At 34.2% G+C, this 57,671-nt stretch carries 53 protein-coding genes, 1 tRNA gene and 1 pseudogene; 22 read left to right on the top strand and 33 right to left on the bottom strand.

The annotated features are described in order from the left end of the window. Window positions 1-32: 32 nt before the first annotated feature. Window positions 33-1,457, bottom strand: a complete 1,425-nt coding sequence (locus FD26_RS03775) for an MFS transporter (RefSeq protein WP_057867107.1) — start codon at window positions 1,455-1,457, stop codon at window positions 33-35. A gap of 3 nt (window positions 1,458-1,460) precedes the next feature. Continuing rightward, on the bottom strand, window positions 1,461-1,997 hold the full coding sequence (locus FD26_RS03770) for a PadR family transcriptional regulator (RefSeq protein WP_057867106.1): 537 nt from the start codon (window positions 1,995-1,997) through the stop codon (window positions 1,461-1,463). Window positions 1,998-2,203: 206 nt separating this feature from the next. On the opposite strand from FD26_RS03770, the gene FD26_RS03765 reads away from it, so the two are divergent. The 4 genes from FD26_RS03765 (at window position 2,204) to FD26_RS10865 (ending at window position 4,869) form a co-directional block, all read left to right on the top strand. Then, window positions 2,204-2,491, top strand: coding sequence for a hypothetical protein (locus FD26_RS03765; RefSeq protein WP_075887285.1), 288 nt, complete (start codon window positions 2,204-2,206; stop codon window positions 2,489-2,491). Window positions 2,492-2,611: 120 nt separating this feature from the next. Further along, window positions 2,612-3,226: a helix-turn-helix transcriptional regulator gene (locus tag FD26_RS11455; RefSeq protein ID WP_057867104.1), complete on the top strand. Its 615-nt coding sequence runs from the start codon at window positions 2,612-2,614 to the stop codon at window positions 3,224-3,226. A gap of 145 nt (window positions 3,227-3,371) precedes the next feature. Beyond that, window positions 3,372-4,103 (top strand): CPBP family intramembrane glutamic endopeptidase, encoded by a 732-nt coding sequence (locus FD26_RS03755; protein ID WP_057867103.1) that lies wholly within the window; start codon window positions 3,372-3,374, stop codon window positions 4,101-4,103. A gap of 247 nt (window positions 4,104-4,350) precedes the next feature. Continuing rightward, window positions 4,351-4,869 carry a CPBP family intramembrane glutamic endopeptidase gene (locus FD26_RS10865; protein ID WP_162254846.1) on the top strand — a complete coding sequence of 173 codons (519 nt, stop codon included), beginning with the start codon at window positions 4,351-4,353 and terminating at the stop codon, window positions 4,867-4,869. A 70-nt stretch (window positions 4,870-4,939) separates the two neighbouring features. Here FD26_RS10865 and FD26_RS03745 read toward each other — a convergent pair whose 3' ends face one another. Further along, window positions 4,940-5,407: a hypothetical protein gene (locus FD26_RS03745; RefSeq protein WP_057867101.1), complete on the bottom strand. Its 468-nt coding sequence runs from the start codon at window positions 5,405-5,407 to the stop codon at window positions 4,940-4,942. A 317-nt stretch (window positions 5,408-5,724) separates the two neighbouring features. On the opposite strand from FD26_RS03745, the gene FD26_RS03740 reads away from it, so the two are divergent. Together FD26_RS03740 and FD26_RS03735 are read left to right on the top strand one after the other, a co-directional pair. Then, window positions 5,725-7,089, top strand: coding sequence for an Nramp family divalent metal transporter (locus FD26_RS03740; RefSeq protein ID WP_057867100.1), 1,365 nt, complete (start codon window positions 5,725-5,727; stop codon window positions 7,087-7,089). 341 nt (window positions 7,090-7,430) lie between these two features. After that, entirely contained in the window at window positions 7,431-8,198 is a 768-nt protein-coding gene (locus FD26_RS03735; protein WP_057867099.1) for a TerC family protein, read from the top strand. Window positions 8,199-9,296: 1,098 nt separating this feature from the next. Here FD26_RS03735 and FD26_RS03730 read toward each other — a convergent pair. From FD26_RS03730 to FD26_RS03720, 3 genes are all read right to left on the bottom strand, one after another. After that, on the bottom strand, window positions 9,297-10,697 hold the full coding sequence (locus tag FD26_RS03730) for an APC family permease (protein ID WP_057867098.1): 1,401 nt from the start codon (window positions 10,695-10,697) through the stop codon (window positions 9,297-9,299). A 124-nt stretch (window positions 10,698-10,821) separates the two neighbouring features. Continuing rightward, window positions 10,822-11,667: a helix-turn-helix transcriptional regulator gene (locus tag FD26_RS03725; RefSeq protein WP_235526713.1), complete on the bottom strand. Its 846-nt coding sequence runs from the start codon at window positions 11,665-11,667 to the stop codon at window positions 10,822-10,824. Window positions 11,668-11,694: 27 nt separating this feature from the next. After that, a complete protein-coding gene (locus FD26_RS03720) occupies window positions 11,695-12,054 on the bottom strand; it encodes a DUF488 domain-containing protein (protein ID WP_057867097.1) in 360 nt (119 codons plus the stop codon). Window positions 12,055-12,225: 171 nt separating this feature from the next. Between FD26_RS03720 and FD26_RS03715 the strand changes: the two genes are divergently transcribed. Continuing rightward, window positions 12,226-12,663, top strand: coding sequence for an Hsp20/alpha crystallin family protein (locus FD26_RS03715; protein WP_057867096.1), 438 nt, complete (start codon window positions 12,226-12,228; stop codon window positions 12,661-12,663). A gap of 142 nt (window positions 12,664-12,805) precedes the next feature. On the opposite strand, the gene FD26_RS03710 is transcribed toward FD26_RS03715, so the two are convergent. The 4 genes from FD26_RS03710 to FD26_RS03695 form a co-directional block, all read right to left on the bottom strand. Further along, entirely contained in the window at window positions 12,806-13,630 is an 825-nt protein-coding gene (locus FD26_RS03710) for a hypothetical protein (RefSeq protein WP_057867095.1), read from the bottom strand. Between the two features lie 1,080 nt (window positions 13,631-14,710). Next, window positions 14,711-15,664 carry a LacI family DNA-binding transcriptional regulator gene (locus tag FD26_RS03705; protein ID WP_057867094.1) on the bottom strand — a complete coding sequence of 318 codons (954 nt, stop codon included), beginning with the start codon at window positions 15,662-15,664 and terminating at the stop codon, window positions 14,711-14,713. Between the two features lie 235 nt (window positions 15,665-15,899). Next, entirely contained in the window at window positions 15,900-16,604 is a 705-nt protein-coding gene (ubiE, locus tag FD26_RS03700; protein ID WP_057867093.1) for a bifunctional demethylmenaquinone methyltransferase/2-methoxy-6-polyprenyl-1,4-benzoquinol methylase UbiE, read from the bottom strand. A 9-nt stretch (window positions 16,605-16,613) separates the two neighbouring features. Continuing rightward, entirely contained in the window at window positions 16,614-17,222 is a 609-nt protein-coding gene (locus tag FD26_RS03695; RefSeq protein ID WP_057867092.1) for a histidine phosphatase family protein, read from the bottom strand. Between the two features lie 213 nt (window positions 17,223-17,435). Here FD26_RS03695 and FD26_RS03690 point away from each other — a divergent pair, with 213 nt between their 5' ends. Together FD26_RS03690 and FD26_RS03685 are read left to right on the top strand one after the other, a co-directional pair. Further along, window positions 17,436-18,773, top strand: a complete 1,338-nt coding sequence (locus FD26_RS03690) for a uracil-xanthine permease family protein (RefSeq protein WP_235525283.1) — start codon at window positions 17,436-17,438, stop codon at window positions 18,771-18,773. A gap of 268 nt (window positions 18,774-19,041) precedes the next feature. Then, on the top strand, window positions 19,042-19,236 hold the full coding sequence (locus tag FD26_RS03685; RefSeq protein WP_057867090.1) for a helix-turn-helix transcriptional regulator: 195 nt from the start codon (window positions 19,042-19,044) through the stop codon (window positions 19,234-19,236). A 403-nt stretch (window positions 19,237-19,639) separates the two neighbouring features. Here the strand turns inward: FD26_RS03685 and FD26_RS11025 are convergent, their stop codons facing one another. The 3 genes from FD26_RS11025 to FD26_RS03675 all read right to left on the bottom strand — a co-directional run bounded on the left by FD26_RS11025 (window position 19,640) and on the right by FD26_RS03675 (window position 22,027). Beyond that, window positions 19,640-19,789, bottom strand: coding sequence for a hypothetical protein (locus FD26_RS11025; protein ID WP_156401765.1), 150 nt, complete (start codon window positions 19,787-19,789; stop codon window positions 19,640-19,642). A gap of 16 nt (window positions 19,790-19,805) precedes the next feature. After that, on the bottom strand, window positions 19,806-19,949 hold the full coding sequence (locus FD26_RS11020; protein ID WP_156401763.1) for a hypothetical protein: 144 nt from the start codon (window positions 19,947-19,949) through the stop codon (window positions 19,806-19,808). A gap of 215 nt (window positions 19,950-20,164) precedes the next feature. Then, the gene (locus FD26_RS03675; RefSeq protein ID WP_057867088.1) at window positions 20,165-22,027 is read right to left on the bottom strand and encodes a fructose-bisphosphatase class III; all 1,863 of its coding nucleotides are present in this window, start codon (window positions 22,025-22,027) and stop codon (window positions 20,165-20,167) included. A gap of 140 nt (window positions 22,028-22,167) precedes the next feature. On the opposite strand from FD26_RS03675, the gene FD26_RS03670 reads away from it, so the two are divergent. Then, window positions 22,168-23,052, top strand: coding sequence for an aldo/keto reductase (locus FD26_RS03670; RefSeq protein ID WP_057867087.1), 885 nt, complete (start codon window positions 22,168-22,170; stop codon window positions 23,050-23,052). Window positions 23,053-23,141: 89 nt separating this feature from the next. On the opposite strand, the gene FD26_RS03665 is transcribed toward FD26_RS03670, so the two are convergent. The 3 genes from FD26_RS03665 to FD26_RS03655 form a co-directional block, all read right to left on the bottom strand. Next, on the bottom strand, window positions 23,142-23,942 hold the full coding sequence (locus FD26_RS03665; protein ID WP_057867086.1) for an FAD:protein FMN transferase: 801 nt from the start codon (window positions 23,940-23,942) through the stop codon (window positions 23,142-23,144). Window positions 23,943-24,100: 158 nt separating this feature from the next. Next, window positions 24,101-24,880 (bottom strand): FAD:protein FMN transferase, encoded by a 780-nt coding sequence (locus FD26_RS03660; RefSeq protein ID WP_057867085.1) that lies wholly within the window; start codon window positions 24,878-24,880, stop codon window positions 24,101-24,103. A gap of 124 nt (window positions 24,881-25,004) precedes the next feature. Further along, complete coding sequence (locus FD26_RS03655) at window positions 25,005-26,297, bottom strand: nucleobase:cation symporter-2 family protein (RefSeq protein ID WP_057867084.1); 1,293 nt, start codon at window positions 26,295-26,297, stop codon at window positions 25,005-25,007. A gap of 127 nt (window positions 26,298-26,424) precedes the next feature. Between FD26_RS03655 and FD26_RS03650 the strand changes: the two genes are divergently transcribed. The 5 genes from FD26_RS03650 (at window position 26,425) to FD26_RS03630 (ending at window position 32,713) form a co-directional block, all read left to right on the top strand. After that, window positions 26,425-27,861, top strand: coding sequence for a C69 family dipeptidase (locus FD26_RS03650; RefSeq protein ID WP_057867083.1), 1,437 nt, complete (start codon window positions 26,425-26,427; stop codon window positions 27,859-27,861). Window positions 27,862-28,187: 326 nt separating this feature from the next. Beyond that, on the top strand, window positions 28,188-29,108 hold the full coding sequence (locus FD26_RS03645) for a DMT family transporter (protein ID WP_057867082.1): 921 nt from the start codon (window positions 28,188-28,190) through the stop codon (window positions 29,106-29,108). 152 nt (window positions 29,109-29,260) lie between these two features. Continuing rightward, complete coding sequence (locus tag FD26_RS03640) at window positions 29,261-30,280, top strand: D-2-hydroxyacid dehydrogenase (protein ID WP_057867081.1); 1,020 nt, start codon at window positions 29,261-29,263, stop codon at window positions 30,278-30,280. A gap of 688 nt (window positions 30,281-30,968) precedes the next feature. After that, window positions 30,969-32,093 (top strand): 5-methyltetrahydropteroyltriglutamate--homocysteine S-methyltransferase, encoded by a 1,125-nt coding sequence (locus FD26_RS03635; protein ID WP_057867080.1) that lies wholly within the window; start codon window positions 30,969-30,971, stop codon window positions 32,091-32,093. Window positions 32,094-32,329: 236 nt separating this feature from the next. Beyond that, the gene (locus FD26_RS03630; RefSeq protein ID WP_057867079.1) at window positions 32,330-32,713 is read left to right on the top strand and encodes a YxeA family protein; all 384 of its coding nucleotides are present in this window, start codon (window positions 32,330-32,332) and stop codon (window positions 32,711-32,713) included. Between the two features lie 600 nt (window positions 32,714-33,313). On the opposite strand, the gene FD26_RS03625 is transcribed toward FD26_RS03630, so the two are convergent. Continuing rightward, the gene (locus FD26_RS03625) at window positions 33,314-33,754 is read right to left on the bottom strand and encodes a MarR family winged helix-turn-helix transcriptional regulator (protein ID WP_057867078.1); all 441 of its coding nucleotides are present in this window, start codon (window positions 33,752-33,754) and stop codon (window positions 33,314-33,316) included. Window positions 33,755-33,856: 102 nt separating this feature from the next. Here FD26_RS03625 and FD26_RS03620 point away from each other — a divergent pair, with 102 nt between their 5' ends. Further along, window positions 33,857-35,230, top strand: coding sequence for a DHA2 family efflux MFS transporter permease subunit (locus FD26_RS03620; RefSeq protein WP_057867077.1), 1,374 nt, complete (start codon window positions 33,857-33,859; stop codon window positions 35,228-35,230). A gap of 49 nt (window positions 35,231-35,279) precedes the next feature. Here the strand turns inward: FD26_RS03620 and FD26_RS11360 are convergent, their stop codons facing one another. The 4 genes and pseudogenes from FD26_RS11360 to FD26_RS03605 all read right to left on the bottom strand — a co-directional run bounded on the left by FD26_RS11360 (window position 35,280) and on the right by FD26_RS03605 (window position 39,066). Beyond that, window positions 35,280-35,414: a hypothetical protein gene (locus tag FD26_RS11360; protein ID WP_257787251.1), complete on the bottom strand. Its 135-nt coding sequence runs from the start codon at window positions 35,412-35,414 to the stop codon at window positions 35,280-35,282. Between the two features lie 192 nt (window positions 35,415-35,606). Beyond that, window positions 35,607-37,072: pseudogene (locus FD26_RS03615) on the bottom strand (MFS transporter). A gap of 326 nt (window positions 37,073-37,398) precedes the next feature. Beyond that, window positions 37,399-38,328, bottom strand: coding sequence for a DUF7916 family protein (locus FD26_RS03610; protein ID WP_057867076.1), 930 nt, complete (start codon window positions 38,326-38,328; stop codon window positions 37,399-37,401). Window positions 38,329-38,421: 93 nt separating this feature from the next. Next, a complete protein-coding gene (locus FD26_RS03605) occupies window positions 38,422-39,066 on the bottom strand; it encodes an NAD(P)H-binding protein (protein ID WP_057867075.1) in 645 nt (214 codons plus the stop codon). 217 nt (window positions 39,067-39,283) lie between these two features. On the opposite strand from FD26_RS03605, the gene FD26_RS03600 reads away from it, so the two are divergent. Both FD26_RS03600 and FD26_RS03595 read left to right on the top strand, forming a co-directional pair. After that, a complete protein-coding gene (locus tag FD26_RS03600) occupies window positions 39,284-39,706 on the top strand; it encodes a MarR family winged helix-turn-helix transcriptional regulator (protein ID WP_057867074.1) in 423 nt (140 codons plus the stop codon). A 12-nt stretch (window positions 39,707-39,718) separates the two neighbouring features. Further along, the gene (locus FD26_RS03595; RefSeq protein ID WP_057867073.1) at window positions 39,719-40,657 is read left to right on the top strand and encodes a nucleoside hydrolase; all 939 of its coding nucleotides are present in this window, start codon (window positions 39,719-39,721) and stop codon (window positions 40,655-40,657) included. Between the two features lie 83 nt (window positions 40,658-40,740). On the opposite strand, the gene FD26_RS03590 is transcribed toward FD26_RS03595, so the two are convergent. The 8 genes from FD26_RS03590 to yycF all read right to left on the bottom strand — a co-directional run bounded on the left by FD26_RS03590 (window position 40,741) and on the right by yycF (window position 50,207). Next, window positions 40,741-42,084, bottom strand: coding sequence for an SLAP domain-containing protein (locus FD26_RS03590; RefSeq protein ID WP_057867072.1), 1,344 nt, complete (start codon window positions 42,082-42,084; stop codon window positions 40,741-40,743). Between the two features lie 131 nt (window positions 42,085-42,215). Beyond that, window positions 42,216-42,695 (bottom strand): 23S rRNA (pseudouridine(1915)-N(3))-methyltransferase RlmH, encoded by a 480-nt coding sequence (gene rlmH / locus FD26_RS03585; RefSeq protein WP_057867071.1) that lies wholly within the window; start codon window positions 42,693-42,695, stop codon window positions 42,216-42,218. A gap of 399 nt (window positions 42,696-43,094) precedes the next feature. Beyond that, window positions 43,095-44,480, bottom strand: a complete 1,386-nt coding sequence (locus FD26_RS03580; RefSeq protein WP_082596222.1) for a S1C family serine protease — start codon at window positions 44,478-44,480, stop codon at window positions 43,095-43,097. Between the two features lie 81 nt (window positions 44,481-44,561). Then, entirely contained in the window at window positions 44,562-45,386 is an 825-nt protein-coding gene (locus FD26_RS03575) for an MBL fold metallo-hydrolase (RefSeq protein WP_057867070.1), read from the bottom strand. Then, window positions 45,355-46,173, bottom strand: coding sequence for a two-component system regulatory protein YycI (locus tag FD26_RS03570; RefSeq protein WP_057867069.1), 819 nt, complete (start codon window positions 46,171-46,173; stop codon window positions 45,355-45,357). Before FD26_RS03570 ends, FD26_RS03575 begins: the two co-directional genes overlap by 32 nt. Further along, window positions 46,174-47,487, bottom strand: a complete 1,314-nt coding sequence (locus FD26_RS03565; RefSeq protein ID WP_057867068.1) for a YycH family regulatory protein — start codon at window positions 47,485-47,487, stop codon at window positions 46,174-46,176. Continuing rightward, window positions 47,477-49,372, bottom strand: a complete 1,896-nt coding sequence (gene walK / locus FD26_RS03560; protein ID WP_057867067.1) for a cell wall metabolism sensor histidine kinase WalK — start codon at window positions 49,370-49,372, stop codon at window positions 47,477-47,479. Before walK ends, FD26_RS03565 begins: the two co-directional genes overlap by 11 nt. A gap of 133 nt (window positions 49,373-49,505) precedes the next feature. Continuing rightward, on the bottom strand, window positions 49,506-50,207 hold the full coding sequence (gene yycF / locus FD26_RS03555) for a response regulator YycF (protein WP_057867066.1): 702 nt from the start codon (window positions 50,205-50,207) through the stop codon (window positions 49,506-49,508). A gap of 178 nt (window positions 50,208-50,385) precedes the next feature. On the opposite strand from yycF, the gene FD26_RS03550 reads away from it, so the two are divergent. Then, window positions 50,386-50,458, top strand: a tRNA-Lys gene (locus FD26_RS03550). 237 nt (window positions 50,459-50,695) lie between these two features. Here the strand turns inward: FD26_RS03550 and FD26_RS03545 are convergent. Continuing rightward, window positions 50,696-51,241, bottom strand: a complete 546-nt coding sequence (locus tag FD26_RS03545; protein WP_057867065.1) for a 5-formyltetrahydrofolate cyclo-ligase — start codon at window positions 51,239-51,241, stop codon at window positions 50,696-50,698. Between the two features lie 118 nt (window positions 51,242-51,359). Here FD26_RS03545 and FD26_RS03540 point away from each other — a divergent pair, with 118 nt between their 5' ends. Beyond that, on the top strand, window positions 51,360-51,929 hold the full coding sequence (locus tag FD26_RS03540) for a TetR/AcrR family transcriptional regulator C-terminal domain-containing protein (protein WP_057867064.1): 570 nt from the start codon (window positions 51,360-51,362) through the stop codon (window positions 51,927-51,929). 42 nt (window positions 51,930-51,971) lie between these two features. Continuing rightward, window positions 51,972-52,796: an alpha/beta hydrolase gene (locus tag FD26_RS03535; RefSeq protein WP_057867063.1), complete on the top strand. Its 825-nt coding sequence runs from the start codon at window positions 51,972-51,974 to the stop codon at window positions 52,794-52,796. A 121-nt stretch (window positions 52,797-52,917) separates the two neighbouring features. Here the strand turns inward: FD26_RS03535 and FD26_RS03530 are convergent, their stop codons facing one another. The 3 genes from FD26_RS03530 to FD26_RS03520 all read right to left on the bottom strand — a co-directional run bounded on the left by FD26_RS03530 (window position 52,918) and on the right by FD26_RS03520 (window position 56,062). Next, complete coding sequence (locus tag FD26_RS03530; RefSeq protein WP_057867062.1) at window positions 52,918-53,352, bottom strand: MarR family winged helix-turn-helix transcriptional regulator; 435 nt, start codon at window positions 53,350-53,352, stop codon at window positions 52,918-52,920. After that, window positions 53,352-54,305 (bottom strand): quinone oxidoreductase family protein, encoded by a 954-nt coding sequence (locus FD26_RS03525; protein ID WP_057867061.1) that lies wholly within the window; start codon window positions 54,303-54,305, stop codon window positions 53,352-53,354. The genes FD26_RS03530 and FD26_RS03525 overlap by 1 nt, the downstream gene beginning before the upstream one ends. 170 nt (window positions 54,306-54,475) lie before the next feature. Continuing rightward, complete coding sequence (locus tag FD26_RS03520) at window positions 54,476-56,062, bottom strand: cation:proton antiporter (RefSeq protein WP_057867060.1); 1,587 nt, start codon at window positions 56,060-56,062, stop codon at window positions 54,476-54,478. Window positions 56,063-56,421: 359 nt separating this feature from the next. Between FD26_RS03520 and FD26_RS03515 the strand changes: the two genes are divergently transcribed. Then, a complete protein-coding gene (locus FD26_RS03515; RefSeq protein WP_057867059.1) occupies window positions 56,422-56,925 on the top strand; it encodes a GtrA family protein in 504 nt (167 codons plus the stop codon). Window positions 56,926-57,671: the final 746 nt, after the last annotated feature.

The following is a 57,671-nucleotide window of genomic DNA, read 5'->3' as shown; positions in this document are numbered from 1 at the left end:
TGATGGCCATCATAAGGGTCTTTTTTTCGTTCCTATTTATTTCTTCGCAACATTCTAATTCCTGTAATAACAGTCGCAATCAAACAAATTCCGAAAGAAACTGTAAAGGCAACTCGCATACCAGAGATAAATAGTTCTGGATGAGCTGGTTCATATGATGTTACCGTCCGTCCTGCGGTATGACTCATTGATGAGAACAAGACCGTCGTGGCGGCTGAAATACCAATGATCATTCCAAATTCACGGGCTAAGGCATTAATACCTCCAGCAATCCCTAAATCTTTTACATCAACCGAATTCATAACAATTGAATTATTAGGGGCTTGAAAGACCCCATTACCAAATCCAACTAATCCAACAAAGAACATAAAAATCCATAACGGCGTTGCAAGTCCCATAAACATATAACCGACCTGACTAATAGAAATCATAATCAAGCCAATAAAAGTTAACAGCTCCGGACCAATTTTATCTGAAATAGCTCCGGAAATTGGCGCCACAATTACCTGTACGATTGGAAAAGTCATCAAGGCATAGCCAGCATAATTAGCGGCTAAACCACGTGCATTTTCCAAATAGAATGGTGAAATAACATTGAAGAAAAAGTTTGCCACAAAAATTAATAAAGCACAGAAAATACTGATTGAAAAATTAGCATTTTTAAAAATTTTCAATTCCAAAATTGGTTTTTCAATCCGTAATTCAATTCTAATAAAGATCACAAAAGCAATAATAGCTATAAGAATAAGTCCTAAAACTACTGGTTTAACAAAACCAATCTCTTGTCCTAAGAAAATACCAGCGAACAAAGTTACCATAACGATAGCAAAGAGAGTCGCTCCAACCTTATCGATCTTCTGCTTTGTCACGGTAATATCTTTGGGTAAGATTTTCATTCCTAAAATAATAGCAATAATACCAACTGGCACATTGATCAAGAAGATATAGCCCCAGTTCATGTGTGCCAAAATCAAACCACCGACTCCAGGTCCAGCAATACTTCCTAAAGCAACAAAGGAACCAATCATTCCCAAGGCCCGACCACGTTCATTGAAAGGAAAAACTTCCGTAATAATACCGTTATTAGTACTCATGGTCATTGCTGCACCAATTGCTTGAATGGAACGAGAAATCAACAGTAATAACAAGCCAGAATTAAAACCACAGAGCAATGAACCAATCGTGAATAAAATTGATCCTAGCTTGAAGATACGAATTTTCCCGTAAGCATCCCCCAATTTTCCAAATAATAATAGTAGTGCACAAATAACAATTAAATAAATTGAAACAACCCATTCAGCCTGGTTCATCGGAATCTTTAGATCCTTGCTCATTACGGGCAAAGCAATATTTACAATACTACCGTCCAACGTTGACATAAACGTGAATAAACATACCGCTATTAATATTAACCAGCGATGCTTTTGAATCTCTGGGTCTTTAGCAAAACTTTCCATCTGTTATTCCCCTTTTCTTTCCTGTAAGAGTTTCGTAACCCAATCATACTGAGCTTGAGCACGTAAAATCTGTAGCTGTTTAACTAACAAACCATCGTCAATATCAACTTGAATCATTCGGGGATTATCTTTCAAATCCTCTCGAAGTTCTTCTAAACGTGTTAACTTTTGTTGCGAAAATTCTTGAAAATCTTTCAGAATCTTTACTTGCTGCTGAGAATCAAGCAGATGCAAAAAGTGGATTTTCATCAAAAAAGTCAATTGACTCTGTTTATTAATCGTTACTGGTTCAGCCAGCAATTTAAAAAACTGCTGCGTACCTTTTTCAGTAATTGTCGCTAATTTTTGTGGCCGTTTATTCTCGGTGTTTTTAAAACTCAAAGCTAAAAAATTTCCACTCTCTAGTTTATCTAACAATGGATACAACGTACCAAAACTAATCGCCTGATCATCGCCCATGATATTAATGAACGCTTTTCGCAAAGCATAACCCGTCATAGGATGATCCATTAACTGACCTAAAATGAATAACTCATACATTAAATAACTCACCTAACCTTTACCGGCTTCCAAGTATATATATCGAAACGATATATTACAAGTAAAAATGGTAAAAAAAATAGAATCCTTTCAGATTCTATGGTTCTGCACTCAAGATATGTTTGACAGTCATTTACGATATTTACTCCTAATTGAAGATCAAAGTTGGTAAGCTTTAGGTATACATAACTAATAAGGAGCGAATAATGATGATAAATAAAAACGATGTTATTACTTCAATGAGCCAATTAAATACAGAATTAAATAAGAATCACCAAGGTTCTTTAACATCTCAATTCGTAAACGAAACTCTTCTAAAATTACAAAAAAGTGAAGGCGTTGCCTTCACTGGTTCCTTACAATATTTCATAAATAAAGCTCCTGTAATTAAATTATCCGAAAACATCAAATTAAATAAACAAGAAAGAGCCTTGTGGCGAAAAGTATTTTCTTATAATGAACTTGGCAATAATCTTTGGGGTGCAAGATTGTAAATTTTTAAAATAATAGAATCTTGTAGATAAATGTAACCTAAAGAATTCTAAAAATTACTGTAGACGGAAAAATAAGATATACTAAATTTGATATTCATCTTTATACAAAAGAGGCCCTTAATGAATTTATCTAATAAGTTAAAATACTATAGATCAAAAAAATCATTAACTCAGAGTCAAGTTGCAAAAAAGTTATGTGTATCACGAAAGACAATCTCTGGATGGGAAAATACACGTAGTTTTCCTGATTTAAATACATTAGTCAAAATAAGTAACATATATAACGTTTCAATAGATACCCTTTTAAAAGAGAATTCATTGTCAGATACTAATTTCTCTCAAAGGAATCAAATAGAGATGAAAAAAAAGATATCCATGATGCTCTACTATATAAATATATTACTTTGTATTAATGTCAATCTTAATATTTTTACGGTCATGAGGCATTCTAGTTCATTGGTATCAATTTTCTTAATAATTAATACGATCGTTTTTTTCTATTATTTTCCATCATGGATAGGTTTTAAAAGTAAAATATATAAATTATTATTGTCTGCCACTTTTATTTTGACACTATCATTTATCCTTAATGAAATATTTGGTTCATCTGATTACATGTTTAATTCCGATGCATTAACTAAATTTGGATTTTTGATAGGACGGCTTGTAAAAGCCCTAATTAGTACGATAAGTATAATAATAATTGTGTTTTTTAATCCAAGTAAATTGTTATAACGCCGTTATAAAATAACATTTCTCACTCATTTAAGTACATGCTTTATATCTAAGCTTGACGATATGCTTATTTAATCTTACTTTGAGTTTGAGCATGCATGGCCCCCTAAAATAATGGGTAATCCTAGAGCGAGATGTTAATAAAATGAATAGAATTAAGATCAGTTCATTACTAAAAAAACTTTTTCTTTTGATAATTTTAGAAGTTTCATTTGAGATTCTTTATATTAATTTTTTGAAGTTTTTTTCTATTTCGAATAATCTTTTAACTTTGATCTTAAATAAATCCCTATTCTTTATTTTCGTATTCATACTAAATTCAAAGCTTACAAAAATAGAAATACCATTTTCTTTGCATTTAAATACTATTAAAAGAAAGAACCTAATTGGTATTACAGCAGTATTATTCTTAATTGGTCTATTACATCCTCAAAATTTGATTAGTGCTTTAGTCGTTGGGACAGTTGCTTGCATAACTGAAGAATATCTCATGAGAGGAATTGTCCTCATTTCATTACTCGATATTTTTCAAAGACTTAACAATCCAGTTTCTAGATTATTAGTGCCATCGTTAATTTCTTGTATGTTATTCGGCATGGAACATTTTATAAATTTGTATTCCCAAGATTTCGTATCTACCCTTGTACAAGTTATTATTACAACTGCGATGGGTTTCGTGTTTTCCAGTTTATTCATACGGACTCAAAATATTCTTTTTCCAATGATTTGTCATTTTGGAATCGATTTCTTAATTATATCTTTTAATGGTATTCCCAAAACACTAAATGTTCCTCTAATTAATGCAGTAGCTCCAGCAATATTTTACTCATTTATCGGATTCATTATTTTGATCCCTTCTTGGACAAAAACAAATTAATTGAGAAAAGATAAGAGATTTTTAACAAAGCACTAATAATATAATTATAATGCTAAAGCAGTCGTTCCCTCTTTGTCCGTCTTCGCCAAATTCTTTAAACTGATAAACAATCTATAAAGTTATTTCCCTTGTATTATTGTTAATATTAAATTTCAGTATTCTAAAACAAAAAATTTACTTTAAAACAGTATTCAATAAGACCAACTGGAAAAGCAATATTATTCTTTTCGGTTTTGTACTCTTTATTGTGGGATCATCCCTAATTGGCAAAAGTTCTCAACGAGTTATTGAGGCTTTCACTATCGGGATAATTGCCGGCATTCCTGAAGAATATCTGTTTCGAGGTATAGTCCTAGGGAGTTTATTAAAGAATCTCAAATTTAAGAACCAATCTCGTCGGATCATCGTTTCTATTATTATTGCCAGTTTACTATTTTCTTTATATCACTTTGGAAATATAAGATATGACGGATTTCAAAGCGTATTTCTCCAAATGATTCAAACATTTGGAATGGGATTCTTGTTGGCCACAGCATATGTTCGTTATGCCTCTATCTTGATACCAATATTGTTACATTTTTCAATTAATTTCGGAGTTACGCTTGTCAGTGGAACGAGTACATCAACGGCAAGCTCTCACCTAAGTTTTGCAATTTTATTAATTGATGCTTTAATCGTTGCGGCCTTTTATATCATCATCGGTATGCTTCTTTTAAGAAATCATCTTAAAAATAATCCTTTGATCAAAAAATTAGATCTCGATTGAAATTTACAAAATGAGGTGATTATTTGAATAGAACTGCTCAAAAAAATAGACCTCAAGTGAGGTCTATTTTTTATATCTGTCCAACTTCAACCGAAGCATCATTAGACAATTTCTTTTGTAAATACTTTTCCATTTCTTTATAAGAGATATTAAAATTCATCTCTACTTGTTGCGGTCTCTTTGTATTAAAAATCACAGCAACCTTGGGCTTACGGCCTTGAATTTCAATTGGAATCAAGGTTACATGTACTACTTGGGCATAATCCAAAACACCTGAGTAGAATCCATTTAAGACGATTTTCTTTTCGCCGACGCCACCGACGCCGTTCATAATGTTCAACAACATGAATAGAGCTACCATAATGATATATGACAACTGACCTGTTGGTGAAACTAACAACCAAGCGCCAATGAAAGCTGCAAAAATCAATGATGATATCTTATAAATTGATCTTATTTCAATCTGAGATTGCCAATAAACATTAAAGACTGCACCAATAAAGAAGACAATATCAACTATTAGTAATATTATGCTCATTTAACTCTATCCCTTTTCTATTAGATTTTTTAAGTATAATTATTATTCAGACTTACCTATATCTTATATTGTATCGTAAACCAGACCTAATTACATAAAGATGAACTATCTCAATGCTGAATCTTCCATTAATTATACTCAATATCTAAGCAATAATAACTTAGTATCACAAAATATATCTACCAATTCCTCAAAAAGCCTTAATAACAATAAATATATCATTTTATTAGGTACACTTAATTTTATTGTTTAAGGGGGTTTAAAGTTCATCTCTAACATGATATTATATCTTGAGATTAAAAAAGGGGGATATAAGCTTGAGTGAAAAAAACAAAAAACACGATAGCCTAATTCATTATGCTAATGGCCCTTCCTTGGAAGAAATTAATGACACCGTTGAAGTTCCTACTGATGCCGGTTTCTTTAAAACCCTATTAGCATATAGTGGTCCAGGGGCTTTGGTTGCCGTGGGTTACATGGATCCAGGTAACTGGGTAACATCAATTGCTGGTGGTGCTCAATTCAAATACAAATTACTATCTGTTATCTTGATTTCTAGTTTGATTGCGATGCTTTTGCAATACATGGCAGCTAAACTAGGAATTGTGACCGGAAGGGATTTGGCACAATTAACTAGAGACCGCACATCTAAAGTTGGAGGGTTCATTCTTTGGATCGTCACTGAATTAGCCATTATGGCAACTGATATTGCGGAAATTATTGGTTCTGCAATTGCTTTAAAATTACTGTTCAACATTCCCGTACTCTGGGGTGTTATCATTACTGCGTTTGATGTTCTACTATTATTAGTTCTAATGAAATTAGGTTTTAGAAAAATTGAAGCCATCGTTGCAACTTTGATTATGGTTATTCTCTTTGTTTTCTTATATGAAGTTATTTTAGCTAGACCCGATATGGGCCAAATGGTAGTTGGTTTCGTACCTGATCCTAAAATTCTCCAAAATCAAAGCATGCTTTACCTTTCATTAGGTATTGTCGGGGCGACTGTTATGCCTCATAATCTCTACTTGCATTCTTCGATTTCACAGGCTAGAAAATATGATCGTCAAGATCCTAAGAGTGTGCGTCAGGCCGTACGTTTCTCTACTTGGGATTCAAATATTCAATTAACGTTAGCTTTCATTGTTAATACTTTGCTTTTACTTCTTGGTGCTGCTTTGTTCTTCGGAACTAAGAGTGATCTGGGACGTTTTGTGGATCTTTTCAATGCTCTTCAAAATCCTAAGGTGGCTGGAGCTGTTGCCAGTCCTGTCTTGAGTATTTTGTTCGCTATTGCCTTACTAGCATCTGGACAAAACTCAACTATCACAGGGACTCTATCTGGTCAGATTGTTATGGAAGGTTTCGTCCATATGAAGATGAAACTATGGGTCAGACGTGTTATTACTCGTCTATTGTCCATTGTTCCTGTTGTTGCCTTTGCAATTATTTATAACGGTAACGAAGCTAAGATTGAATCGCTTTTGACACTTTCTCAAGTGTTCTTGAGTGTCGCTTTACCATTCTCAATCTTTCCACTGATCAAGTTCTCCAGTAATAAAAAACTAATGGGAGAATTTGCTAATAATAAAGTCGTTGAGTATATCGGATATTTTGTTGCTATTGTCTTAACAATTCTAAATATTTGGTTAATCTATACGACATTTGTTCCTACAGCATAATTTTGCCGTCCTCCGTAACAAAGCAAATTGGGCTGGTATGTTACTTGGTTGGTAATTTAACTTTAAAATTTAGATATTAAAATAAAAGCAGTTTTCATTTGGAAATTTAGGTAGGCTTGCACATACCTTTAATCCCTGATGAATACCGCTTTTTCTTTTACATAAAAGTTCATACGTGTAACTGAGATATCTACAAATTTAATTAATAATACTAAAATTAAAACCTAGTAGCGAGTAGCATCTGTTTCTGTGCATTCTCAGTGAGGAAATTCAATTGTAAATACCACTTACTATTGTTATTATTTATCCAACAAGTTAAATAGAAAGCAAGGGAATATTGATTGAATGCACTAGTAAATATGTATGGTCCATTCTTTGACCTTCATAACTGGGCAACCGTTATAGAATCAGGGGAAGATTGGTTAATTATTCTATCTTTGGTAGTTATGGAATGTATGCTGTCAGTGGACAATGCCGTTGTTTTAGCCGCACAGACACAGTCTTTACCTAACAAAGCTGAACAGGAAAAGTCTTTATTTTATGGACTTTTTGGCGCTTATATTTTTAGATTCATCGTTATTGGATTAGGAGTTTATCTCATTGACTTCTGGTGGATCAAAGTATTAGGTGCGGGTTATCTATTTTATCTATTCATAGATCACTTCTTTTTAAGAGGTAAGAAAAAAGTCGAGGTTCCAACTGAACGAAAGAAGGAAAATACTCTCGAAAAACGTCTGCATATTTCTAGGTTTTGGCAAGTTGTTATTTCAATTGAATTGATGGACATTGTCTTCTCAATTGATTCAGTCCTTGCTTCCCTAGCAGTTTCCAGCAATCCGGTTATCGTTTTAATCGGTGGAATGATTGGTATTCTAGCTATGCGAGGGATTGCTGAATTAATCATGGGCTTAATGAGTAAGATTCCTGAATTGAATGGTATGGCCTACTTCTTGATTCTATTCATCTCCATAAAGCTGTTCCTATCAATTCCCGCTATCGACATTGAAATTCCTAATTTGGTTTTCGTTGGTGTTCTAATTGGAGCAATTATCGTAACCTTGATAATTCACCAAATCAATAACAATAAGGCTCCTAAAAGTAAAAAATAAGTTTAATTATTGTTTTTAGGAGGGGTAACATAACCTTTAAACAATTTTTTTATTTCGTTGCTAATAACTATAATATAAAATAAAGTACTTCATAATTGTTAGATCAGTTATGAAGTACTTTTTTTATGATTAAATACAGTCCAAAATTGAAACTGAATATCTTCAAGAAGAAATTTCCTATTTGTAAGGATATTAGAGAATTTAAAGCGATCTCAAATATTTATGTAAATTGGTTTAGCAATCTAGCAAATCTTAAGAAAGACAAAGACATGACTTATATGAATATATAGACCACGCCTTAACAACTAATCCTTTATGTATTAATCCGGCAGAAACTCCTATAGAACCAGGTAATAATCCGCCCAATGTTGTTATCTTGTTTCCACTATTAGCAGCCTTCTTTACTTGTGCTCTAGATAAATCCTGATGAATAGTGTAATAACGAGATCTTGGTATCATTTGTAACTTCCGAGGCAAAAACAGTATTTAAAGGAATTGCATAACCCATAAGTGCAGTTATTGAAATAAATGTGACTTACTTTAGTGATTTAATCATAATTCCCCCCTATATTGATTTATTTTTTGTAATAGGATTATATTGTACTGTTTTAAAAAAAAGATATACAATGATATTTGTAAAATAAATTAAAATAATTATATAAAAGGCAGGGTGATTATGTTAAACCTTAGGCATATTGTATTTATGTATTTGAAAAAGCATCCTTTTCAATTTATATTGCAGTCAATAATTCTGCTTTACATAGGAAATTTGAGTTTTGCTTTAGAAACTCAAAACAAATTTTCAATTAAGGGATCATTTTTTGGCCTATTTCTAATTATTTTATCTTTGTTAATTACCTCTTATTACTTTTACAGAACTGATCATTGACAATGATAAAAATATAAATTTCAACTAATCCATAAAACGGTGAATATGAATAAAGACAGCCAAGATTGTTTAATTTACAATTTTGGCTGTCTTTTATATGGTTTTATTCTTATTATATTTCAAAAGGTCATTAGCCTTTTCGTAAAACAAGTTTCAAGTAGTGTATGACGTTTCAGTCAACTTTCAATTTGTTGCGGAGGACGAAAGCCTTATTTATTTTGTAGTTTCGAATGTTTCAATCCATAAGCAAAATAAACAATAATACCAATAACTATCCAAACGCCAACGCTAATTTTGGAAATTGTTGGCAACATAAGTAAGAAGTATAAGCTAGCTACTCCTGCTAATATCGGCAAGAATGGATACCATGGCATTTTGAATCCATCATTAGGAATATCTTTTCTCCTACGAAGTGGAATAATTCCAAATGAAATGAAGACGAAAGCTAGTAAGGTCCCGGCATTAATTAATGATGTCAGTTCTGTTAATGGTACCAAACCTGCAAAAATTGCCTGAACTACCATCGCCAATAAAACAGCGTTCTTTGGTACAGAGAATTTCTCATCAACCTCACCCATTTGCTTAGGCAAGAGTCCATCACGTCCTAAAGCATAAACTAAACGTGAACCTCCAAAGAACATGGTTAATAACGATGTAAAAATACCAACCAACGCACCGATGGTAATTAATTTATTCCAAGTGTCCAAGTGAACGACTTTCAAAGCATAAGCTGCGGGATCATCAACGTTCAAATCTTTATAGTTAACGATTCCTGTCAAAACAAATGAAAAACCAACATAAAGGATCACTGCAACTACTACTGTTCCCAAAACTCCTCGAACTACGTCTCGTTTAGGATTGATTGTCTCAGCTGAGTTAGCGGCCAGAGCATCAAATCCAACGAAAGCAAAGAAGACAGTTGCGGTTGCGGTAGAAATACCTCCCATGCCAAATGGTTCCGTGTGGAATTGTTTAGGATAGAATGGTACATAATTGCTAGTCTTAATATAAAAGGCCCCTACTATAATGAATAAAATGATAATTGCTACTTTAATTAACACTGCAACGTTCTCAACTTTTTTAGAAAGACTGGCACCTTGTAAAATAATAGCTGCAATTAACAGTACGATCAAAGTTGCTGACAAGTTAATAACGCCACCTTCTAGTGGACCCGCGGCTAAAAATTTAGGCATATGTACGCCAAAGGCTCCTAAAATATTGTTATTAAAGTAAGAAGCAAATCCAACCGCCTCGGCTGAAACAGTCAAAAAATATTCCAAAATCAGTGCCCAACCGAGCACCCAACCAATAATTTCACCATAAATTACTGCTCCAAATGAATAGGCCGAACCAGCTACCGGCATAGCTGAAGAAAATTCAGCATAGGCCATACCAACAAAGCCAGAAACAATCGCTGCAATCAAAAAGGCAATTGTTACGGCTGGGCCGGCATGTAACGCCGCTTCGTGTCCTGGAAGAATAAAAATACCCGTCCCGATAACAGCTCCGATTCCTAATGATAAGAGATCCTTGGCTCCAAGGGTCTTGGTTAATCTAGAATCAGCTTTTAGATAGGTATCAACCGATTCCCTTTTAAAGACATTTTTCATAAATATCTCTCCTTAAAAATGCTCAAAAAACGAATTAAACTAAGTTTAAAGTTTACTACAATTTTTTTTATAAAAAAAGAGCCAAAACGGCAACATCTACGTCTTGGCTCACTGTTTTTTAAATTTAATTTCCATCTTCTGTCCGATATTTTGTCGGAGCGTATCCCGTATACTTTTTAAATGTCTGACTAAAGTAGCTTAGCCTCGTAAAACCAAGCAAATCAGAAATTTCATTTACATTTTTTTCAGTTTCTTTTAACAAAATCATAGCCTTTTGAATCTTACGGGCATTCAAATATACCGAAAAACTTAGTCCAGTTTCACGTTTAAAAAGTTTACTAAAATAATAATCTGAAAGATAGACCTTACTAGACACTTTGTCTAGAGTTAATCTTTTATCTAAATTATCATCAATATATTCAATTGCAGAAATAATGGAGCTATTAGAAGTCGACATTGTCTTGATCTTTTGCAATGCCTTACCTTCATTCTCACTTAAATCATCTATTGTTTCATCATTAGCCGCCGGATATTTAATTATAAAGTCGTCTAATCCACGGTTTTCAATTATTAACTTTGAAATACTTTCAATTGCATGTCTTAAGTAGACTACTTGTTTTTGCAACATTTGCATAATTAATAAATTCTTAGGTCCAGGTTTACTGTCCACATCTTTAGCAACGCAAACCTTCCCTACTCGTTGACTGAGCAACGTCACTTTTAAAGGTGCATCTGAATATTCAAGATCATACTTAAACTTGTTAACACTTAGCTTAGATAAATCGGCTGTTTTATCAATCTTTAATAATTCGTCTTTAGCGGACAAATCGCCAAATATACCAGTTCGCAAATGGTCCTCATTTCCCAAAATAAAAATGGCTATATCATTAGTTTCAGCATACGATTGTAAAAGATAAATAAGCAATTTTTCATTGCTTGATAATAAAGACTGTAAATCAAATTCTTCCATAATTACTAGCCAACCAATCCACAATATTTAAATTTTTGCATTTAGATATTCCATTAGGACTACCGCATCATTATGTTCCTCATCTTTAGCACTATATAAGATAAGAACATCCTGACTTTTCAAAGCTGTTTTGACTGCCGTTAAGAATTCTGGAGTATAAGCATTATTTTTAATTTCTGATAAATACTTATTCTTAAATTCTGCGTACTTTTCTGGATCATGTCCAAACCACTTTCTCAATTCGGCACTAGGAGCAATTTCCTTTGCCCACAAATCCAAATCAGCTCGTACTTTCGACATTCCTCGAGGCCAAAGTCGATCCACTAATATTCGATATCCTTCTGGAAGCTCTTTGTCATAAATACGTCTTAAAATCAGTTTAGTCATTTAGCTAACCCTCTTTTTTATCAATTTTATTGTATCACATCAATTAAGTTAAATTTTATAGCTTTTTAGACAAAATTAGCACTCAACAATTAAGAATGCTAATTTCTTGAAAATTTATCCTGGCCGGTCTTATAATGTATTTGTAATCAAGGGAAAGGAAGTATAGATAGTATGACAAATGAAATTATGGATCGTAATAATTTGATGAGAAATTGGTTTAATAGTGATAATTGGGCAAATAATTTCCCATCCATATTTGACAACAATTTCCCAGATGATTCCACATTAAGAACCGATATTAAGGAAACTGATAAAAATTATGAAGTACATGTTGATATGCCCGCTTTTGATAAGAAAGATATCGACATCAACTATGAAAATGATATTTTAACAGTTAGTGGTCATCGTGATAGTTTCAACGATCATAATGACAAGAATGGCGATATGATTATGAGTGAACGTTCTAGCGGTCGCTTCATGAGACAATATCACTTGCCAGCAGTTAATACTGATAATATTAAAGCTACATACGACAATGGTGTTTTGAAAGTTGTTCTTCCTAAATTAGAAGATAAAGTTGACTCTGGACATCATATCGATATTGATTAATTTAAATCTGCAAAGAAGAGCCGATGACTATGGTATAAAAAGTCATCGGCTCTTTTAGTTTAAATTTATTTGTATTTTCTTCGCTAATTTACTTATTGAATAAATTTTCCAGCGACTTAACTTATATTTATCTTTCGTCTTCCTACTTTTTTGACATTATCGTATTAATTCTATTTGTTATTTTGTTTATTTCGTCATTCTGAATATGCGCAAAACCTGGATTATTTGGTTGGTATTTATCCCCTTTTTTTATCCAAAACAATACATAAGGATCTCTTATGGGATAGAAGTTTTTAGACGTTAATTTATACATAGTCTTATAGTTTTCCCGTTGACCTTTACTAATAGTTGAAAAATTTACAACTTGTGTCACTATTTTGTCTCCGATTTTAGGCATAGGAAATGCCTGAGTGGCAGCAAATACTTGAGTATTTGGGTCACTATAGCCATGATCGTTACCGTGGTAATTTCCTTCAAAATCAGAATATACATATTTTACTTTTGTTAATCCGCCTCCAAACTCAGTTTTTATTCTGCGTCCTTCTAGGGATTTTCCCCCACTAAGTACCTTGTTCACAAGTATAGTTACTTCAGTGGTGGGACCTATAACTTTACCCTTCATTTCTTCAAAGTTAATGACCGTTGCATTAATCACAGTATTTTTATTAAAAAAAGTGGATTCATTCAGATTACTATCTTTCAATCCCTTAATTAACTGTAAACTAAAATTAAGATGATCATCTTCTATTGATTCACTGCTTGAATCAAATTTAGGATAATTTATTATTGGCACGTTTTTTACTTTATTATTCCATTTCTTTTTATTAGCCTTAATTTCAGCCTTTAGGGATAACTCCTCTTTTGTATTTGATAACTTCTGAGATTGTGTTGAGCACGCGCTAATAGCTACTGTACAAAAAATCAATATCAAAAAAGCCATTATCCTTTTAATTATTGTGGATTTCATGATAAGCCCCCTTTTATGCTCAACATATCACAAATACAATCTTTTTCATAACTTTACTTTATTTAAGATAATATGTTAATGCTCCGCAGAATATTTACTTAGGATTTTTTCATATTTTTCATTCAGTTCAATTTTATCTTTATGCTTTTCATAATATGAATGATGATATGCGAACCCAAACCAACGAGTTTTTCGTAAACAAACAACGGATTAAAGTTGGACCCCTATAATCCCCAAAATTATTGCTATCCGATATGGATATACGAACACTAACATAATAAACAAACCGAGCATTCCTAACAAAAACATTCTACTTAAAAGAAATACTAACCAATATCCTACTTCACTAAAAAATTCATGAACCATCATATTCTCCCTTAATTTGACTCCCCCAGAAAAGGCATGCGATTCTTAAAGAACTTAATGGAATTTGCGCATAATACCTTTAAAATAAGAAATCATATAACAGTTAAACTAGCCTGGAACAAAAATTAAAATTGGCACAGTCGTGCCCACGGCGTTCCAGCCATATTTCAAATTTTGTGGAAGGTGCCATCTTAAAACAGTTGCTAAAGAACCTCAATAACTAATCTATTTCAAAATTCACAAAATCTTCACATTTTATAAATATATAATTCATAAAAATTAAGTATTATATAAATTGTAGATGAAAGATCTAATCAATCCTTTTTCTCACCCCCTATAACATATATATTTAATCCCCTAAATAAAAAACACCTTTCCCCGAGGTGTTTTTTTCTGTATTTTTAGACACCTGCCGGTAGTAGTCAGACTTAAAATAAGCTATACTAATACTTGCAGAGTAGAATTTCTCTACTCTCATGGGATGTGGCAATTTTATTGTCGTAAAAGGACAAAGAATTTATAAAATAATAAAAAGACTTATCAAAATTGGGCTATCCAAATTCTAATTAATATCTAAGAATCAACTGCACTAACTGTATGATAAGCCTGCACTTATATAAACCGTGGAAAAGAGGTATTCTCTCTTTTCTCTCCCCCCTATAACAATATTTAATCCCCTTAAAAAGACATCCTTCCCCAAGGATGTCTTTTTTTTTAATCTTTTATTAGTACTCCTCGTAAAATAAATTCTGAAGGAATTTCTTTTTTTACGATATCTTTTTCAAAAATAGACCAAAATGCATACTCGCCAATTTCCGTTAATTTATGATCAATTGTCGAGAAATTCATTAATTTGCTGTAATCTAAATTTTCCTGTCCAATTACTGGAACATCACGATTTAAAACCATTAGCTCGCGAATTACACCTGCAGCAACTTGATCGCTATTAGCAAAGATCACTTGTATATCAGGATCACTGCTTAATAACTTTTTAGCCGCTATAACGCCTCCGTTAAAATCTTGGGCTCCCATATATGAATCTTTTTCAGGTACTTTGCAACCAAAAACGCCTTTGAAAGCCTCTTTAGTTTTCTTAGTCGATTGGCTGTATTTTTCGCTACGGCTTGATATAACGCCGATATTCTGAAATTTTAATCGACGTAACAAATCAAAAACCTTTTTATATGATTCTTCGCGATCTGTATATGCACATGAGATTGGATAGTCAAAGGTATCTTCACAACAGGTTATTGTTCCATACAGACTACACTCCATGATTTTCTCAAATGAGATTGCTCGAGAAGTAAAAATCAAACCATCGAAAGCCCGATGCTTAAGCATTTCCAAATATTTAATTTCACTTTCTTCATTATAATCAGATGGTAACAAGGTCACCTGATAATTTTCCTTAAAAGCAGCTTTAGTAATTGCTGAAACCAACTTCTGAAAATAGGGAATATTGATATAAGGTAGAACGACACCGATAGTATAGGTTTTTCCTGTACTTAAAGCTCTCGCCACATCGTTAGGATGATAATCTAACTCTTCCATTGCATCCAAAATATCCTGTTTGGTTTGCTTGGCAACATAACTTTGATTATTGATAACTCGAGAAACAGTCGAAACTGAATGTCCAGAAAGTCTAGCAACATCTCTAATATTAGACATAAATATCACTCCTAATTTTAATTGTTAGCTTGCTACGTTTAAAAATATTTACTTTTTTATGAAAAGAATCAAAATTCACAATTTCTTCACATTTTCAAAATAATTGGTTCACACTTATTAAGTATAGTATTAGTTGTAGATGAGAGATAAGAAATCTCATCTCATCCCCCCTATAACATATATATTTAATCCCCTAAAAACTAAAAGAACACCTTCCCCGGGTGTTCTTTTTTTGTTATTTAAAAGCTGAATGGATAGCTGCAGCTTTGAACATTAAATCATCTACCTCGATATTTTTAAAACCGGCTGCGTTCATCATCTCGGCCAATTGTTTGATACTGACAAATTTATTAACTGAATCATCTAAATATTTATATTCTGACGGACTCTTAGCAAAAACTTTTCCCATCAAGGGCATCAAACGATTAAAATACACTTTCCAGCCTAATTTAATTACCGGTGTCTCAACTTTAAATGCCTCTAAGCAAATTAACTGCCCACCTGGCTTTAAAATCCGATAGATTTCTTGCAAAACTTTGTTGGCATCGGGAACATTTCGTAAACCAAAACCGATTGTAACTACATCGAAAGAATTGTCAGGATATCTAAGATTCATCGCATCGCCATTTTCTAAGGTAATATTGGTCAATTGCGAAGCTCCGACTTTTTGTTGAGCAATCTTTAACATCTCAGAACTAAAGTCTGCTCCAATAATGTCAGCATGTTGATATCGACGGGCTAACATGATAGTCCAATCCGCCGTACCACAACAGAGATCTAAAATTTTACTAGGATTAACAACTATTTTAGCCGTTGCCTTTTGACGCCATTTTTGATGAGTTCCTAAACTCATAATTGAATTTAGCTTATCATAATTACCAGCAATCTTATTGAAAGTCTGTTGAACATCTTTTTCTGGTACCTTATTAGTAAGTCCCATAGACTACCTCTAATCGATATTATTTATACGTCCATAATAGTACAAATATTTAATACCACTATCTGAAACACCATACTTAGATACGCCAGCATTATCTGGTTGAATAATATTAGAAATATTTTTGGCATCCGTTACAACTTTTAAGAATGAACGACTGACAAAACCATGGCAGACAACCATGATTTTTTTATTGCCTTTTTTGCCCATATCATCCATAAAATCTTCAACTCGTCTGTAAACATCTGAATATTCTTCGCCATCTTTTGCATATTTAGTATATGTAGGTAACAAAAAATTATTCTCATCGAAAGCATCTGGATACTTGTCTCGTAAATCAGTTTCCTTAAGTCCATCCCAAGAGCCATAGTCAGCTTCATAAAGTCTTTTATCTTGATGGATTTCATGTACGCCTTGGTTTAAAATCTCAGCCGTTTGCATAGCTCGTTTCATGGGACTGGAATAAACTTCATCAAATTTATTGATATCAATCTGTTTCTCTAATGTTTCAACTTGTTTGATTCCATTGGCATTTAACGGTTTATCAGTAGACATACCATTGATACGTCCCTCATAGTTGGTATCCGTTTCACCGTGTCTTACAATATATAATTCGACCATAAAACTCTCCTCTTTGTTAGCGCTTTTATTACGTCTTTTAGTATTTCATTATTGACTTTGCATTGCAACTCAATTATAGTGAAAGCAATCAAATATGGTCCTTTAAATTTTGGTCCCGTGAGGCTAATAAGGAAACACGTTCAGTCTTTTATTTCGCATACACGGGATAAAGGACTATTTTTTTGCAAAAAAAATTTAGGGGAGATGTTTGCTTTGGATCCAAATAGTAAAGAATATCGAAATCCAGATGCAGTTTTAGATGTCTACGAAAAACCACCGCTAGGTACTTGGGCTTTCCTATCATTACAGCACTTATTCTCAATGTTCGGTGCCACCGTTTTAGTACCGTTACTAGTTGGTCTAGATCCTAGTATCGCACTATTCAGTTCTGGCGTTGGGACCATTATTCACATTTTAATTACTCATCGAAAGATTCCGGCTTATATGAGTTCCAGTTTTTCTTTCATTGTACCGATGGTGGCTCTGATGAAAACAGTCGGTTATGCTGGAGTTGCTCAAGGTACTATTGCTGTAGGTCTGGTTTACTTAATCGTATCTTTAATCGTTGGTTTCGTTGGTTCCGATTGGATTGATAAGGCCTTACCACCTATTGTCGTGGGACCAATCGTCATCGTTATCGGTATGTCAGTAGCAGGAAGTGCTGCTAACAATGCCATGATGAATGGTTCTCACTATGATTTAAAATACTTTGGTGTTGCTATGTTCACGCTATTTTTAACCGTTATTTTAAATATGTATTTACGTGGTTTTTGGAGCAACATTGCTATCTTGCTCGGTATTATTGGTGGCTATGTTCTCTCAGTTGCTTTGGGGATTGTCGACTTTTCCAAAGTTATCTCTACCCCTTGGCTCAAATTACCAGCCTTTGATTTGATGTTCGTCAACTATATGCCTAAACAAATTTATTGGGGCGCTATACTTAGTTTCGCTCCGATTGCCTTTGTAACAATGGCTGAACATCTAGGCCATATCATGGTTTTAGATGAATTGACTCACCGTGACTTCTTCAAAGATCCTGGTCTTCATAAGACCTTAGCCGGTGATGGTACTGCTTCAATCGTAGCTGCTTTTCTTGGTGGCCCTCCTGTTACATCTTATGGCGAAAATATCGGCGTTATGGCAGTTAATAAAATCTTCAGTGTCTACGTCGTTATTGGAGCTGCTGTCTTCGCTGCTTTGTTCGGTTTTGTCGGTAAACTAAGTGCTTTGATTCAGACAGTACCTGGTCCAGTTATTGGTGGTATCAGTTTTGTACTATTTGGAGTTATCTCTTCAAGTGGCTTAAGAATTCTTGTTGATAATAAAGTTGATTTTAACGAGAAACGTAATTTAATGATTGCCTCAGTTATTCTAGTTATCGGTATTGGTAATGCTTACCTTCAAGTTGGAACTTTCCAATTTACTGGTGTTGGTGTTGCCACAGTTATCGGTATTATCTTGAATTTAATCCTTCCCAAGCATGCACTCTCCGAAAATTGGGACGAAAATAAAGATGATTGGAAAAAAGATCAAGAAGTTAAAAAACATTGAATATAATTATCTTAATTTAAAAAAAAGCAGGTTATACGGCTAAATGATATTTTAACTGTATAACCTGTTTTGATATCTATTTTATTTATTCGAAGTTACTTGATTATATTTAATAATTGCAATTTCTTTCATTGTGAGAGATTGCCAAAATATTGTTCTCCAGATAAAACGATAATATGGATTAATACGACTTTAATAAGTTTATTAAGTCTCCGAATTAAGTTAATTATATATTTACTAGTAATCAAAGTTAATCTAGGTGAGAACAATGAATTTATCACAAAAAATAAAAATATGTCGAATTAAAAACCAACTTACGCAAGAAGAATTTGGAAATAAACTAGCTGTTTCCAGAAAAACAGTCTCCGGTTGGGAAAATGAAAGATGCTTTCCCGATGTAACGACCTTAATAAAAATTAGTGATACATTTCATGTATCTTTGGACATTTTGTTAAAAAATTGAAAAATATATATAAAATATGGGAAAGAAAGATTAGTATCAATTATCGGATGCAAATGACAAGTCTAACACAAACATCGAAGAAAAATATGCTGCTTTATTTAAAAATTCCAACTTTTGGATAGATTTTAGATCATGAATCTTTTAGTCATTCTTTTGTACAAGAGATTTTAACAATAAATAAACCCCTAAAAAAAAGAACAATATATCAATAACTATATAATAATGTTCTTCTTGAATAATTTTCGTATAGAATCCATTATTCAAAAACAATGTCGGTATCTTTAAATTCCAAAGAAAAAGTACTACACCTATCCAAAACTGATTTGTCTTATAAAAAAGCGTATTAAATTTCAATTATCTTCCTCGGTAAATTTATAATATCAATAGACCTTATAGATTTATACTACAAAAAGAATTCCGCACCCTCTATTAACCATTTAGCCATGTTTCCAAATCCTCTACCGTCTTGATAGGCATTATTATATTTTCTACCACCGACAATCTTTTCCATTTCGTTTCTCTTAATAATGTTAAACTTAACTGTTTTATACATAAGAATTCTCCTTAAATTAAAATAGTGTTCTAAAACTATCAATAAATCCCTGAGCAAACGCATGTCTTTCAGCTCTTGGCATTGCATAAATATATCCTCTTGCTTGCCATCCACCATTCACATGTTTCAAATATTCGTCTGATAATTTTTTTCTGTTCATATATATATCCTCCAATATTTAATTACAAATTAACTATACTTTTTATATTATTTTTACAATACATATAGTGTCTTTCATTTCAATACACTATATTATATATGTGTTTATTACATTAAATATATATATAATTTTTATAGTGAAAATGATTTTTAACATAATAAAAATCACTTGAAAATCAATCCAAGTGATTTGGGTATACCATCATATTATTGAATTTACAATTGAGCAGATAGCTTTTCTATCTGCTCTTTTATTTTGCGCCCGTAGTCTGTATCTGCAATTGTCTTTCTTTCTGAAGAATGTTCAATAATTTGCTTGTCCAATACCACATCAGACATCTCAGCAATTGACTGCTTGCGTGATGTGAAGGGACGTAAGGTTTCCAAGCGCATTCCATAAGAATCAAATAACAACGTATATCCACCTATTTTTGAATCGCTTTTAGGTTCAGACATCCCATTGACTAACACAACCTTTTTATCAGCCATAATTGGTTCCACCTTTGAAGATGGCGTATGTCCCACAATGATATGTCCGCGACCGTTTAGTCCAAATTCTTTCAACATCTTATCGGCAAACTGTTCTTTTCGACACAACTTAAAAAATGGATTTAGATGTTCTTCCTGTAATTTCGAATCATTAATAAAGTAACGCTCAAATGTAGCCATCTTATCTTTGCCAAATAGCGGTGAAATTTTTCCTGCCCAGAGATACCAGATCAAGTCAGAGTTAAAGCAATCTCCTGTAGTAGGATGTCTCATCCCGTCTTTTAAAATAAATTCAAAATAATCGAATAAATCCTTACCAGCATATTCTTGTCCGTCAATTTTCAACTTCAATAAGTTTCCAGCTTCATCCACTGGCACACAACCATGAAAAAGTAAGTTTCCGTTATGTTTGAGATACATGGAACCATTATCCAACATAAACCACATATGTTCATTCAATTTAGTTGAATGAGTAAATTGATTAATTAAATCAATAATAACTACTTGCTCACTGTGCGTAATTTGATATGGTTTGGCAGGATTAACTGATTGAAAGCAGCCATGTTCAATTTTGTAAACTTTATCATTAATAGTGATGGAATTTTTATCCAAACTTAACTTGTCCAATAATAGTTGATCATCCATCTTAAATTCAGGTCGACGTTTAATAGCTTGACCTTCCAGTTTGAACTGCATGATAGCCGCTGCCTGCTGAACACAATTATCAATATTTTTTTGTTCATCGGTTAGATCGTTTCTTCCAATTTTTGCCTCAAAATTAGGCAAAGGAACATAACGATTCGTGGCAAATTTGATCATAGATGTTAAATCGATATCATAAGCATCTTTGAGTAGCTTTAAATTATGATATCGAGCACTGATACGAATAAGATTTAACATACAAAGCTTAGATCCAGCTAAACTTCCCATCCACAAAACATCATGGTTGCCCCATTCAAAATCAAAATTCTGCCAGCTTTCGTTTAAATGCTTAATAATTAAATCGGGTCTGGATCCTCGATCATATAAATCGCCTAATATGTGAATCCGTTCAATTGCTAACTTTTGAATTGCATGACAAAGAACAATAATAAAATCATCACTCATTTTTAAATTAACAAGACTTTTGACCATTTCTCGATAATATGCCTTTTTATCCTCGGCTTGTAAGTCTCCAAACAATAATTCCTTTGCAATCCCTTGATATTTGCAATCTAAAGCACGTTCAACAATCTCACGTGGATACTTATTCGAAACATATTTAAGTACCTCTACCATGCTGTTAATCGTATCCATATACCATTGCTGCATGTCATCTTTGTTTTCTATATTTTCATTTTCTTGCAAAACTTCTTCTGGATAATAAATCAAACAGACCAAACGCTTTTGATTTAACGTTGTCAAACGACCATTGAATAGTTCACTCACTTTGCGGCTAATGTTTCCGGCTCCGCTTCGAATAATATTCAAATATTTATCATTATTACCATGAATATCACTAATAAAAGCTTCAGTCCCTTTTGGCAAATTAAGTGTTGCCGACAAATTAACTATTTCTGTTTTAATATCATCATTCTCAATATTTTCCATTATTTGTGATATACCTTCCCCAAAAAGCTACAAGAACAGCGCTATGACAGCGTATACAATTGAACTATACCAAATGATAAGTTTATTTCCAAGTATCATATTTATATTTGAGTTAAAATTATAGTCATAGGAGGGTTAATATGACTTTAAAATTAGATTCTACTGTAACTTTGAATAATGGTGTAAAAATGCCCCAATTAGGTATGGGCGTTTGGAAGGTTAACAATTCTGGTGCTTCCCAAACTGTTCAATGGGCTTTAAAACATGGTTACAAAGCTATTGATACTGCTAAACAATATGGTAATGAAACTGGTGTTGGTGAAGGATTGCAAAAAGGATTTGCTGACAATGGTCTCAAACGTGAGGATATTTTCCTCACAACTAAGATCTTTAATGGCGACCAAGGTTATCAATCAGTTCTTGATAATTTCGAGGGACAATTAAAGAGATTGCAAACAGACTACGTAGATCTCCTATTGATTCACTGGCCAGTCGATGGAACATACCTTGATACTTGGCGTGCTCTTGAAACAATTTATAAAGCAGGCAAAGCTCGTGCCATCGGTGTTTCAAACTTCAATATTGAGCGATTAAAAAATATCCTAAAAAACGGCTCAATCAAACCAGCTGTTAATCAAATGGAATATCATCCTCTTTGCCAAGAAGTTGATATCAAGAATTTCTGTGATGAAAATAACATTTATCTTGAAGCATGGTCACCACTTGGCGGTGGTAGTGTTCTTGGTGATTCTAGATTGAAGAAAATTGCTGACAAATATCATAAGTCAGTTGCCCAAGTTATTTTACGTTGGGACCTTCAAAATGGAATTATTACTATTCCTAAGTCAGTTCACGAAGAAAGAATCGTCCAAAACTCTGATGTTTACGATTTTGAAATCAGCGATGCTGACATGAAAGAAATCAATGGCTTTGATAACGACAAGCGAAGCCTCTGGTATGGCGGCTTCTTCTGGAGTGGCAACCCCGACGGTTATGTTGATGAAGTTGAATCTTGGAACGATTAATTAAACAATAAGTTCTATTTCCACTGAACTAATAAAAAACTGAGAATTTAGGTAGAAAGAATTATCATTCCCTAAATTTCTCAGTTTTTTTATACTGTCGCTTCTTTACTGTTAATCATAGTGCCTTCGCTAAAACTCAGAGGCTCTTCATTTTTATTTATCAAAATGCCAGATAAATTGTATTCATTTCTCATTTCTGCAAATTTTTCACTACCAGCCAAAACTCCAACCGTAGCCCAAACGTCAGCATCAACTAAATTATCGCTTATCACAGTTACCTGTTGAACTTGGCTCTGTTTCATCCTAATAATATTTGCAGCATGTCCACCCTTTTCAGAGGTCGCTATGGCACCGTTATTAAGATGATAAGTTGCGATAATGCTATGGGAATCATCTGCGTCTTCAATATTTATACCCCAACTAAAATCAGATTCTTGTCTCGTAGCAAATTTAATATTTCCATCGCCACTTAGATAAACCCCATCTATTTTAGGATCTTTTAACAGCGGCTTTAGATATTCATCAAAAACTTGTTCAATTGCCCAGCCTTTGACCAATCTTGTAGGATCATAACGTCCTGCAAAATGTGATGTAAAAATACCATCAGTCATTTGTTCAGCCAAAGTTGCTTGCCCATAAATTGTCTGAAAATCCTCTGATTCTAAAATCACTTGTTTATCTCCTCTTTGAAAACGAGAGACTAAAGAATCATATCTAAATGGCGAAAAGATCAAATCAATTTGGTGCAATCTTTCATTAATATTTTCGGTAACAAATTCTAATTTTTCAGAAATAATATCATCTAAATCATTGGTTGCTAATTTTATTGTAAAGGGAATATTCATTTGATTGATTACTTTGCTTGGGAAAAAATACTTTATTCGTTGCATATAATTACCTCATTATTCTACTGAAATGATATGGAAATTTTATTTTATTATTATTTAATATATTAGCCAAATAATAATGAGATTCTTTGAATAAAGTATGAATAAGTTTAGAAAAAAGGACAAAAAAATAAGGTACATGACATTTACGTATATGTATCTTATCTTTGGACTGCAATTTTATCTGAATATCCATCTCGAAAGTTCATCATTCCTGAACTACTATCCACTATCATGCCTGTTAAATGGTACTTAGAAACAAACTCTGGAAACTTATTAGTTCCGGCAGATATACCCGCTGATGACCAAATATTGGCATCCAACGCATTGCTGCTGACAATTGTTACTTGTTCAATATTGCTCTTCTCATTTCTCAGACCACGGCGTTTATTTGAAGTTGAAATAGCCCCATTTTGGAGAAAGTAGGTAGCTAAAAGAATATCTAAATTCTGAGGATCTTTAACGGCTACTCTCCACCTAAAATCTATATTAGGACGACTTGCTAATCGCACATCTTCACCAGATCGTAATGAAACGCCATCAATTCCATTATTGCTTAGCATTGACAGAAGATACTTATTAAATATTTTATCGATGATCCAACCATTCAATAATCCAATTGGGTCATATTGACTATTAAAATACGAGCTGAAGTAGTGATGAGTCATTTGTTCAGCTGTAATTGTTTGTTCATAAACTTCTCTAAATTCTGGTGAAGTCATCAAGCCAGACTCATCGCCGTTTTGGAAACGAGCTAACAATGAATTATTATTCTCTAATGAAAATATCTGTTCATATTCTGTAACTTTTTCTGAAATCTGCTTTATTGCTTCATCAATTTTTTTCTGGTCGATCAAGTCAGAATCAGGCGTAGCTAACTTAATTTCCAGAGGCAGATCAAACTTGTTGATCACAATGCTGATGTACTTATATTCGTTCATATTTTTCACTCCTTTAGCTAAAAAAAATACGTATGCTTATCTAATTTATCGATAAGTATACGTACTAAATGTGATGAAAATATGACCAAACTTTGCGATTGTTTTGAAAATTTCCAAATAGTCTTTAAGCAGTCTTTTTATTAGAATTTAATAATAAATTCAAGATGATTGCTGAAAAACTTCCCACAACTAAACCATTATTTAAAATAGTTTGAATTGTTGATGGCAAGAAGTGCAACAATGTTGGTTGAACTGTAACACCTAAGCCCAAACTGATTGAAACTGCCATAATCATAATATTATTATTATTCATTTCTACCTTAGATAACATCTTGATTCCTTCAATACCAACGGTACCAAACATAATCAACATAGCGCCACCCAAAACGGCATTAGGAATCAATTCAGCGACTGCACCAACCTTAGGAATAAGTCCTAAAATAATTAGTAGAAAAGCTGAGAAATAAACTGGCTTATTTTTCTTAATTCCTGATAATTGAACCACGGCAACATTTTGAGAGAAAGTTGAATATGGGAAAGTATTAAAAATTCCACCCAGAATGGCTGCTAAACCTTCTGAAGCATAGCCCCGTTGCAAATCATTCTCATCAAGATCACGTTTAGTTAAATCTGCTAAAGCGTAGTAAACACCAGTAGATTCAATCATACATGTTAAAGCAGCTAACAACATAACCAAAATTGAAGACCATTCAAACTTTGGCGTAGCAAAATAAAATGGTTGCGGAATTTGGAACCAATGAGCTGATCCGACACTGGCAAATCCAATTTTACCCATTCCAATTCCTAATAGATATCCAGCCACAATTCCTATTAAAACAGCAATTTGTTGAACGAAACCACGTCCCCAAATACTGATGACAACAATAATTAGAGCTGTAGCAAAACCTAAAATTAAATTTGTTGGACTACCAAAACTCTTAGCAGCAACATTGCCGCCTCCAATATTTTGGAAAGCGACCGGTATCAAAGTAAAACCAATCAAAGTAATTAGTGAACCAGTAACAACTGGTGGAAAAAATCTTTTTAATTTAGCGAAAACCTTAGAAATTAACATTATAAAAATACCCGCTACGATAATAGCACCATACATATAAGCAATCCCAAAATGATGCCCTATATTTTGTAACGGCGTTACATATTCGACGGCTGATCCTAAAACAACTGGCAAACCTATCCCAGTTAACGGTGTACGCTTAATCTGTAGGAGTGTAGCTACCCCACACATAAAAATATCTACTGAGATTAAGTATGTCATTTCCTTAGCCGTAAATCCTAACGATGCCCCAATTAAAATTGGAATCAAAATATCCCCAGAATACATGGCTAATAAATGTTGAAATCCTAATAGCAAATTCTTTAAAAAAGAATCGCTTTTGTTGTTTGTATCAAGATCCATTATTGCCCTCCTATTATTTAGAAAATTATAGCATTATTTCTGAAAAGTATTAATGGACAAGTTTGGATAAATCTTAAGTTTAGGTATGCTAAAATGGAATCAATATAGATAGGAGGAATTCTGAAAGATGAAGAAAAATCATTTGGATGACGCTTGTACAACAATTTTAGTTGGTAAAAACGCCAGTTTGGACGGATCAACAATGATTGCCAGAAATGACGATACATTTTTTGCCGTTGCCCCACATAGTTTTGTATTAAACCCTGCCGTTAAAGGTGAAAAGGGACGTAAGGTTAAGTCATGGTTAAATGGCTTTGAATCAGAAGTTCCCGAAAATGGCTATAAATGGCCTGCTGTTCCTAATGTAGACTACAAGAAGTTCGGTTACTATGACGAAAGTGGTATTAATGGTAAGAACGTTGCTATGTCAGCCACAGAAAGTACATATGGTAACGAACGCGCATTAGCTTTTGATCCACTCGTTAAAGATGGTATGGATGAAGATGTTATCGTACGTATGGTCCTTCCTTACGTTGATTCAGCTAAAGGTGCCGTTGAACGTACTGGCGAACTGATCAAAAAATTTGGTTCACCTGCTGGTAACTCAGTTCTATTCAGTGATAAGAATGACGTTTGGTACATGGAAATTGTTACTGGTCATCATTGGGTAGCTCAAAGAATTCCTGATGACAGCTATGCTGTTTGTGCTAACCGTGTTTCAATCCAACAAGTTGACTTCAGTAACCAAGATGAATTCATGTGGTCTGAAGGTATTCAAGAATTTGTCGAAAAGAATCATTTAAATACTGATCAACATGGATTCAACTTTAGACATATCTTTGGTACTGATAATTTGAAAGATCGTCACTACAACACTCCACGTGTTTGGTTTGGTCAAAAATACTTCAACCCTGAAATTGAACAAGATCCTGAAGATGGTGAATTACCATTCATCATGAAGACAGAACACAAGATTTCAGTTGACGATATTGAATATGTTCTTGGCTCTCACTACAATGAAACACCATATGATCCATACAGCCCATATGCTTCTGATGAAGACAAGCACCGTTATCGTCCAATCGGTTTGAACAGAACTCAAAACTCACATGTGCTTCAAATCAGAAATGACGTTCCTGAAGAATACGCTGCTATCATGTGGCTATGTATTGGTTTCCCAACATTTGCACCATACATTCCATTCTATACAAACATGAATGAGACAGATCCTTCATACAATGATGCTTCACTTGAATTCAATTTCAAGGATGCCTACTGGATGTATAATGCTTTGTCAGTTCTTGTTGAATCTAATTATACAGAGTTCATTCAAGATGACATCGACTACCTAACAGAAGTTCGTCAAGATCTTCGTATGGCAGTTGCTGAAACTGATAAACTTGCTGAAAACTACTCTGGTGAAGAATTAGTTGAATTCTTAACTGATAGAAATCAAAAAGTCGTTCGCGACATGCAAAAGAAAGCTCACAAATTATTTGGTGAACTTTATACTAAAGGAATTAACCTTTCTAAACTTACATTCAACATGGATGAAAATCTATAGAGCAAATGAGTTGCTTCTGTGTAGCTTGTTTCAAATAAGAGAGCGGAATGAGCTGCTTCTGTGTAGCTTGTTTCAAAAAACAGTCTGAAGTAATTATTCAAACAATAAAAACTATAAGTCCATTTCACTGGATTTATGGTTTTTTTGATTGAAAATTTTCAATATGATTATTTAAATGTGGTATATACCATTTTACAAAAGTTCAATATTATCAATAGCAAAATAGTATACCTTTAAATTTAAACATCATGATATTAAAAAAATAATAGTCAAAACTAAATTGGTACAGGTATAATAGTCCTATTAGTTTTTAGGAGGATTTTCAAATGAATGAAAGTAAGCAGTTGGCTAAGAAAACTCTTAACCGTGGTTTCTGGCTAGCATTTTGTGCTTCAGCTCTCTGGGGAGTCTCAGGTACTGTTCTACAAGTTGTTGCTAAAGATTTAAATATTCCCGCCATGTGGTTCATTGCCACTAGAACTACATTTGCAGGAATTATCTTATTAGTTGTTAGTTTGTTTGTTTTACCAAAAGGTGAATTCTTCGCCGTCTTCAAAAATTGGAAGGATCTTCTCACGCTACTCAGTTTTTCTGTTTTTGGTCTACTAGCAAATATGTTTACTTTCTTCCATGCTATTAAAACTGGTAATTCATCAACAGCTACCATTTTGCAATATTTATCACCACTCTTTATTATGATTGGAACCATCATCTTCACTAAAAAGAAAACATCTCGTATCGATGTAATCTCATTTGTTCTTGCACTTGTCGGTGTAGTTTTGATGATTACCCGTGGTGATATTGGACATCTTTCAATCCCCTTAGTTTCAGTTCTTTGGGGAATCGGAAGTGGCGTTACAGCTGCGTTATACGTAACTATTCCTCAATCTTTAATTGCCAAATATCATGGTCTTTTAATTACCGGCTGGGGTATGTTAATTGCCGGAGTAATATCTAATTTCTTTAGTCCTATTTGGGTAAATCCACCTAAAATGAACACTTCAAGCATTCTAGGTATTGGAACTGTCATTTTAATAGGTACCGTTATGGCTTTTCTATTAATGGTTATAAGTACCAAATACACGACAGCAGCTATTATCAGTATTACTGATGCCGTTCAACCCTTTACTACCCTAGTTTTAAGTATTATTTTCTTACACTATGTAGTTAATTTTGCTGAAATTATTGGTGCAGTAATCGTTGTCTTAGCAATTTATGTTCTAAATCGTTATGACGATGCTGGTTAAAGACTAGTATTGTACAAATCGCTTATAGCTAACTATCCAATATAGTTGCTATAAGCGATTTTTTTATATTCTAAAATCAAATTTTTGAATTAATTCGATCAATTCTGATTTAATATTAAGGTGGAACCTAAATTAAAGGAGGACTTGATTCAATGAAAATTTTTGCCTATGGAATTCGTGAAGACGAAAAACCATCTTTAAAGAAATGGGAAGCCGCTAATCCTAATGTAGAAGTTGGCTATACTGACAACATTTTAACTGCTGACTCTGCTCGCCTGGCTGAAGGTTGTGATGGAGTAGTTACTTTACAAACTGCTCCCTATACCCGTGAAGCCTTAGAAGTATTAAGTAAACTTGGTGTTCATAACATTTCTATTCGTAATGTTGGTTTCGACAATTTTGATTTTAAAGATCTTAACGATTTAGGATTTACTTTGACAAATGTTCCTGTATATTCCCCTAACGCTATTGCTGAACATACAGTTCTACTAATGGGACGCCTCTTAAGACGTGTCCCTGAGTTTGACGAAAAATTTGATCATGGCGACTTTACTTGGGCTCCTACAATCGGTAAAGAATATCGTGAACAGACCGTTGGTGTAATTGGAACTGGTCATATCGGTCGAGTTGTTATTCAGATACTCCAAGGATTCGGTGCTAAAGTCGTTGCTTACGATGTTTACCACAATCCTGAAATCGAAAAACAGGGTCTATATGTCGATAGCCTCGAAGAATTATATAAACAAGCTGACATCATTACTCTGCACGTGCCATTATTCGATAGCAATAAATATATGATTAATGATAAAGCCATCGCTCAAATGAAAAATGGCGTCTACATCATCAATTGTGCTCGTGGAGAATTGATCGACACTGATGCCCTTATCAAGGGACTAGATAGCGGTAAAATTGCCGGTGCAGGTTTGGATGTTCTTGATAATGAAAATGCCGTTTTTGGTAAAGTTTGGAGCAGCGTTGACAACATTCCTGATGCTAAAATTAAAAATCTAGCAAAAAGAACTAATGTCATCATTACACCACATAGTGCTTTCTATACTGAAACGGCCATTTACAATATGATAACTACAGCCTTCGATTCTAATAAAGCACTTAACCAAGGCGAAAAGCCTCACAATATCGTTGATACAAATCCCAACAAAGTTGCTGAATAATAAAATTCTATTTGACAAAGCAAAATTCAGGGTGTAAATTAATCAGCAATCAATAATTAAAACTTATTTAATCTAATTAGACGTTGAAGAGAAGAGTAGATCAATTAGTAGTTTGTAGAGTGACCGCCAACTAGTGAAAAGGTGGAGCAAAAGTTGACCGAAGATGAGCTTGGAGTCTTACCTAGGTGAAAGCCAAAGGTACGCAAGGATGCGATATCATCCCGGACATGTTAGTGTCGTTGAGGTACTTTGTACAAGCAAAGTATAAATTAGGGTGGTACCACGGTAATCGTCCCTACATTGCAGATAAAGTCTGTACATGTAGGGGCGATTTTTTAGTTGCTCTTAGCGTTTACGCTTAGAGCAACTTATCTGAACGACTGATTGTCGTTCAGATATCCCTTTTTTACGATATCTCTATTCTCCTTGAGTCCTTTTAAGGGTTTTGGAATAACCAGCAGAAGGGTAAACGCTTAGAGCAACTTATCCGAACGACTGATTGCCGTTCAGATATCCCTATTTTCGTGACAACTTTACTTTCCCTGAGATCCTTTTATCCGCACATTTAGAGCAATCTAGCGTTTGTTTTATATTTTTTAAACCTACCACATCATATAAAGCAAGCGACCCCTTCTATCCCAACAAATAATTAGAAAAAATAAGTTATAAAACAGGAGGAATTTTGATTATGACAGTAAAAACAGCAAGTAAGATTGGATTTCAACATGTAGGAAGTTTTCTTAGACCAAACGTTTTAAAACAAGCTCGTAAGGATTTTGCCGATAAGACAATCACTCAAGCAGACCTAACAGCTGTAGAAAATGAGGCCATCAAAGATTTAGTTAACAAAGAAGTCGAAGTGGGCCTGGATTATGCCACAGATGGTGAATTTCGGCGTTCATACTGGCATTTAGACTTTTTCTGGGGATTTGATGGCATTGAACATATTCATTACGGAGAAGGCTATCATTTTGCTCATGAAGAAACTCGTGATGATACCGCCATTCTTTCTGGCAAGATTAAATTTAACCCTAATCATCCCTTCTTAGATCATTTTGCATATCTAAAATCTCTAACAGATAATTTAGATATTCATCCTAAACAGACTATCCCCGCACCTTCACAACTTTATATCGAATTAATTCGAGGCACTAACGACAGCAAGATCAAAGAATTTTATCCTAACGTTAACGATCTCTATCACGATATTGAAAAAGCCTACCATGATGCTATTTTGGCTTTCTACAATGAAGGAGCAAGGGTTATTCAATTAGATGATTGTTCTTGGGGTCTATTCCTTGATGACAATTTTTTGGCTACACCAGATGGCAAAGCTTATGCTGAATCAGGTATCCAAGATATTCTCTTAGAATTGAATAACAAGTCTATTGAAAACTTGCCCGCAGATCTAACTATCAATACCCATGTCTGTCGTGGAAACTATCACTCCGATTTTGCATTCTCTGGCGGCTATGGTCCTGTTGCCGATACCCTTTTTGCCAAAGAAAACGTCGACACTTATTTCCTTGAATATGACTCTAAACGTGCTGGCAATTTTGAACCCTTAGCCAAAGTATCTGGCGACAAAAAAGTAGTCCTTGGCTTACTTACTTCTAAATCGGGCGAATTGGAAGATCGTCAAGAAATTATTAATCGTATCAAAGAAGCAGCTCAATATCTTCCCCTTGATCGTTTATGGCTTTCAACTCAATGTGGCTTTGCTTCGACTGAAGAAGGTAACGTTTTAACCGAAAAGCAAGAGTGGGACAAATTAAAATTGGTTAAATCTATTCAAGATGAGGTTTGGGATTAATAATCATTGATAGCGTTTTCATTAAAGACTATAATATAAGTAGAAATTAAGTTTATAGACGTTGGAGGCGCTGACTATGATGAAATTAGTAGCAGACTTATTCAACAGAATTGTAGACTACACGCTTCATTTTGATTGGTGGTAAAATGGCTTACAAATCTGTAAGAGTAATGTAAGTAGATCAAATGTATAAAAAATATCAAAACTCTTAATATACTTGTCAGGAGGTAATTCAAATGAGAAGTTTTTTAAGAGTTTTTTTGGTGGGTATTTTAATTTTAGGTCTTGGATATTTAGGTGCTTGTGTTTACGCTAAAGACAATACTGGTCAGGCCGCTCAAGCCTTCAATGGCTACAATGTGCTAGTTAAGCGTGAACCTAAGTACGTTAAAATTGATAATAAAGAGGCTAAGGACGAAGATGGTTATGGTAATTACACATATGATCTTAAAAGCTATGATGCTGATGGTCATGAGCATCCTATAAAATTCATGGGTATGGGTAAGTTGAAACAAGGTCACTACCTAGAGCTCGATACCAAAGGTAGCTATGTTTATTCATATAAAGAAGTTTTCCAAAAAGATATTCCTAGTGACGTTTATACAAAGTTAAATCTCTAAGGAACCATATAATATATATACTGTTTAACCCCTAGGCAATAAAAAGGTTCAGTGTGGTAACTATCTTTCTAAAGTTTGGTTATAGTGTGAGTATATTTAAATTTCCGTCCTCCACAAAAAGTGGGAATGCTATTGGAACTATGATCTCATAGCTGAACGCATTCCCAATTTTTGTTCCGGACTGACTCCTACTTTGTTCACTAACTACTGTAAAATTTGAATAGCAGATAAAAACTGCCACTGTTAAGAAATCCAAGCATAAATGTATGTCTGGAATATCTAATAGTGGCAGTTTTTTTAATTTGAAATTTCTATAATATTAGAACCAAGGACTTAATCGGTAGTAAAAAATCTGTGGGCCCTCAGTGGTGACATTGTACTTAGCTTGCGTAGCAAGGTTAGTACAAGACCGAACTTAGAGGTCCATAATTACGCACGAAGTGTGGAATTATTAGCTCTAAGTCGCGTCCACCACGTTCCAGTGGCCCACAGATTTTTTGCGGACGATGGCATACTTCAATCACATCAGTTAGGATACTCATACTATAACCAAGCTTGATATTGAATTTTTTTATGTTAAAAAATTATGTTCTAACCTTTTTATTCCTTTGCTTGGGAATATTTCTTTACAGTATCCGTTATATCTTGCATATCTTTAATCAATGATTGTAACTTTTCTTCTGGAATATTAGCAAAAAGATTCTCAACTTGCTGATTAGCTCGTTGATTAATAATTTCAAGAGCTTTTTTCCCTTGATCGGTTAACTGTAAAGTTTTGATCCGTTTATCAATGCTATCGCGAGCATCTTGGATCAAATCATCCTTAGTTAACTTTTTTAAAACCCGACTCAAATACCCTTTATCTAAATGCAGCAACAACATTAATTGATTAGCACTGTTAACGCCGCGATCAATTTCCAAAAGAATACGTGATTCCAATAAAGTAAAATGAGTATTCAAGTGATATTTATCAGTTAATTTCAAAATTTTTGTATACGAGCGATTAAATTCCCGAATGGCTCTGATATTTTCTATATTCATATAATACTTAGCCTCCAGATAGTTGACTTTGGCAACCATCATTATTAAAATAAAAAAAGTTGCTAAAGTCAACCAATATCTTTATTAGGAGCACTAAACAATATGTCGAAACAAATTAAAAAAGCACTTTTTATTATGGTCTTTGGGACCTTCTTTGGTGTTTTGTGCTCTACTTTAATGAATACTGCCCTTCCTACTTTTATGCGGGTATTCAAAGTCAATTCATCAACCGTTCAATGGTTAACTAATGGCTATACGTTAGTTAACGCTTTAATGATTCCAACTAGTGCCTATTTTATTAAGAAATTTTCTTTTAGACATTTATTTATTACCTTTAGTTCGATTTTTTTAGTCGGTACAATCTTAGGAGCATTTGCTAATACCTTTATGATGGTTATTATTGGCCGAATGATTCAAGCCATCGGTACTGGAATGATGATGCCTCTAGTTAATGTTTTAGCTATGCAGTACACTTCCCGAGATAAACAAGGGGCAGTTATGGGAATTATTGGTCTAGCGTTCAATTTCTCGCCCATTATTGGTCCCACATTATCAGGAATCATTTTGCAGTACTTCCCTTGGCAGTATCTTTTTATTTTAATCTTGCCATTTATTATTGCCGTGGTCTTACTGTCAATCTTTCAATTGCCACAAGTTGAAACTCATGATAATCCCAAATTTGATGTTCCTAGTTTGATTACAATCAGTTTAGGATTGCTCTTCTTATTAACTGGTTTCTCCAATATTGGTCAAGCCAATTTCATTTCATTCAACGTTTTAGGCTTTACAATTATTGGTTTGATCTTGATTGTCATATTTTCAATTATGGAAAATAAAACTGGTCATCCTATTATTGATTTTGAAATTTTTCAGCATTCCCAATTTACCTTTGCGACAATTATTAACATGTTGATTGTTCTAACAATGTACGGCAATACGATTCTTTTACCCTTGATGATTCAAATGATCTTACATAAAAGTCCTTTAATATCAGGTTTAGCACTTTTACCAGGAGCCTTATTAACTGGTTTTATGTCACCTATCAGTGGCCGCCTGTTCGATAAATATCCTATCAAAAGGATTGTAGTTACTGGTGTGTTGATCGACTGTTTTGGAACTTTTATGCAAGCTGTTATTGATGTCAATGCTTCAGTTCTGATGTTGACACTGGGACAAATGATTCGCCAATTAGGTTTAGTTTTGATCCTAATTCCGATTCAAACTCACGCCCTAAGTGCTTTACCTAAAAAATATCTTTCTGATGGCGTAGCAACTTTTAATACTTTGCGTCAAATTGCTGCCTCCTTTGGAACTGCAATTATCATCGCTGTCATTACCATGGCCGATAAAATTATTACTGGTAGTACATCTAACCAAGCAGTTGGTATCCAGGCAGGGTTTTTAGCCTGCTTAGGCTTTCTAATTGTTGCTCTAATAACTACTCACAAATTACATCGACCAGATTTATCAAAATAAAATAAAAAGAGCCGACAGCATAATCTGTCGACTCTTTATTATTATCTAATTATTTAGATTCTTTAGTATCACGGCTTCTCAAGAAATCAAGAACAGCTTGTGTCTTAGCGCGTTTTTCTGCACCATTTTTTTGGTTTACAGGACGGCGGTGGCCAGTCATACCTTTATGTGTATTTTGTGACATCTAAAAAACCCTCCTTCCCGTTATGCAATTTAACTTATTTTATTAACCCTATTATTGTAAAGTAATTGCACTTAATTTTCAACCTTAAATTAGGAATTGTAACCTAGTTTGTTCATAAAAAAAACTAATCAATTATCATCTTGATTAGTTTTCTTCGTATCAATTGTTTTCACTGAAAAACTTGCGACTAGTTTATTCAGTTACTGCGTTTTCTTTCCCCTTGTTATCCAAAGGTTTTGATTCTTTAACATCAACTGTTTCTTTGCTCTTATTGTGCACACGGAATGCCAAAATAAATCCAAAGACAGCTAATATCAATGTAAAGACAAATCCATAATGAGCACCATTAGTGAATGCTAACTTTTGAGAAGTCCCACCATTTGCCAAATAATTGGCTTGACCAGTACTCAATAGAATAGTTGCAATACCAGTTGCGACAGCACCAAGTACTTGTTCAAAAGTATTTATAATAGCCGAACCATCAGCTGATTGATATGCATCCAATGAATTTAAACCATAAGTTTGTGATGGTGACATGGCTAAAGGTACACCGATCATTATTAAAATATGAGCGGCAATTATAAATCCTAAAGAACTGTGCGAGTTACTCAATAAGAACATAATTGCACCAAACATTGAAATAAGAAATCCTAAACGAGTTAACCATTTAGCACCAATTTTATCATAAGCTCGACCAGCACCAAAGGAAACGATTGCGTTAATAATACCCCCTGGCAACATTACTACACCAGTTAAAGCAACAGCAACGCCTAATCCATTTTGTAAGTACATTGGCAGAAGATACATAGCGACAATGTAATAGCAAAGTTCAACATAACCAAAACTGAACCAACAAAAAATTCAGGTTTCTTCAAAACCGCAAAATCCAATGTTGGAGCCGCTGCATGTAACTGTTGTCTGATATAAAATGCTAAGAAAGCCAAACCAATAACTAAAGTAATCAAGGCAACAGCAATATTTTTGCTTAAGTAACTAGTTCCAAAAACAATCAAACCAAAACTAGCTGTTGATAGCAAAATTGCAGACCAATCAACTTTAGGCTTAGTAACTTCAAAGACATTGGTTAAATATCTTTCCATGAAAAATAATCCGATTACTAAGAAAACTACAAATAATCCAAAAATCACTCTCCATGAAGATACACCTAAAATAATTCCGGCAATTGTAGGTCCAATGGCAGGAGCAAACATAATCACTAGCGCTGCCATACCTAAAGCTGTACCTAATTTATTAGGTGGGAAAATTTTCATAGCAATTGAAAACATTAGCGGTAGAAAGATACCATTAGCAATACCTTGAATCATTCTACCAACTAAAAGCATTGGGAAATTAATTGCCAAGGCGGCAATCAATGCACCCACGATAAAATCAATTAAAGCAAATCTAACTAATCCTCTTGTTGAAAAATGCTTTGTCATCAAACTTGATAGTGGCAAAACAATGGCAGTTACAAGCATATATCCTGTAACCAACCACTGAACACTACTAGTTTCAATATTAAAAGCCTTCATAATAGATGGCAATGCAATATTCAACGACGTTTCACTGAACATACCTACAAATCCACCTATAAGAACACCCATCATTGACAGAAATGGGTGAAGAGGTTTTGTATTAATCTTTTGAGCTTGACTCATAAGTTACCTCCAAATTGTTGCAACAGTGGATTAATATACCAGAAAAAAACAATTTTCGTAAGTTTTTTCTGAAATTATTTTTTATTTTTTCTGTAATCTGACACTAAAAAAGATCATAATCGGAAGTCTTCCTATTATTATGACCTTTTACTTTTATTATTTATTCTTCAAAAATAATATTTTTTCTTTGCAAATCATCGTTATACAAATCGAGTTCTGTAACGCTGTGAATCAAATCATTTTCAGAATTATAAGCTATAACGTTACCATAGCTTAACCGAATTTCAATTTTATCCTTGCTGCAAGTTCAAAATTAATAATACTAACTAACGATTAATCGACCGAGCCATTCTTGCAATGGTATGCCGTTCGCCTCGCAAAGCCTTGCTTAATGGATAAATATTTTCAAATGGCGATTGTATTCCCCAAGCGGCATCACCAATATGCTGAATATCCACTCCAGCTACTTTATTTCTAATAGCTATATTTTGAATATAGCTGCTTCCAGAACCTTCTTGACTAGTTCCAATGGTACTCATGACTAATGCACCTTTGCTATGTGCTAGCTTTACAATTTGTTTTAATTCCGCATCATCAAAACCTGGGACAGTTCCGACAGCTGGTACTAAAATTACGTCGGCCCCTGCTTTTAAAAACTCGCTGACAGCCTCTTCAGAAACTACTGCCTCATCTACTCCAGCACCGTGCATTTTCCCAGCGATTATTAATCCTGAAAAAACTTTTTTAGCAACTTTAATATTATTGGCAATTTGTTGATTAGTAACACCAGTTCCAGGATTACCTGTCAAAACAACAAAATTAAAGCCCAACTTTTCTACTTTCGTCAAAGTTCTTTCACTAGCTCTGCGGCCTTCAGGAATGACTAATTGATCTTCGGCCATCTTTGCATTAGGATCTACTGGCTCCAAATTAACGCCAACTGGACGTCCTATCATTTTTTGCAAACGATGAATTATTTCGCCATCTTGGTGAACTTTAGCATTAGCCAAATTATCTTCATTATCATATAATCCCAAGATAACGGGATTCAATACATCTAATGCATTTAACAATATCAAATCTGCACCAAAAGCTGCAGCTATTTCGGAAGTAGTAATTCCATCCAAAGGTTCATGGGTCACAACATTCTCACTCAAAATAACCCGACCTTCGCTAGCCTTAATACTCTGTTTCAATTCGGCTCCATTCATCTTCAACATATCACTAGTATTGGCACTGATTAAACGCTTAACCATTTTTCATTCCTCCACTTTGTAATCGATTACGGATACCATAGCATGAAAAAAGAAGCCTTGCTACAATGCAGAGCTTCTTTTTTCAAATTATTTTTAATACCAAGCTGGTTTGTCACCGTCAGTATTAGGTTTATTGACGCCAATTGATTCACGGCTGTACTTGTCAGGATCTTGAGCAATATCAACTACAATTTGTGCAATAGATCTTCTGGATACTTCAGTACCCTTAAAGTCTTCGCCCTTTTTTGTAACTTCATAATCAACTTCCGGCTTATCTGTTAACCAAGCTGGACGAATAATTGTGTAATCAAGATCTGAATCTTCGATAACCTTGGCTGCTGCGGCATAATTTGTAATATAGTCTCCTAGAACTTTCTTGTTCCATTCGCCAAACTTACCGGGTACTTCATCATAAATACCTAAAGTTGAAATCCAAACAAGACGTGTTTTCTTTTCAGCATGCATTGCTTGAACAACAGCACGTGCTTGACTTTCAATATTGGAACCAGCCAAGTTGGCATAAACTAAATCTTCATCTTTCATGGATTCAATCAAAGTTTGAACATCTGTTGTATCGCCTTCAACAGCTTCAACTAATGTATGTGAATCAGCAAAATCTCGTAAACGTTCAGCATTTCTAAGATATAATCTTAAATCTGAATCCGTTGTATCGGCAAAAATATGTTCAGCTAAACGGGCAATCTTTCCGTTAGCACCTAAAATCAAAACTCTAGCCATTAATCTTTCCCCCTATGTAGTTTCTATAATCCAATATAAGTGAGTTTCTTAATTTATACAAAGAATGTTTCTCGCTAACTCCATGATAGCTTTAAATTGACAAAAAGCTAAATTTTATAAAAATTATTATTGTGAATTTGTTTACAAATGCTTACTAACTATTACGTACAAAATGTTATAATCTCCTTGTAACACAATGCTCTAAGGAGGATGTTTTATGGCGAGCGATGTGGCCCATCTGATCAAAGTTGCTTCGAATGAAATTTCTCGTAATATTAATGATTTTGCCCAAAAGTATAGTTTAACCGGCACGCAAGTACAAATAATCTATTATTTGGTAAATTCATCTAAAACAGATATTTTTCAAAAAGATATCGAAAAGGAATTTAACATTCGACGTTCTACAACTACTAACATTCTAAAAACAATGGAAAAAAACGATCTGATAATACGTCGAAGTGTAGATTCCGACTCACGCCTAAAAAGAATCGTCTTATCAGATAAATCTAAGTACATTCAGGATGATATTGAGCGTTTTATGGATAAAAATGATCAGGAAATTCTTTCAGCATTAGGTGCTCTCGAACGCCGTAGTTTTATTCATGCTCTGAAAAAAATTCCCCAGAAATTAAAAAAGTGAGGTAAAGATTTCATGACAAAAATAATTATGGACTGTGATCCTGGTATTGATGATGCAATTGCTCTAACAGTACTACTAGCTCACCCTGAAAAAGCCGATTTAATTGGTGTAACAACAGTCGGTGGCAATGTTAAATTAGACTACGTGACCAAAAATGCTCAAAAGCTTCTAACATTTTTAGGATCAGACGCAGAATTGGCCTCTGGACAAGCTACTCCTCTAGTTAAAGAAGTAGAAACAGCTAGTGAAGTTCACGGTAAAACTGGAATGGACGGCTATGATTTTCCAGCTAATAGCCTGGACTATCCAGTCGTAAGTCATAACGCCGTTACATACATGTATGACCGTATTTCCAAAAGTGATGAAAAAGTTAATATTGTAGCAACAGCTCCACTAACTAATGTGGCTTTACTATTGAAAACTTTCCCTGACGTTAAAGAAAATATTGAACATATTTATATTATGGGTGGCTCAACTCTCCAAGGTAACATTACCTTGGCTGCTGAATTCAATGCTTACGTTGATCCCGAGGCTATGTCTATCGTCTTTAACTCTGGTTTACCAATCACACTTTCTGGCTTAAATTTAACAGAAAATAAAGCTTACTTAACTATGGATGAAATTGATCAAATCAAAAATCTTGGACATGTCGGCGTTATGGCTAACTCAATTCTTGAATTCTATACAGCTCATGAACGTTCAGTTGGAATGACAAAAATCCCGGTTCATGATGCTTGCGCAGTACTAAGCCTGATTGCGCCAGAATTGTTCACTAAGAGTACAAATTATTCAATGGATGTTTCCCTTACTAACGACCAATTCCGTGGTATGACTTATCCCGATCGTCGTATGAAGGTCGATCAAAAAAATGATATCAAAGTTCTTGAAGATGTTGATCGTGAAGCATTCGTTAAATTTATTTTCGATTCACTTTCTAGCTATGACAAATAATTTTTAAATATATAAATAAGACCCAAATGACTTATACCTGATAGTCATTTGGGTCTTATTTTGTTTAAATATTAAATTACTTATTATTGATCAACTACATTTGTAGCAAAATCAGGTTCGTAGTAAGAGTTGTTCTTCAAGTTCAAACCACTATTCAATTGAACTGCTGAGATCCAAACCCATTCATTGCTTGAGACTTGACCCCAGTATGAACCATATTTATTAACTACTAAGCTACCAATTTTCCAAGTTGAGCCTGCTGGCAATACTTGTCCATAAGCGTTAGTTGAAGTATTGTAAACTTTTTGATTTTTAGTCATTGTTGCTGTTAAGCCATTGCCAGGTGTTGGTAATGAACTGTTGGCATTGGCACTTGTATTAGTATTTGTAGTACTTGTACTTGTGCTTGTGCTTGTACCAGCATCACTATTCAAATACATAGCTGAAACAAATTCATTTGTAGCTACTTGATAGAATAATTGTTTATCATAATGTAATACTTCAGGACCTAGAACCCATCTTGTACCGCTTGGTAAAGTGGCTCCTGTAGGAACACCTGATCCATTAAGAACTTTAAGTGTAGCTGTTGTTGTAGCTGTTTGACCGGCATTACTACTATCGTTAGTAATATAACTACCATTGCTGCCTGTAGCTGGACCAGTAATAGTTATATCATCCTCAGATATCCATTCATTAGTAGCAACCTTATAATAAGTTTTGCCATTTACAAATAAGAAATCGGCAATTCTCCATTGACTGCCAACTGGCAAAACAACTCCTGTAGCGGTTGCATTGTCATTAACAACATTAGCTGCACTTTTGACAGTGACTGTTTTACCATAATTAGCATCGGTTGAAATATAGGGATCACTAATTGTAGTTGTTGGATTTTCTACCGTTACATCTGAAGTAGAAATAAATTGATTAGTTCCAACTTGGTAGTAAGTCATCTTGTTAGCATGTAGTATTGAGCCGATTTTCCAGGCTGAACCTGCTGGCAAAGTAGCCCCTGTATCATTGCCATATGCATCAACAATGTGAAGAGTAGTATTAGCAACTGCTGTCTTACCAGTATCAGGGTTATCTGAAACATAACGACCGACTGTGTTAGTATCATCTTCCGAATTTGATTGTCCTGTAACATTTGTTACGACTGATGCCGGAATATATTCATTGTTACCTACTTGATAATGAGCTACACCGTTTAAAGTAATTTGTTGACCTAATTGCCATTGACTGCCACCTGGTAAAGTAACGCCATTAGCCTTTCCAGTTGAATCATAAACAGGTGTAGTTGTCGAAACAGTTCCAACAGCATTAGCACTAACTGTTTGTTGTGGCATTGCACTCAAAGCAGCAGGTGCTAACATAATAGCAACTGCAGATGCTGCTAAAATTTTACTTGTTCTATTTCTTATAATTCTCATCCTCATATACCTTCTAATTGTAATCATCTTAATTTTATAATGATTAACTATTTATACAATAAATTCGAACAAATCATAAGAAATCCTTTACATTTACACATCTAAATCCTAGAAATAATCTTTTCGTAATTTTATTTATGGTACGTACGATGATTGATAATCATAAAGGAACGGTAAACTTGCTCTGTTAAAACTAATCTCATTAATTGATGAGGCAAAGTAAATTTACCAAAACAAATACTGTAATCAGCTCGTTTAGTAACTTCTGGACTAACTCCCAACGATCCACCGATTACAAAAGTAATATCAGAAGTTCCATATGTGGATAAGTCATCGATTTTTTTAGCAAGTTCTTCTGAAGTAAGTTCTTTGCCTCGTAAATCAAGCAAAATCACATATTCCTTGTCCTTTATTTTACTTAATATTCGTTCCCCTTCAATTTGTTTAACTTTAATATCTTGAGCCTCACTTAAACTTTCTGGTGCTTTTTCATCTTGGCATTCAATTATTTGAAACTTACAAAAAGCTCCCAAACGCTTGGCATATTCAGCAATTCCGGCCTTAAAATATTTTTCTTTTAGCTTTCCAACTGTAACAAATTTAATATTCATAATAAAAATTCTCCTCAATATTAATCATACGAAACTATTGTTTAATTGCCAAATTAATTTTAAAATCCGAATTATTAGGTTAATTTCCTTGTGCACAAGAAAATTAATGTTTGTTTGATTTTGTGTAACATTCATTTTTATTGTTATAGCAAGCATTTAAGCCTATTGCGTCCATTAGCATTCAACTTTATACACAGCTGTGGGTAAATCTGTGGATAACTTTTCTACAGCGTTTTTTCTAAATTTTCGGAACTTATCCACAAGTTATAAACAGCTGTGGATATTTTCTGTTAATTAGTTTTCTGAAAAGTCGAAAAAAATTCGTATAATTAGGAAAATTGTTCAAAAAAGGGCGTGAAACCACGATTACTTGGTTTCACGCCCTTTTTCTTAGTTTATCTAATTATTTGATTCCTTGCTTAAATGAACTTTAGCTGTGTTCAATTTACCATTTCTATAATATTGAACATTAACTGTATCGCCAACTGAATGTGAATATAAGGCTGTGTGTAAGTCTGCAACAGAAGTTACATCCTTATTGCCTAACTTAACAATCACATCATATTTCTTCATCCCAGCTGCTTTAGCAACAGATCCTGAAGTTGTACTGTAAACAACTACACCTTTTGTGACGCTGCTTGGTAACTTCAAGCTTGATTGTGATTCGTCTGTGATTTGATCAAGATCTAAGACCTTGATTCCTAATGATGGTCTTTCAACTTTACCGTTAGCAACTAATTGATTAATAATCTTAACGACTTCGTTACTTGGAATAGCAAAGCCCATTCCTTCAACTGATGTTCCATCAGTACCTGAAGAAAGCTTCATCGAATTAATACCAACAATTTGACCAGCGGCATTAACCAATGGTCCACCAGAGTTACCAGGATTAATAGCAGCATCGGTTTGGATAACAGTTGCCTCTCCGGTAGCTTGTCCAGTACTTTGATCCTGAGTCGTTACAGTTCTATTAGTAGCTGAAATAATACCTTGGGTAACTGTTGTCGCATATTCACTACCTAAAGGAGATCCTATGGCAATTACTGGATCACCAGGAGAAACATTATCCGAGTTGCCAAATGAAGCTGTAGCAGGAACCTTATTACCAGCAATTTCCAAAACCGCTAGATCAGTTGTTGAATCAGTCCCAACTAACTTGGCAGAAACTTTAGTTCCATCTTCAAGAATAATTTCCAAAGAATCAGAACCTGCAACTACGTGATTATTAGTTACGATATAACCTTTACCATTTTGTTTGGCATAAATCACACCTGAACCTTCGCTATATTCCTGTAGGTTGCTGTTTGATGAATTGGAATTAGACGAGTTAGAATTCGAGTCTGAACTAGAACTATTGTCGCTTCCATTTTCATCAGCTTGATTTTGTGTTTGTGAATTGCTTGATGAACCACTATCGCCAAACAAATCGCCAAAAATCGATGATATACTGCCGTCACTAGAACTCTGCTCTTTTTGTTTCTGCAAGTTAATTACGGAAACAACCGCACCATTAACCTTCTTATAAGCGCCGGACATCGAACTAGATGCATTAACCTTGGTATTGCTTACTTGGGTTGTACCGGCAGTATTGCCTGTTGAAGCAGTATCAGATGCATTGTTATTAAAGTATGTAAAGCCTGCAAAGGCAATTACTACACCCAAAGCAGCCGAGATAAATGCTACGATCCCGGTCTTGAGCAAAGAATTATTTCCGGAATTCATTTTTGAACCTCGCCTTTTTTCTTCAACTCTTGAATCAGAATTGTCATTCTTATCATTATTCATACAATTTTCACTTCCCCACACATTTACTAATTCTAATATACCTTTGAATTATGAAAAAACTATGAAAGACTTGTGATTTAATTATAAAGCAATCAACAGGTCAGCTATAGCAGGGTCAGTATCGTTGATTTTAAAATCGCTCCCTACGCCAAAATCATGATCTTCCAATACTTGAGTAACTTCTTTTCGAGCTACAGCCTTAGTATTATTTTCATGACTAAGATGTCCTAAAAAAATCTGTTTTGTATTATTACCTATCACGTCCATTAAGGTATGGGCACCATCTTCATTAGACAAATGACCCTTTTCACTTAAAATTCGTTGTTTTAAAGGCCATGGATAAATTCCATCCCGCAACATTTCAATATCATGATTGCATTCCATCAAATAGCCATCTGCATTTTCAATTGTTTTTTGGATGCGCTCAGAAACATACCCTGTATCTGTCAAGATAACGAATTGTTTGCCATTATGATAAAACTTATAGAATTGTGGGTCAGCAGCATCGTGTGAAACCGCAAAACTTTCAATGTCTAAATCATCTAACGACATAACCTTATTGTGATCAAAAATATGAATCTCATCTTCAGGAATCTTGCCAATCTTAGGCATCATTGCTTCCCAGGTCTTTTCATTAGCATAAACGTTGAGATTGTAGCGTCGTGCTAAAACACCGACTCCCTTTATATGATCAGTATGTTCATGGGTTACAAACAATGAATCGACCGTATTGATATCTTTGCCAATACTTTCCATTGCTCGTTTTATTTTGATACCAGATAACCCAGCATCTACTAAGACATGGTGCTTGGGCGTTTCAATATAAGTAGCATTTCCGGAACTGCTGCTTGCTAGCACACTGATCTTTAATCTATCATCCTTGGGCATTGTAACTACTATCTCCATTTGTTGAACTCTTTATTATGTTGCCAGTAAAGGCATTAACCTTTTTCACAGTGACAACTTTACTATCTTTATTCTTAATTGTAACAAACCAAACTGGAATATAAATCGTACTATCCTTGGCTTCAAGCAATTTTGTATAAGCTAAGTTGGCATAAGCTATCCGAGAATTATTAGGAATTTCCGAATTAGCATAAAGATTAGTAATGATATCTTTTTCACTCTTGATAGCTTGCTTTTCATGCAAAATTATCAATGTTTTTACATAAGTCTGAGTATAACCTACCACTTCATTATTGGAAACGGAAAAGGTAAGCTGTGCTGTTTTATCGTAAACTTCTCCTAATCCGCTTACCGCCACATAGACCATTTGAGAACCAGACGATAATTGAGGTGAATACTTATAATCTTTCCCAAATAAGACATTACTCTCTTTTTTAATGAACTTATTCATAGTGGCTACCTTGTCAGTTGACGTAATCTTAATCGGATTGCTTAAAGTACTAGAAATACTGCGATTAGTATCTTCATAGGAAACTTTTTGATTACGTAGCTTACCAACATTTTGAGCTAAAGCTTCATCTGGCTGTGAGCCTAAATAATAGGCATAGCCATTTTTAGTATCGAGATTGCCAAAGGTAATATTTCGTTTCTTCATTTCGGTAATCGTTGATGTATTAGTACTTGAGCTACTAACCAATTGCTGACTATTGCGAAAAGACAAGAACAAAAAGATATCTAGTGAGAAGAATACTATTAAGAATATAACTTCAATTCTTTTAAAATCCATTTAATCTTCCTCCGCAGATTCATTTGTCCATTCGTTATATGGTTTCCAATGTCCATCGATTTTAATGTAATAAGTAGGTTTCAAATCAACTACCTTTTCATTGTCCGACTCAGCTTCCCATTGATAGCCAACCTCGACAGCCTGAACATCATTTGGCGAAAATCCTACTCTTTGCAAACCCTTGAATATTTCATTAGTTGATTTCAAAGTAGTTGCTGCTTGATTTGAAGGAACTGGAACTTCCAAAACTTTATTCAAGAAATGCTCAGTACTCCCTTTACGACTGAATTTGATTCTAATTGAACCAAATTGACTCTTCTTAAAAATTGGGAAACCTTCAACGTATTCTCTAAAAATCAAATCTTTATTTTTCCAATCAGCGTTATAAAGTCGCAGGTTGGTAATTGAATCCTGTAAATTAATGATTTTTTGATAACCTCGCTGCAAGAAAGCCAACTGGGTCTTAGGAACTGACGTATCAGTATAGTCTTCGAACGTTAATTCCTCTGTATTATGATCTGAGGTCAAACGTTTGGATTCGCCATAATTGTACGAATAAACACCATTATCCTCTGACGTTACTAATCCATTAGTATTCGAATCAAACAAGGCCGTTGTGTATTCGCCGTCTTGTTTACCACTAATAACATAAGAATATCCTTTTAATTTAATTGGATCGACATAAAATGTAAAGACACCATGTTTCATAATATTCAATCGTACTTTTAGATTAATATTAGCTTTCTTTACTAATTTGGTTAAAGGAACTGAAGAAGCATTTTTCACTTTAGCCTTATAAACAGCATAATTGCTATCGTTAGCTAAATAAATGTTCTGATCTTTTTTATCTTTCAAATTAATCAAGATTCGATTAAATTGGTCTTCTTTTTCACCTTTGAGACTATCGTTATTCAATAAATACCCGAAGACATTTGTTGCTATAGATGTTGGATAAACTAACTGCAGCATATTCTTGCCATGAATAACCTTTTGATAATAAGCTCCGTCTTTTTTAGAAACTAACTTAGGCGTAGCAATCTTCCAATCTTGCATAACTTTTTGAACGCTCAAAGAAATATTTTCATTACTGTTATAAATTAAATGTTGATCAGTCTCATCATGCCAAATTACTGAAGTCGGACTAATAACTTGATTCATTGGTACTTCATTTTTATTCGAATCAGCCGAAGTAACATCAATATTTCGGCCCCGTTGATAACGAGCTGTATTTGTCCAAATAAAGAAGGATAGGACAATACTAGTAATCACAGCTACAACCAATAGTAACTGGACGATTAAACGACTAAACTTCATCCCATTCTCCTCCTGTTTCATTAGGGTCAAATGGTAAGGAAATATAGAACGTTGATCCCTTACCTTCAGCACTATTGACCCAAATTCTTCCTTTATGTTGCTCTACGATCTCTTTAGAAATAGAGAGACCTAATCCAGTACCACCCTGTTTTCTAGAACGTGCCTTATCAACACGATAGAAACGATCGAAGACTTTCTTGATGTCTTTTCGTGGAATACCTAGACCTTCATCAGAAATACTAATAATAATATGCTTATTAGTCTCCAACAAACGACAAGTAATCACACCGCCATCAGGTGAATACTTAATAGCATTGTTCATAATATTATCAATCACTTGAGTCATCTTATCGGTATCGATTTCAACCCATAGATCTTTGCTAGTAAAGATACGCTTGATACGATAATTTTTTACAACCTTCGTATCATCTTCTTTAGCATCAGCCTTCTCTTTTTTCAGCATCATATCGAAACGATCCAAAATATAAGAGAAGAATTCGTTAAAGTTAACTAATTCTTTATCCAGCTTAGAACGTCCTTGGTCCATTCGCGACAAGCTCAAAAGATCCTTGATCATACGAATCATCCGATCAGTTTCTTCTGCCGTCACACCCAAGAATTGAGGTGCTAATTTAGGATCTTTCCAAGCCCCGTTATTCAAGGCATCAATGTAACTGCTGATACTTGTAAGCGGCGTTCTCAATTCATGAGAAACATTGGAAACAAATTGGCGACGTTCACCATCAATCTTTTGTTGTTCAGTCACATCATGTAGAACACAAACCATACCACTGATAAAGCCACTATTACGTTGAATCAATGAGAAATCTGCATTCAAGATTAATGAATTATCATCGTTCTCATCATAATCTTCATCATCTTCATTAGTCTCAATGACCATTGGATCAGGACTCTCTAGCAAATCATCAAAACTGATTCGATCCTGAATTCCCAAAATATCAACTAATGGCTGTCCGATAGCTTCATCTTCATCAGTGTTCAAAAATTCTTGTGCCATTTCATTGATAACTGTGATATTACCCAAACGGTTCGTTGCAATAACACCATCAGACATTTGGGTTAGAACGCTATCTAGCCTTCGTCGTTCGGACTCTGAATTCTCTGTAGCCTCTTCAACCTTGACCGATAAATCATTAACTGCCATAGCCAATTGTCCCAATTCATCAGGGGAATAAACTCGAACCTGACCAGAATAGTCACCTTCAGCCATTCGAACCGCCTGCTGCTTCATTTCATCAATTGGTCGAGTAATTGCTCGAGAAATGAAAATTGCAATAACGGCACCTAATAAACCAGCCACTAATGACGCAGTTAGGAAAATCAAAATAATATTATTAATGCCGGTATAAACCGATTCCATGCTGGCACGAACATAAATTGCCCCTACAACTGTACTGTTGTCTGGAGAAGTAACCGGCACGATTGATTCATAAGAACTACCATTATCCTTCTCGTAATAGATTTGGGTAATTTTTTTATCATTTTTAATACTTTGTTTGATATTATCTTTCAAAGTCTGCGTTCCGATAATATTAGTACCCTCAGAATCCTTGGCCCCAACAATGATCCCGCTTCGATCAATTACCTGTACATCGGTGATATCGGTACTGACTCGAGTATAATCCTGAATTGCGTTACCGATATTTTCCCGGGTATGTTGATCATTATCCGTTAAATTTTCTGAAATTTGATTGATCGTATATGCAGGCACTTGCACAGATGTTTCAAAATTAGCAACATTCTGATCCTCAAGTTGTCGTACAAAATAAGCCCCAATGATTTCAATTGTAACGATTAAAATTAAAATAAATGATAATCCGATTTTGAAATTAATCGAATGTAAAAAGACAAATCTATTTTTCACAATATTTCCACCTAAATATTACAGACTTAGTTTTATTATACAGCTATGAAGATAACAAAAAAACTGACTTGTTTTTCATATCAACAAACCAGTTTTTTAATTTTTTTATTTAATTATGACAATAACCTCAAAGCTATTCGCCATCAGGATCTCTCAAATAATACCCTACTCCACGACGAGTCATCAACCATTCCGGCTGACTAGGATTATTTTCGATTTTTTCACGCAAACGTCTTACAGTAACATCCACCGTTCTAACATCACCAAAGTAATCATAACCCCAGACCGTTTGAAGCAAATGTTCACGTTTCATCACTTGACCGATATGTTGAGCTAAGTAATGCAATAATTCAAACTCACGATGTGTTAGTTCAATTTCCTTACCATTCTTCGTTACGGTATAAGCATCGGGGAGAATCGTTAAATCGCCAATTTTAATCTCGCTGCTTTTAGCGTCTTCGCTGTGTGCATGTGTCTGTGTTCTTAAACGAGCTTTGACACGAGCAACCAGTTCACGATTAGAAAATGGCTTTGTAACGTAATCGTCTGCCCCAAGTTCTAGGCCAATAACCTTATCAATTTCAGTATCTTTAGCCGTCAACATAATAATTGGAGTGTCTTTTGTTTTTCTGATAGTTCTTGCTACTTCAAGACCGTCTATAACTGGAAGCATTAAATCAAGTAAAATTAGATCTGGATCATCTTCTTCTACTTTATCCAAAGCCTCTTGTCCATCAAAAGCAGTTATGACTTCGTAGCCTTCATTTTCCAAATTATATTTAACAATATCGGAAATTGGTTTTTCATCATCTACTACTAGAATTTTTTTAGCCATATAATTTATCTCCTTGACATGAATATTATACAAGTTATTACTTATTAAAACAAAACCAGCATAAAGCTGCCTTAACTTTTTTTGTATTTTTTTAAAAAAGTACTTGCTATTAATTTTAAGCGTATGGTATTATATATCTCGTTGGTTGAGAGAGATAAGCAATCAACGCAAGATACATGGGTGGTTAGCTCAGCTGGCAGAGCAACGGACTCTTAATCCGTGGGTCTGGGGTTCGATCCCCCAACCACCCATTAGCGATTCACGCTTAAACCGATTATGATTAAATCATAATCGGTTTTTTAGTGCTTTAATTTACAACAAATTATTGAAATACCACTCAATGCTTGGAAAAAAGACTGTTATTCAAAACAATAAACAGTCTTTTTATTTTGCAATTGCTTATACTAACATCATTGCCTTAGTTTTTACAGCAATTCGAATCTTTTAAAATATTTTATAAGTAGCATTCTTTTATAAAAGTAGACAAATTATTCAGCGTAGATTAATTTGTCTATTTTAATATCGTACTCTTCAACTTCCCAATCAGTACGGTCAAAATACATGGTTGTTGGAACTAAGGAAATCGTTTTGCCTGTATACTCGGCCAAAAAACGATCATAATAGCCGCCACCAAATCCTACTCGATAATTTGTATCATCAGCAAAAGCCAGTCCTGGAACCAATACTAAATCGGGCCGTTGATTAACCAATTGAAGCTCATACACTGGTTCAGGAATACCAAAATCACTAATAACTAAATCTTCATAACTAGTAAATGGTAAAAAAGCCATTTGCCGATGTGGCATTGTTTTAGGTAGATAAACTGTTTTGTCCGCTTTTATAGCTGCTTGAATTATTGGTTCAGTAGGAACTTCAAACAAATTGCTAACTGTTGTAGCAATCGTTTTTGCACTTTGCCATTCAACTGTTTGCATTAGGTTGTGTAACAACTTTTTCCCCTCTTCAGCAGTCTGTTGTTTGTTCTTACTTAATCGTTTGATCTGTTGTTTACGTAAACTCTTCTTATCTATAATTAGTTACCCCATTTTCTCTGTTCTGTTACCATAATTAAAAGCCACTTTTAAAATAGGTGCAACTTGAAAAACTAATTTTAACATCAGTTTAAAGAATCCTTCATTAGGAGATTTTGCTTTGGAAACTAACAATAAGGATAGAATTATCAATGAATTTATCCGGTTAACCAATCAAGAAAATTTTTCAAAAATTCATATTAGTAATATTTGCAATAATTTAAATATTAATAGAAAGCTATTCTATTATTACTTTGATGATAAATACGAATTATTGAAATTTATTTATCTACGAGATTTACAAAACACTTTTCCTGTCTCTCAAAATGTGCAAGTCACGTGGCCCAATAATGCTCGAAAAATGTTAACTATCCTGAAAAATAAAAACAGATTTTATCAGCACTGTCTCAATAACGACAATAGTTTATGGGAAAAAATCTTTACAGATCATATGCAAAGACATTTTTCGACACTCTTTATTGATTTAAATACTGACAAATCTCAAGTTGATCTGAACTTTTACGCTCGTTTTTACGCCAACGGATGGACCGGGTTGATTAAAAATTGGCTTTTGAAAGGATGTCCCACTAACGAAAGTGACTTAATAAATCAATTTTATGATCTGATTGGTTTCACCAAAAATTATTTGACTAATTTACCCACAACTAGACTTTTGGGTAATGAAAACTAACTCAACGACATCGTATACTCCTAGCATAAGGAGTTGATCATATTGGACAGAAAAATTATACAACTATCAGAAATTAAAATGGCCTATTACGATGAGGGCCAAGGCGAGTCAATTATGTTATTGCATGGATTTCCCGATTCAGGCGACGTTTGGAGAAAAGTTATCCCCATTCTCAACAAGAATGGTTATCGCACTATTGCTCCAGATTTACGTGGTTTTGGACAATCTGAGGCCCCTGAAGGAGTAGAAAATTATCGTGCTGACAAATTAGCTAAAGATATTTTAGAATTGAAGCATTCCCTAGGAATTGAAAAACCCATGAAATTGATTGCCCACGATTGGGGTGCTAATATTGGCTGGACTTTAGCCTCATTTTTCCCTAAAGAATTCTCTTCTTATGTAGCTCTGTCAGTTGGAAATCCTTATGCCTATGCACTCGACGGTGGCTTTGGGCAGAAGCAAAAGGCTTGGTATACTATGGCTTTTCAAACCGAAGGTTTTGCAGAAAAAATGTTTTCACAAAATGATTGGGCAACACTTAGACTATTCTGCCGCAACCATTCAGAATTAGATAAACACTATATTTCCGATTTAAGTCGTCCAGGTCGTTTTACGGCCGCTTTGAATTTGTATAGAGCTAATTTAAATCCTAAATTTGCTAACAAAACTAAACTACCTAAAACTGACATCCCTGTATTAGGTATTTATGGCAAAAATGATCCTTACTTGAGTGAGTCTCAAATGTCTCAATCAGTTAAATATGTGAATAATACTTTTGAATATAAAATTATTGATGGCGAACATGTTTTACCATTAGACAACAGCCAGGAAATAACTAATATCATTTTAAATTACTACCGCAAATAAAAGATTTTGAGACATATTTACTAAATTTGCATCAAAAAGACGGCAACTCAAACTCGAGTTGTCGTCTTTTTTTCACTTTAATACTCGGAAGCTGACCATATTTTACTCCGCTCTCTTTTTACTAATCCATTTGTTTTAAAGTTTTAGCCAAATGATTTAAGCTTTCCAATAATTGTTGTTTCTCATTTTCAGTCCAATCGTCTAATCCTGTCTGAATTTTTTTCAAACGAGTCTCATTAATAGTATTGGTAATATCCTCTCCTAATTTCGATAATTCAATTACTCGAATTCGGGCATCTTTATCAGCATCTTTTGTCAAAATTAAACCATGATTTTCCAGTTTATCCACTTGACGACTAATACTTGAATGACTTTTACCAAGAATATTAGCTAAATCACTCACATTCGTTGGCTGCATCCGACCTATTGTCACAAATAATTGAAAAGATGTTGCTTCCAGATCAATATTTGCATCTTTAACAAAGGCTTTATCACGATCTGTACGGTTAAAAAATGCCACAATCGTCACGAGTGCTTTAATCAATTCATTTTCCATTATTGCACCTTCACGACAGCTCTTGGCGTTAATGGAGCTTGCCAAGCGGCAGCGATATTTTCTAAATCAAAAGTCTCTGTAGGAATTGTAATGTGTTCCTTAGCTGCCCAATCGAAAACCCCTTTAATTCCAGATAATAATTCTGAAATAGAGGCACTCTTCAATCCACTGCCAAGAATTTCAATTTTCGAAGAACGTAAGATTGCCGATGGCAAAGTTATTTCTCGTTGACCACTAGCTGCCCCAATACTGACGAAGCGAGTAACATTTTTAGCATCAGAGGCAGCAACGGCCTTCATAATTGCTAAAGAACTGTCACCCCAAAGATAATCTAAAACCACATCAATTCCATTAGAAAAGTATGGGATCAACTTATTAGTAAATTCTTCTGAACCGTTAGGTACAGTCATATCAAAGGGCACCATTTCATCAGCGGCCAATTTGCTTAATTTATCAGCATTTCTACCAGTCACAATTACTTTTTTAGCTCCTAAATGATAAGCAATTTTGACAGCTAAACTACCGGCACTACCTGTAGCTCCATTTATCAATACTGTTTGTCCAGCCTTAAAATGAGCTCGACTGTTTAAAGCAACCCATGACGACATCCCAGGATTAGCAATAGCAGCTGCGGTAATATCGTCAATTCCTTCTGGCAAAGGAATAATTAGCTTTTTATTCACTAAAGTTCGTTCGCACAGTGATCCATAAGGCATAGTTGGCGAAGCAAAATAAACTCTTTGTCCATCTAAAATCCCTACTCCGTCATTTCCTGCGACAAGTGGAAAATCTTGCTTGGATGAATAATGCTTTCCAGTTGCTTGCATCTTAGTTAAATTGCTCAAAGCAGCTGCAGTAACGTCAATTTTGACATTTTCAGCTTGAGCAATTGGTTCTTTAAAACTTTCATAGACTGGATTTGTTCCAGCTTGTTTAACAATTGCAGCTTTCATATAAAATTCCTTCTTTATTTAAGTTTTTATTTTTAATAATATATGTGCATTTAGCACGTATTTAAAATAACACCGTTAGGTGCATAATGCAAATATCTACTTAAAAAAAGCTAAGTGATTAACTAGATAGTTAACTCACTCAGCTTTTTTGAGACTTATTAATTTTTAAATCAATCATCATTCTCATCTAAAACAGTCGGACCAATAACCAGAGATTCCGCCATTAAAACTTCATTATATAGATCAAATACATAGCTCTGATATTTGACTTCACTTTGAGAGATCATATCCAAATATTCACGTTCTTGAGCCAAAGCATTCATGAACGCACGCATTTCCAGTTCCTTTTCAGCGCCAGTAAATTCTGGATGGCGTACAACGTCTAACCAAGCTTTTACAAAATCTCTTGTTCTAGTTTTTTGTTTTTGCGACATTAAATCAAAGATTACTGATTTTTTAACATTATCTGGCAGATACATTTTTTCCACCGTATCTATGGCTTTGTGAACCATATTGATTCTAATTTTATCTACCTCAACCTCAATTTCACTTTCAGCCACATCTTTTTTCAAAAGAAACCGGAAAACAATCGTTGGTACTATTAAACTTAAAATAATTAAGATGCTCTCTGAAAATAAAACCAAATTAAAATCTTCAGCCTTAACGTGATATTCAGCCAATGTATAGGCTAAAGCCAACGTAACCGCTCCATGAACGCCTCCGAGAGAAAAAATCCATCCCGAACGATTATTGAATTTTAAACGCAATCTCCCATAAATGTATCGGGTCACAATATTGATCAGATACATCGTTATCCCTATCATTATCCAGTTCAGTGAATTATAGGAAAGTTTTTCCTTTGAAATGATCTGTAAAAACATAAAACCTAAAATAACAAAAACAATACTATTCAATATTTCTGTAATCATTGAAACTAAATCAAAGCCCAAGTGAATCTGTGGAGCATTGATAAAACGACTGCGTTGAGCTTCAGCATTGTGAACCAAGCCTGCACAAACAACTGTTATGATTCCCGAAACATGTATAGCTTCCGCTGCATAATACAAAATTAATGGTGTGACAATATATAAAAGCAACTGAGCATTTAAAGAACTGTAAGAGGTTCGCAAAAGAACTTGTCTGAAAAGAACCATAACCCAAGCCGCAGAAAAGCCAAAAATCATTCCCCCTACAGCAGAAATCAAAAAGTCCACAATCGTTTCACTATAATTAATATAACCATTTACATACCAAAGGATTGCCATGTTTAGCAAAATAATACCTGAAGCATCATTGAAAAGCGACTCCATTTTCAAATAGACGCCTTCACTTTTGGGCATCTTTAAACCATTAGTCACAGATTCCATCGCAGTAGCATCAGTCGGCGTACTGATTGCTGCCAAAATGAAAGCCAACGGCAAGATAACCGGACTAACCGCCCAAATTCCAAATCCAGAAAAAATTAAACATAAAACAACCAATACTACCGTCATCTGAATAATATGCTTTATTTCTTTACCAACTGAATTTAATCTTGTGGCTTGGCCTTCAAAAAAGAGCAATGGTGCCACAATTATGCCAATAAAAATATCAGAATTAAAACTTTGAATATTTCTACCTATGCTAGGAATCAAAAAGATAATTGCTCCTATTATCATACTGATATAGCTGACAGAAATTTTCGTAAAGACTTGCGACAAAAAAATACTAATAACTGCCGCTAAAATCAAAATAAACGACGACACCATCATCCCCATAGTTTTAACCTCCTAAATATTGAATTTTCAAATTTATATTACTCACTTTAAATTAACTATCCTTATAATTAGCAGACTAAATATAGCATATTTAGATTTAAAATTGGTAACGAAAGGTTATCCGCTAAATCCTAAAGAAACTCTGTTATAATGAAGCATTGCTTCTCTGAAGTAAGTGATCCCTAATTAACTTTTAAGCTAGCATTTGTTTCACATGGAACATATTGTATAGTGTCAAATCAACAAACACTATATATGGTATTTCTATATTGGCTACATAATACTTGCTTATATTTATTGTTTCCTGACTACTAAAAAGGTTTAATATTATGATATAAGCTCAAATTGGGAGATTTAATATGAACAAGAAAACAGATCTTAATGAAAGTCCATTAACAAGGGTTATCGATGATGTTTCTGAAGGCATCAATGATGCAGGGACAGTTTTCAGTATAGAGGAAGATCCTGCCGAAAAAGAAGGCAATGGTAAGCAAGCTGTCCGTTACTTGCTCTGGGGACTCCTTTCAGTCGTTGTTAACTTTGGTACCTTTTTCATTCTCTATCATGCACTGCATTTAAATTATCAATTTGCTAATATCGTGGCTTGGTTTCTAGGAGTTCAAGTCGGTTTCTGGATTGACCGTATCATCGTCTTTCGTCACAAATCTAACACTGCTTTTAAAGAAATGCTGGCTTTTTATGGAACTAGAATTCTAACGTTTTTAATTGAAAGTGCCACTCTTTGGGTAGGTATTTCCTTATTAAGTGCCAACGGAACTGGTTCAAAAGTAGTTGGTCAAATTTTGGCAATTGTTGGCAATTATATTTTGTCTAAGTTCTTCATCTTTAAAAATAAAAAATAAACAAAGTTCGATCTATCTGGCTAACAAGGTTCTTTCTCAAGTTAGGTTATAGCGTGAGCATGTTTAAATTTCCGTCCTCCACAAAAAGTGGGAATGCTGTTGGAACGCTATGGTCTCATAGCTGAACGCATTCCCAATTTTTGCTCCGGACTGGCTCCTACTTTGTTCAATTAGTATTATAAAATTCAGATAGCAGATAAAAACTGCCGCTGTTAAGGAATCCAAACATAATCGTATGTCTGGAATACCTAATAGCGACAGTTTTTTTATTTAAAATTTCTATTTAATATATAGAGACAAAAAACCCTACACACTGCAAATTTGTTCAATAATATTAGAACCAAGGATTTAATCGGTAGTAAAAAATCTGTGGGCCCTCAGTGGTGATATTCTACTTAGCTTGCGAAGCAAGGTTAGTAGAAGACCGAGCTTAGAGATCCATAATTACGCACGAAGTGGGGAATTATTAGCTCTAAGTCGTGTCCACCACGTTCCAGTGGCCCACAGATTTTTTGCGGACGATGGCATATTTCAATCACATCAGTTAGTATACTCACGCTATAACCTAACGTGAAAAAGAGCTAATAAAATTGAATATCTTTACCTTCCTAATAGTTTTAAAATTCCTGTCATAGTTTCATTAACACCAAACAAAGCTCCTGCTGGCTGCAAGACTTCTGTTTCCTGCAATGTTCCTAAATAATATGGGACAAAGCCAAGGTAGATTGCAAATTTAATCCGAATTT

The sequence above is a fragment of the Companilactobacillus crustorum JCM 15951 genome (assembly GCF_001434585.1).
GTDB classification, from domain to species: domain Bacteria; phylum Bacillota; class Bacilli; order Lactobacillales; family Lactobacillaceae; genus Companilactobacillus; species Companilactobacillus crustorum.
Note: the sequence above shows the minus strand (reverse complement) of the source record. Positions and strands in the feature narration are given on the sequence as shown.

Excerpts from the sequence above, each read along its gene's own strand:
- FD26_RS03605 (WP_057867075.1), bottom strand. The coding sequence starts at position 39,066 with ATGGCTAGAGTTTTGATTTTAGGTGCTAACGGAAAGATTGCCCGTTTA.
- FD26_RS03630 (WP_057867079.1), top strand. The coding sequence starts at position 32,330 with ATGAGAAGTTTTTTAAGAGTTTTTTTGGTGGGTATTTTAATTTTAGGT.
- FD26_RS03770 (WP_057867106.1), bottom strand. The coding sequence starts at position 1,997 with ATGTATGAGTTATTCATTTTAGGTCAGTTAATGGATCATCCTATGACG.
- FD26_RS11020 (WP_156401763.1), bottom strand. The coding sequence starts at position 19,949 with ATGAACAGAAAAAAATTATCAGACGAATATTTGAAACATGTGAATGGT.
- FD26_RS03520 (WP_057867060.1), bottom strand. The coding sequence starts at position 56,062 with ATGGGGATGATGGTGTCGTCGTTTATTTTGATTTTAGCGGCAGTTATT.
- yycF (WP_057867066.1), bottom strand. The coding sequence starts at position 50,207 with ATGGCTAAAAAAATTCTAGTAGTAGATGATGAAAAACCAATTTCCGAT.
- FD26_RS03655 (WP_057867084.1), bottom strand. The coding sequence starts at position 26,297 with ATGGATCTTGATACAAACAACAAAAGCGATTCTTTTTTAAAGAATTTG.
- FD26_RS03665 (WP_057867086.1), bottom strand. The coding sequence starts at position 23,942 with ATGCAACGAATAAAGTATTTTTTCCCAAGCAAAGTAATCAATCAAATG.
- FD26_RS03715 (WP_057867096.1), top strand. The coding sequence starts at position 12,226 with ATGACAAATGAAATTATGGATCGTAATAATTTGATGAGAAATTGGTTT.
- FD26_RS03635 (WP_057867080.1), top strand. The coding sequence starts at position 30,969 with ATGACAGTAAAAACAGCAAGTAAGATTGGATTTCAACATGTAGGAAGT.
- FD26_RS03600 (WP_057867074.1), top strand. The coding sequence starts at position 39,284 with ATGGCGAGCGATGTGGCCCATCTGATCAAAGTTGCTTCGAATGAAATT.
- FD26_RS11025 (WP_156401765.1), bottom strand. The coding sequence starts at position 19,789 with ATGTATAAAACAGTTAAGTTTAACATTATTAAGAGAAACGAAATGGAA.
- FD26_RS03765 (WP_075887285.1), top strand. The coding sequence starts at position 2,204 with ATGATGATAAATAAAAACGATGTTATTACTTCAATGAGCCAATTAAAT.
- FD26_RS03525 (WP_057867061.1), bottom strand. The coding sequence starts at position 54,305 with ATGAAAGCTGCAATTGTTAAACAAGCTGGAACAAATCCAGTCTATGAA.
- FD26_RS03595 (WP_057867073.1), top strand. The coding sequence starts at position 39,719 with ATGACAAAAATAATTATGGACTGTGATCCTGGTATTGATGATGCAATT.
- FD26_RS03745 (WP_057867101.1), bottom strand. The coding sequence starts at position 5,407 with ATGAGCATAATATTACTAATAGTTGATATTGTCTTCTTTATTGGTGCA.
- FD26_RS03710 (WP_057867095.1), bottom strand. The coding sequence starts at position 13,630 with ATGAAATCCACAATAATTAAAAGGATAATGGCTTTTTTGATATTGATT.
- FD26_RS03580 (WP_082596222.1), bottom strand. The coding sequence starts at position 44,480 with ATGAATAATGATAAGAATGACAATTCTGATTCAAGAGTTGAAGAAAAA.
- FD26_RS03565 (WP_057867068.1), bottom strand. The coding sequence starts at position 47,487 with ATGAAGTTTAGTCGTTTAATCGTCCAGTTACTATTGGTTGTAGCTGTG.
- FD26_RS03705 (WP_057867094.1), bottom strand. The coding sequence starts at position 15,664 with ATGTCTAATATTAGAGATGTTGCTAGACTTTCTGGACATTCAGTTTCG.
- FD26_RS03645 (WP_057867082.1), top strand. The coding sequence starts at position 28,188 with ATGAATGAAAGTAAGCAGTTGGCTAAGAAAACTCTTAACCGTGGTTTC.
- FD26_RS03530 (WP_057867062.1), bottom strand. The coding sequence starts at position 53,352 with ATGGAAAATGAATTGATTAAAGCACTCGTGACGATTGTGGCATTTTTT.
- FD26_RS03610 (WP_057867076.1), bottom strand. The coding sequence starts at position 38,328 with ATGGTTAAGCGTTTAATCAGTGCCAATACTAGTGATATGTTGAAGATG.
- rlmH (WP_057867071.1), bottom strand. The coding sequence starts at position 42,695 with ATGAATATTAAATTTGTTACAGTTGGAAAGCTAAAAGAAAAATATTTT.
- FD26_RS03685 (WP_057867090.1), top strand. The coding sequence starts at position 19,042 with ATGAATTTATCACAAAAAATAAAAATATGTCGAATTAAAAACCAACTT.
- FD26_RS03775 (WP_057867107.1), bottom strand. The coding sequence starts at position 1,457 with ATGGAAAGTTTTGCTAAAGACCCAGAGATTCAAAAGCATCGCTGGTTA.
- FD26_RS03625 (WP_057867078.1), bottom strand. The coding sequence starts at position 33,754 with ATGAATATAGAAAATATCAGAGCCATTCGGGAATTTAATCGCTCGTAT.
- FD26_RS03515 (WP_057867059.1), top strand. The coding sequence starts at position 56,422 with ATGAACAAGAAAACAGATCTTAATGAAAGTCCATTAACAAGGGTTATC.
- FD26_RS03695 (WP_057867092.1), bottom strand. The coding sequence starts at position 17,222 with ATGGTCGAATTATATATTGTAAGACACGGTGAAACGGATACCAACTAT.
- FD26_RS03590 (WP_057867072.1), bottom strand. The coding sequence starts at position 42,084 with ATGAGAATTATAAGAAATAGAACAAGTAAAATTTTAGCAGCATCTGCA.
- FD26_RS11360 (WP_257787251.1), bottom strand. The coding sequence starts at position 35,414 with ATGTCACAAAATACACATAAAGGTATGACTGGCCACCGCCGTCCTGTA.
- FD26_RS03730 (WP_057867098.1), bottom strand. The coding sequence starts at position 10,697 with ATGAAAAATGTCTTTAAAAGGGAATCGGTTGATACCTATCTAAAAGCT.
- FD26_RS03755 (WP_057867103.1), top strand. The coding sequence starts at position 3,372 with ATGAATAGAATTAAGATCAGTTCATTACTAAAAAAACTTTTTCTTTTG.
- ubiE (WP_057867093.1), bottom strand. The coding sequence starts at position 16,604 with ATGGGACTTACTAATAAGGTACCAGAAAAAGATGTTCAACAGACTTTC.
- FD26_RS03650 (WP_057867083.1), top strand. The coding sequence starts at position 26,425 with ATGAAGAAAAATCATTTGGATGACGCTTGTACAACAATTTTAGTTGGT.
- FD26_RS03575 (WP_057867070.1), bottom strand. The coding sequence starts at position 45,386 with ATGGAGATAGTAGTTACAATGCCCAAGGATGATAGATTAAAGATCAGT.
- FD26_RS11455 (WP_057867104.1), top strand. The coding sequence starts at position 2,612 with ATGAATTTATCTAATAAGTTAAAATACTATAGATCAAAAAAATCATTA.
- FD26_RS03570 (WP_057867069.1), bottom strand. The coding sequence starts at position 46,173 with ATGGATTTTAAAAGAATTGAAGTTATATTCTTAATAGTATTCTTCTCA.
- FD26_RS03640 (WP_057867081.1), top strand. The coding sequence starts at position 29,261 with ATGAAAATTTTTGCCTATGGAATTCGTGAAGACGAAAAACCATCTTTA.
- FD26_RS03720 (WP_057867097.1), bottom strand. The coding sequence starts at position 12,054 with ATGACTAAACTGATTTTAAGACGTATTTATGACAAAGAGCTTCCAGAA.
- FD26_RS03620 (WP_057867077.1), top strand. The coding sequence starts at position 33,857 with ATGTCGAAACAAATTAAAAAAGCACTTTTTATTATGGTCTTTGGGACC.
- FD26_RS03660 (WP_057867085.1), bottom strand. The coding sequence starts at position 24,880 with ATGAACGAATATAAGTACATCAGCATTGTGATCAACAAGTTTGATCTG.
- FD26_RS03675 (WP_057867088.1), bottom strand. The coding sequence starts at position 22,027 with ATGGAAAATATTGAGAATGATGATATTAAAACAGAAATAGTTAATTTG.
- FD26_RS03670 (WP_057867087.1), top strand. The coding sequence starts at position 22,168 with ATGACTTTAAAATTAGATTCTACTGTAACTTTGAATAATGGTGTAAAA.
- FD26_RS03725 (WP_235526713.1), bottom strand. The coding sequence starts at position 11,667 with ATGGAAGAATTTGATTTACAGTCTTTATTATCAAGCAATGAAAAATTG.